Source organism: Arsenophonus endosymbiont of Apis mellifera (assembly GCF_903968575.1).
Lineage (GTDB): Bacteria > Pseudomonadota > Gammaproteobacteria > Enterobacterales > Enterobacteriaceae > Arsenophonus > Arsenophonus apicola.
Genome location: NZ_CAJCFU010000077.1, coordinates 1 through 45,810, shown reverse-complemented (window position 1 = coordinate 45,810; position 45,810 = coordinate 1). Strand labels below are relative to the sequence as shown.

General features: G+C 38.3%; 41 protein-coding genes, 3 tRNA genes and 1 rRNA gene. 28 read left to right on the top strand and 17 right to left on the bottom strand.

The features are described 5' to 3' along the window. Positions 1–17: 17 nt before the first annotated feature. From H1X92_RS12605 to H1X92_RS12595, 3 genes are all read right to left on the bottom strand, one after another. Positions 18–94: transfer RNA gene (locus H1X92_RS12605), tRNA-Met, on the bottom strand. Between the two features lie 26 nt (positions 95–120). Beyond that, positions 121–197, bottom strand: a tRNA-Met gene (locus tag H1X92_RS12600). 24 nt (positions 198–221) lie between these two features. Beyond that, positions 222–298, bottom strand: a tRNA-Met gene (locus H1X92_RS12595). 524 nt (positions 299–822) lie between these two features. On the opposite strand from H1X92_RS12595, the gene tcdA reads away from it, so the two are divergent. The 4 genes from tcdA to rlmM all read left to right on the top strand — a co-directional run bounded on the left by tcdA (position 823) and on the right by rlmM (position 4,821). Next, complete coding sequence (gene tcdA / locus H1X92_RS12590; RefSeq protein ID WP_180560472.1) at positions 823–1,635, top strand: tRNA cyclic N6-threonylcarbamoyladenosine(37) synthase TcdA; 813 nt, start codon at positions 823–825, stop codon at positions 1,633–1,635. A 727-nt stretch (positions 1,636–2,362) separates the two neighbouring features. Continuing rightward, complete coding sequence (locus H1X92_RS12585; RefSeq protein WP_180560471.1) at positions 2,363–3,286, top strand: transcriptional regulator GcvA; 924 nt, start codon at positions 2,363–2,365, stop codon at positions 3,284–3,286. Between the two features lie 64 nt (positions 3,287–3,350). After that, entirely contained in the window at positions 3,351–3,731 is a 381-nt protein-coding gene (locus H1X92_RS12580) for a DUF423 domain-containing protein (protein ID WP_180560478.1), read from the top strand. Further along, entirely contained in the window at positions 3,724–4,821 is a 1,098-nt protein-coding gene (gene rlmM / locus H1X92_RS12575; RefSeq protein ID WP_180560470.1) for a 23S rRNA (cytidine(2498)-2'-O)-methyltransferase RlmM, read from the top strand. The genes H1X92_RS12580 and rlmM overlap by 8 nt, the downstream gene beginning before the upstream one ends. 42 nt (positions 4,822–4,863) lie before the next feature. On the opposite strand, the gene xni is transcribed toward rlmM, so the two are convergent. The 3 genes from xni to queF are packed head-to-tail and all read right to left on the bottom strand — an operon-like array spanning position 4,864 to position 7,875. After that, entirely contained in the window at positions 4,864–5,619 is a 756-nt protein-coding gene (gene xni, locus H1X92_RS12570) for a flap endonuclease Xni (protein ID WP_180560469.1), read from the bottom strand. 29 nt (positions 5,620–5,648) lie between these two features. Continuing rightward, positions 5,649–7,019 carry a nucleotide 5'-monophosphate nucleosidase PpnN gene (gene ppnN, locus H1X92_RS12565; RefSeq protein WP_180560468.1) on the bottom strand — a complete coding sequence of 457 codons (1,371 nt, stop codon included), beginning with the start codon at positions 7,017–7,019 and terminating at the stop codon, positions 5,649–5,651. A gap of 10 nt (positions 7,020–7,029) precedes the next feature. After that, positions 7,030–7,875, bottom strand: a complete 846-nt coding sequence (gene queF, locus H1X92_RS12560) for an NADPH-dependent 7-cyano-7-deazaguanine reductase QueF (RefSeq protein WP_180560467.1) — start codon at positions 7,873–7,875, stop codon at positions 7,030–7,032. A 185-nt stretch (positions 7,876–8,060) separates the two neighbouring features. On the opposite strand from queF, the gene syd reads away from it, so the two are divergent. From syd to truC, 3 genes are all read left to right on the top strand, one after another. After that, on the top strand, positions 8,061–8,624 hold the full coding sequence (gene syd / locus H1X92_RS12555; protein ID WP_180560466.1) for a SecY-interacting protein: 564 nt from the start codon (positions 8,061–8,063) through the stop codon (positions 8,622–8,624). Positions 8,625–9,416: 792 nt separating this feature from the next. Continuing rightward, on the top strand, positions 9,417–9,758 hold the full coding sequence (locus H1X92_RS12550) for a YqcC family protein (protein WP_180560465.1): 342 nt from the start codon (positions 9,417–9,419) through the stop codon (positions 9,756–9,758). Next, complete coding sequence (gene truC, locus H1X92_RS12545) at positions 9,751–10,506, top strand: tRNA pseudouridine(65) synthase TruC (RefSeq protein ID WP_180560464.1); 756 nt, start codon at positions 9,751–9,753, stop codon at positions 10,504–10,506. Before H1X92_RS12550 ends, truC begins: the two co-directional genes overlap by 8 nt. 92 nt (positions 10,507–10,598) lie before the next feature. Here the strand turns inward: truC and H1X92_RS12540 are convergent, their stop codons facing one another. The 4 genes from H1X92_RS12540 to map form a co-directional block, all read right to left on the bottom strand. Next, positions 10,599–10,970 (bottom strand): DUF3461 family protein, encoded by a 372-nt coding sequence (locus tag H1X92_RS12540; protein WP_180560463.1) that lies wholly within the window; start codon positions 10,968–10,970, stop codon positions 10,599–10,601. Between the two features lie 97 nt (positions 10,971–11,067). Further along, positions 11,068–11,892 (bottom strand): 2,3,4,5-tetrahydropyridine-2,6-dicarboxylate N-succinyltransferase, encoded by an 825-nt coding sequence (dapD, locus tag H1X92_RS12535; RefSeq protein WP_180560462.1) that lies wholly within the window; start codon positions 11,890–11,892, stop codon positions 11,068–11,070. Between the two features lie 26 nt (positions 11,893–11,918). Further along, entirely contained in the window at positions 11,919–14,579 is a 2,661-nt protein-coding gene (gene glnD, locus H1X92_RS12530; RefSeq protein ID WP_370520693.1) for a bifunctional uridylyltransferase/uridylyl-removing protein GlnD, read from the bottom strand. A 139-nt stretch (positions 14,580–14,718) separates the two neighbouring features. Continuing rightward, positions 14,719–15,516, bottom strand: a complete 798-nt coding sequence (gene map, locus H1X92_RS12525; protein WP_180560460.1) for a type I methionyl aminopeptidase — start codon at positions 15,514–15,516, stop codon at positions 14,719–14,721. Positions 15,517–16,058: 542 nt separating this feature from the next. On the opposite strand from map, the gene rpsB reads away from it, so the two are divergent. The 18 genes from rpsB (at position 16,059) to tilS (ending at position 37,366) form a co-directional block, all read left to right on the top strand. Next, a complete protein-coding gene (gene rpsB / locus H1X92_RS12520) occupies positions 16,059–16,784 on the top strand; it encodes a 30S ribosomal protein S2 (protein ID WP_180560459.1) in 726 nt (241 codons plus the stop codon). Positions 16,785–16,939: 155 nt separating this feature from the next. Next, the gene (gene tsf, locus H1X92_RS12515; RefSeq protein WP_180560458.1) at positions 16,940–17,791 is read left to right on the top strand and encodes a translation elongation factor Ts; all 852 of its coding nucleotides are present in this window, start codon (positions 16,940–16,942) and stop codon (positions 17,789–17,791) included. 291 nt (positions 17,792–18,082) lie between these two features. Then, positions 18,083–18,811 carry a UMP kinase gene (gene pyrH / locus H1X92_RS12510; RefSeq protein ID WP_180560457.1) on the top strand — a complete coding sequence of 243 codons (729 nt, stop codon included), beginning with the start codon at positions 18,083–18,085 and terminating at the stop codon, positions 18,809–18,811. A gap of 118 nt (positions 18,812–18,929) precedes the next feature. Then, the gene (frr, locus tag H1X92_RS12505; RefSeq protein WP_180560456.1) at positions 18,930–19,487 is read left to right on the top strand and encodes a ribosome recycling factor; all 558 of its coding nucleotides are present in this window, start codon (positions 18,930–18,932) and stop codon (positions 19,485–19,487) included. Between the two features lie 148 nt (positions 19,488–19,635). After that, a complete protein-coding gene (gene ispC / locus H1X92_RS12500) occupies positions 19,636–20,838 on the top strand; it encodes a 1-deoxy-D-xylulose-5-phosphate reductoisomerase (RefSeq protein WP_180560455.1) in 1,203 nt (400 codons plus the stop codon). A 220-nt stretch (positions 20,839–21,058) separates the two neighbouring features. Next, positions 21,059–21,814: a polyprenyl diphosphate synthase gene (uppS, locus tag H1X92_RS12495; RefSeq protein WP_180560454.1), complete on the top strand. Its 756-nt coding sequence runs from the start codon at positions 21,059–21,061 to the stop codon at positions 21,812–21,814. Positions 21,815–21,823: 9 nt separating this feature from the next. Continuing rightward, entirely contained in the window at positions 21,824–22,678 is an 855-nt protein-coding gene (gene cdsA / locus H1X92_RS12490) for a phosphatidate cytidylyltransferase (protein WP_225507076.1), read from the top strand. Between the two features lie 12 nt (positions 22,679–22,690). Next, a complete protein-coding gene (gene rseP / locus H1X92_RS12485) occupies positions 22,691–24,046 on the top strand; it encodes a sigma E protease regulator RseP (RefSeq protein ID WP_180560476.1) in 1,356 nt (451 codons plus the stop codon). A gap of 33 nt (positions 24,047–24,079) precedes the next feature. Beyond that, positions 24,080–26,482, top strand: coding sequence for an outer membrane protein assembly factor BamA (bamA, locus tag H1X92_RS12480; RefSeq protein ID WP_180560453.1), 2,403 nt, complete (start codon positions 24,080–24,082; stop codon positions 26,480–26,482). Positions 26,483–26,537: 55 nt separating this feature from the next. Then, positions 26,538–27,029 (top strand): OmpH family outer membrane protein, encoded by a 492-nt coding sequence (locus tag H1X92_RS12475; protein WP_225507074.1) that lies wholly within the window; start codon positions 26,538–26,540, stop codon positions 27,027–27,029. 3 nt (positions 27,030–27,032) lie between these two features. Further along, positions 27,033–28,061, top strand: a complete 1,029-nt coding sequence (lpxD, locus tag H1X92_RS12470; RefSeq protein WP_180560451.1) for a UDP-3-O-(3-hydroxymyristoyl)glucosamine N-acyltransferase — start codon at positions 27,033–27,035, stop codon at positions 28,059–28,061. A gap of 114 nt (positions 28,062–28,175) precedes the next feature. Next, a complete protein-coding gene (gene fabZ / locus H1X92_RS12465) occupies positions 28,176–28,628 on the top strand; it encodes a 3-hydroxyacyl-ACP dehydratase FabZ (protein WP_180560450.1) in 453 nt (150 codons plus the stop codon). A 14-nt stretch (positions 28,629–28,642) separates the two neighbouring features. Further along, complete coding sequence (gene lpxA / locus H1X92_RS12460; protein ID WP_180560449.1) at positions 28,643–29,440, top strand: acyl-ACP--UDP-N-acetylglucosamine O-acyltransferase; 798 nt, start codon at positions 28,643–28,645, stop codon at positions 29,438–29,440. 49 nt (positions 29,441–29,489) lie between these two features. Beyond that, the gene (gene lpxB, locus H1X92_RS12455; protein WP_180560475.1) at positions 29,490–30,638 is read left to right on the top strand and encodes a lipid-A-disaccharide synthase; all 1,149 of its coding nucleotides are present in this window, start codon (positions 29,490–29,492) and stop codon (positions 30,636–30,638) included. Beyond that, positions 30,635–31,237: a ribonuclease HII gene (gene rnhB / locus H1X92_RS12450; RefSeq protein WP_180560448.1), complete on the top strand. Its 603-nt coding sequence runs from the start codon at positions 30,635–30,637 to the stop codon at positions 31,235–31,237. The genes lpxB and rnhB overlap by 4 nt, the downstream gene beginning before the upstream one ends. Positions 31,238–31,241: 4 nt before the next feature. Continuing rightward, positions 31,242–34,724 (top strand): DNA polymerase III subunit alpha, encoded by a 3,483-nt coding sequence (dnaE, locus tag H1X92_RS12445; protein ID WP_180560447.1) that lies wholly within the window; start codon positions 31,242–31,244, stop codon positions 34,722–34,724. 11 nt (positions 34,725–34,735) lie between these two features. Further along, complete coding sequence (gene accA / locus H1X92_RS12440; RefSeq protein ID WP_180560446.1) at positions 34,736–35,695, top strand: acetyl-CoA carboxylase carboxyl transferase subunit alpha; 960 nt, start codon at positions 34,736–34,738, stop codon at positions 35,693–35,695. Positions 35,696–35,995: 300 nt separating this feature from the next. Beyond that, positions 35,996–37,366 carry a tRNA lysidine(34) synthetase TilS gene (gene tilS / locus H1X92_RS12435; RefSeq protein WP_233458163.1) on the top strand — a complete coding sequence of 457 codons (1,371 nt, stop codon included), beginning with the start codon at positions 35,996–35,998 and terminating at the stop codon, positions 37,364–37,366. A 35-nt stretch (positions 37,367–37,401) separates the two neighbouring features. On the opposite strand, the gene rof is transcribed toward tilS, so the two are convergent. After that, complete coding sequence (gene rof / locus H1X92_RS12430; RefSeq protein ID WP_180560445.1) at positions 37,402–37,668, bottom strand: Rho-binding antiterminator; 267 nt, start codon at positions 37,666–37,668, stop codon at positions 37,402–37,404. 267 nt (positions 37,669–37,935) lie between these two features. Here rof and nlpE point away from each other — a divergent pair, with 267 nt between their 5' ends. Further along, positions 37,936–38,601 (top strand): envelope stress response activation lipoprotein NlpE, encoded by a 666-nt coding sequence (gene nlpE / locus H1X92_RS12425; protein WP_304488596.1) that lies wholly within the window; start codon positions 37,936–37,938, stop codon positions 38,599–38,601. Between the two features lie 61 nt (positions 38,602–38,662). Here the strand turns inward: nlpE and proS are convergent, their stop codons facing one another. The 6 genes from proS to metN form a co-directional block, all read right to left on the bottom strand. Beyond that, positions 38,663–40,378 carry a proline--tRNA ligase gene (gene proS / locus H1X92_RS12420; RefSeq protein WP_180560444.1) on the bottom strand — a complete coding sequence of 572 codons (1,716 nt, stop codon included), beginning with the start codon at positions 40,376–40,378 and terminating at the stop codon, positions 38,663–38,665. 106 nt (positions 40,379–40,484) lie between these two features. Beyond that, entirely contained in the window at positions 40,485–41,198 is a 714-nt protein-coding gene (gene tsaA / locus H1X92_RS12415) for a tRNA (N6-threonylcarbamoyladenosine(37)-N6)-methyltransferase TrmO (protein ID WP_180560443.1), read from the bottom strand. Continuing rightward, on the bottom strand, positions 41,191–41,451 hold the full coding sequence (rcsF, locus tag H1X92_RS12410) for an Rcs stress response system protein RcsF (RefSeq protein WP_233458162.1): 261 nt from the start codon (positions 41,449–41,451) through the stop codon (positions 41,191–41,193). Before rcsF ends, tsaA begins: the two co-directional genes overlap by 8 nt. Positions 41,452–41,735: 284 nt before the next feature. Next, on the bottom strand, positions 41,736–42,557 hold the full coding sequence (locus H1X92_RS12405; RefSeq protein ID WP_180560442.1) for a MetQ/NlpA family lipoprotein: 822 nt from the start codon (positions 42,555–42,557) through the stop codon (positions 41,736–41,738). Between the two features lie 54 nt (positions 42,558–42,611). Beyond that, positions 42,612–43,262, bottom strand: a complete 651-nt coding sequence (metI, locus tag H1X92_RS12400; protein WP_180560441.1) for a methionine ABC transporter permease MetI — start codon at positions 43,260–43,262, stop codon at positions 42,612–42,614. Beyond that, positions 43,255–44,286 carry a methionine ABC transporter ATP-binding protein MetN gene (gene metN / locus H1X92_RS12395; RefSeq protein WP_180560440.1) on the bottom strand — a complete coding sequence of 344 codons (1,032 nt, stop codon included), beginning with the start codon at positions 44,284–44,286 and terminating at the stop codon, positions 43,255–43,257. The genes metI and metN overlap by 8 nt, the downstream gene beginning before the upstream one ends. A gap of 164 nt (positions 44,287–44,450) precedes the next feature. Between metN and gmhB the strand changes: the two genes are divergently transcribed. After that, positions 44,451–45,020 carry a D-glycero-beta-D-manno-heptose 1,7-bisphosphate 7-phosphatase gene (gene gmhB, locus H1X92_RS12390; RefSeq protein ID WP_180560439.1) on the top strand — a complete coding sequence of 190 codons (570 nt, stop codon included), beginning with the start codon at positions 44,451–44,453 and terminating at the stop codon, positions 45,018–45,020. Positions 45,021–45,417: 397 nt separating this feature from the next. Continuing rightward, positions 45,418–45,810: ribosomal RNA gene (locus H1X92_RS12385) — 16S ribosomal RNA — on the top strand; the annotation flags it as partial.

Here is a 45,810-nt window from a genome sequence, read left to right as displayed (position 1 = left end):
ATTCTTGTTTTTAATATTGGTTGCGGGAGCCGGATTTGAACCGACGACCTTCGGGTTATGAGCCCGACGAGCTACCAGGCTGCTCCATCCCGCGTCTGAAATGATTCTTGTTTTTAATATTGGTTGCGGGAGCCGGATTTGAACCGACGACCTTCGGGTTATGAGCCCGACGAGCTACCAGGCTGCTCCATCCCGCGCCTGAAATGGTTAATGTTTTTTATTGGTTGCGGGAGCCGGATTTGAACCGACGACCTTCGGGTTATGAGCCCGACGAGCTACCAGGCTGCTCCATCCCGCGTCCGATAGCGGCTCACTATACTCAGGATCAGATCCGATGCAAGTTTTTTTCTTAAATATTGCGATATTTTATTATATCTTGTACATAAAAAAGACTTGATGATTAATTTTTGTTCTTTTATGCATATTAGGTATCATGCTTATTGATATAAGAAGTCAGCAAAAAATGATAGCCAAAAAAGTAATCAACAAATAAATACTTATTTTTTTAATGGTAATATAAAAGTAGTTATTTAATTATTATCTTAAATCAGTAAAATATTTTATCAGAAATTATCTTGATGATCGGGTGAGGGTATAATTTATTACTAATTTAAATATCCAGAATGAGGTCAATTAAGCAGATAAGAATGAAACAGATAATATAAGCTAATCGTTATTAGCTAATCGGTTATTACGGCCTGCAGATAAATAGTTAACGAGTCGGTTTTATTATCATAATAGATATAATCAGGATTTGAATTAATAAATTAGTTTCTTTTTTATTATTGGTGAACACGCTATTTTTATTAACTAAGGTTAGACATGCAATTACTCCTTTCACAAGCTTGGCTACGGCGCTTCGCTGGTATCGGCCGTCTCTATGGTCAAAAAGCGTTAATGCTTTTTGCTCGTTCCCATGTCTGTGTTGTTGGTATTGGTGGTGTAGGCTCATGGGCTGCGGAAGCATTAGCAAGAACAGGGATCGGCACTATCACACTGATTGATATGGATGATGTATGTGTGACAAATACTAATCGACAATTGCATGCATTGAGCGAAACTATTGGTCAATCAAAAGTTGAAGTCATGAAATCGCGTATTTTGCAAATTAACCCTGAATGTCAAATTAATATTATTGATGATTTTGTCTCGACGACTAATCTTGCTGAGCTGATATCAATGCAATTTGATTATGTAATTGATGCTATCGATAGCATACGGCCTAAAGCTGCTTTATTAGCTTATTGTCGTCGTTATAAAATCCCCATTGTGACCACTGGTGGCGCCGGTGGACAAATTGATCCTACCCAGATCCAAGTCAAAGATTTAGCGAAAACGATCCATGATCCCTTAGCTGCCAAATTACGTGAAAAATTAAAAAGTGATTTTAAAATAATCAAAAATAGCAAAGGTAAATTAGGTATTGACTGTGTTTTCTCGACCGAACAATTAGTTTATCCACAAAGTGATGGCACCGTCTGTAGGACTAAAAGTAATGTGGGAGGAACAATGCGTATGGATTGTGCCGCCGGTTTTGGAGCAGCAACAATGGTAACAGCTAGTTTTGGTTTTGTTGCGGTTGCGCATGTATTAAAAAAATTACAGCGTAAAATGATGGCTAGCGAAAGAAAATGAAATAATTTGCTAATTATTAGCAATCAAAGCGCATTTTGAGCGATTTTTTGGCAGGCTTAAACCCGTGATTGAATGTCATCAATTCTTGAAGTACTGAGTTGTTGAGCGAGTCCCATTTGTTTAAAATATCTACCTAATCAAGAGATAAAATTTGAGCGCTAGTTTTGTCTTGGATAACAGGGAAATATTGGCGAAATAGTGCTATAGAAAATGTTATTGGCATGAAAAGCACAGCTATCAAAATATTTAGGCTCTCTATATCTAATTATTGCAATTTTATCTTGTCAAAAATGATCTTTCTCACCAGGTTTGTTATATTCACTTAAAATTAGAAAAATAGTACTAGTCTTGATTAATAATATCTATTCTATCTGTATCATAAGTATATTATCCGATTATATTCGGCGATGAAAAAGATATATATTTAGTGGATAAAAAAACGCCGCGATAAATGCGGCGCGATAAAATTACTATGGACAGACAAGGTAAATGTATAGGAGTGAAAATAGTAGTATTAACTATTCAACCTGGAAAAACCAGATAATTTGCAAACAAAACATCACATCCATAAAGCCAAGAATTTTATATAAATTAACAATTTAGCGATTCATTCAGGCCCAGGAAGCAGCCTTACTATAGACATATACTGGTTTATCTACAATGGACAATTTATAATGCTTCAGATTATAAAAACTAATGGATATATAAGGATGAGTAAGAAGCGATCATGTCAAAATGTATGCCTCCTCTTAATGCATTAAGGGTATTTGATGCTGCAGCCCGTCATTTAAGTTTTACTAAAGCAGCAGAAGAGCTTTATGTTACTCAGGCGGCAATAAGTCATCAAATAAAAGGTTTAGAAAATTTCTTGGGTTTGAAATTATTTCGTCGGCGTAATCGTTCATTATTATTAACTAAAGAAGGGCAAAGTTATTATTTAGATATTAAAGAAATTTTTTCTTCATTACGTGAAGCTACTCGGAAATTACAGGCACTTAGCGCAAAGGGAGCATTAACCGTCAGTTTATTACCGAGTTTTGCTATTCAATGGTTAGTGCCGCGTTTATCGAGTTTTAATCATGCTTATCCTGATATTGATGTACGTATACAGGCTGTTTATCATGAGGGAGATAAAATGGCCAATGATGTTGATGTGGCCATCTTTTATGGTTATGGTAATTGGCCAGGCTTAAGAACAGATCGTTTGTATGCGGAATACTTAATACCAGTTTGTGCGCCAGCCTTATTAGCGGGGCGTTATCCATTGAAAAAACCGCAAGATTTAATTCATCATACATTGCTACATGATTCTTCTCGGCGTGATTGGCAAGCTTATGCACGTCAATTATCATTACAAGACATTATTAATGTAGAACAAGGACCCATTTTCAGTCATAGTGCTATGGTTATTCAAGCCGCCATACATGGTCAAGGTATCGCATTGATTAATAACATTATGACAAAAAATGAACTTGATACAGGTCGTTTAGTATGTCCGTTTAATGATGTTTTAATTAGTAAAAAAGCTTTCTATTTGGTTTGTCATGATACTCAAGCGGAGTTAGGTAAGATTGCTGCATTTCGTCAATGGATCCTTGCAAAAGCAGCTAGCGAGCAACAAAAATGGGGATTTGTTACTGGTGAGCCGTAAACTATATGACAAGTAAAAAAATTAATTTAAAAAGGGAAAGGATATTAACGTGAATGCTCGTTTAATGTTGATATTTGCAGGAATTAGTGGATTTTTTTGCGTTGCATTTGGCGCAATAGGTTCACATTTATTATCACCTTTACTAAACCATGATCAAAGAGAATGGATTTGTATTGGTTTACGTTATCAATCAATGCATACTTTAGTACTGATGATATTAGGTGCTATTTTATTACGTAAAGTCATATTATGGTTTTACTGGGGAGGTATTTTCTTCAGTATAGGCATTTTATTGTTCAGTGGCAGTTTTTACTGTATGGCACTATTGCAGGTAAAATATTTTGCTCATTTGACACCAGTAGGCGGCTTTTGCTTTTTGATTGGCTGGATATTAATTGTTATTGGCGCAACTCGGCTTAGGAATCCAATAATACGTCATGAATAAAAATATTATTTTATATTGCCGTGCAGGATTTGAAAAAGAGTGTGCGGCAGAAATTACCGAGAAGGCTACGCAGATCGGTGTGTATGGTTATGCTAAAGTAAAAGATAATAGCGGTTATGTCTTATTTGAATGCTATCAGTCTACTGATGCAGAGCGTTTGGCTAAAGAGATACCCTTTGCCACATTAATATTTGCTCGCCAATTAGTAGTTGTTAGCAATTTATTGAAAGATTTGCCATCCGACGATCGCGTATCGCCGATTGTTGCGTTATTGCAAGGTGTCGTTGAACGGGCTGGTGAATTACGGGTTGAGGTGCCTGATACCAATGAGAGTAAAGAACTACTGAAATTTTGCCGTAAATTTACGGTGCCCTTACGTCATGCGCTTCGTCAACAAAAAATATTGTTATTAAAAGAAAACCATCAGCGTCCAGTTATACATGTATTTTTTATTGCGGCCGGTTGTTGTTATGTTGGCTATTCTTATGTGAATAACAATTCACCTTTCTTTATGGGGATCCCTCGGTTAAAACTGCCAGTTGATGCGCCAAGTCGTTCAACATTAAAACTGGAAGAGGCATTTCATCTATTTATTCCTTATGATGAATGGGAAGAGCGTTTAGCATCGGGTATGAAGGCAGTTGATCTAGGCGCTTGTCCAGGTGGATGGACATATCAATTAGTGAAGCGCAGTATGATGGTCGATGCGATTGATAATGGCCCAATAGCGAAAAGCTTAATGCAAACAGGTCAGGTACGGCATCATCGTATTGATGGTTTTAAATTTATCCCACACACTAAGAATATTACTTGGTTGGTTTGTGATATGGTTGAAAAACCAGCAAAAGTTGCTGCTTTAATAACAGGTTGGTTGTTAAAAGGATGGTGCCGGGAAGCAATATTTAATTTAAAGTTACCGATGAAAAAACGTTATCAAGAAGTTTTACATATTTTGCACAAAATATCACAGACACTAAACGAAAATGGTATTAATGCTCAAATTCAAGCGAAGCAACTCTACCATGATCGCGAAGAGATAACGGTACATGTAAGACGAATTTGGTCAGCCTCTATACCAGAACGGGATTAGAAAAGAAGTAATTAATAATAAAAATTTATATTTTTTACTGAGTTATGGGATAAATCTCAGTTGTTGCAAATTTCCATTTAACTGTAGATCCGTTTTAAGAGAAGCCACCTGTCGGCTAATGAAAGCTATTTTTTGCGCCGGTTCAATCCGTTTGCGCCATTTCTCAGGTATCGAGTTGATATTAGCAAAAATAGCCTCTAAGGTAGGATATTGCTGAAGTAAGGTTGCTGCGGTTTTAGGACCTATGCCGGTTATACCGGGGATTTTACTGCTGTTTATGCCAGTTAGTCCCCAATAATCCTGTAATTGTTCAGGTTTAACACCAAATTCTTTATTAACGAAAGATAAATCAAGCCAGCGTTTTTGAAAATAATCACGAATATAAATCGATGATGAAAGTAGCTGACAATAGCCTTTATCTGTTGAAATGATGGTGACACGATATCCGGCAGTAGCCACTTTAATTGCTAATGTTGCCGCCAGATCGTCTGCTTCATTTTCGAAGGCATGCCAACAGGCTAATCCTTGCGCTTTAAATGCGATTTCAAGGTTATTTATTTCATGATACAGATCCTCCGGCATGGCTTGTCGGCCAGCTTTGTATTGAGGTAAAAGTTGTTGCCGCCAGTTATTTGTCTGCTGTTCTTTGCTATCGAATATTGCCACTGCATGGGTGGGCAAAGTATGGTTAATCAGCTGGCGAAGAGTTGAAATACAAGCTTGTTCGCAAGGGCTTCCTTGAACAGCATGAATACGTCTGATTAGATTTAAAGCATCAACAATAAGTAAGTGGATCATGATTTTTTGTGCATCGTTTGTCTGGTCAGTTATTTGATTATTTCATAGCAGGGTATATAGGCTGAACTGCTAGGTAGCTTCATTCGATGTTGACTAACAAACCCGCGTAATAATGTATCCATGTGAGCCATAATTATGGCATCACCATGGAGTTTATAAGGACCATGCTTTTCAATTTCTTTCATACCTACTTCTTTCACATTACCTGCAACAATGCCAGAAAAGGCTCTTCGTAAGTTAGCGGCCAATTTTTCTGGCTGCTGCGGATCACAAAATAGATTAAGTTTTGCCATATTGTCATGGGTAGGGGCAAAGGGTTTTTGCAGTTCTGAATTAACTTTTATTGACCAATTAAAGCTGTAGGCATCACCAGTATTGAGACGACTTTCTTTGACTAGAGGCATCAGTTTTTTCATTTCACGGGCTACGGCTTCTGGATCATCGATGATAATTTGATAATAATTACACGCCTGCTCACCAAGAGTATGCTTAATGAAATCATCAAGAGTGTCAAAATAGGCTTGGCTCTCTTTTGGGCCAGTTAGTATCAATGGTAATGCCTGATTATTATTGGCCGGATCCATTAAAATACCTAATAAATAAAGTAGTTCCTCTGTCGTGCCTGCACCGCCTGGAAAAATAATGATACCATGAGCTATCCGCACAAATGCTTCAAGGCGTTTTTCAATATCTGGCATGATAACAAGTTCACTAACCAGAGGGTTAGGTGGTTCAGCTGCAATAATCGAAGGTTCAGTTAACCCAAGAAAGCGGCCATTTTTATAGCGTTGCTGTGCATGGCCTACTGCGGCGCCTTTCATCGGTGCTTCCATTGCACCAGGGCCACAGCCAGTGCAGATATTTAATTCACGTAATCCTAATTCATTGCCAACCTTGCGGGCATAAAGATATTCAATTTCGTTTATTGAATGGCCTCCCCAGCAAACAATGATATTTGGATCTTCATCCAGATGCAGGACTCGGGCATTACGCAGAATGGTAAAAATAATATTAGTGATATTGATACTATTATGCAGGCTTAATGCCAGCAGTTTTTCTGCGGATATAATCTGGGCATGAACAAAAAGAATATCTCTTAATACAGAAAATAAATTTGCTTGTAGTGAACGGATAATTTTACCATCAACAAAAGCTTTTTCTGGCGGATTAATTAATTCTAGTTTCACGCCGCGTTCACGCTGGAGAACATTGATATCAAAATTGGGATATTTAGCGATTAATTCTTTGCTATTATCTGTCTTACTGCCTGAATTAAGCACAGCTAAGGAGCAGTTTCTAAATAGTTGATAAAGATCGCTACTGGCAGTACGTTTAAGAATGCTAACTTCAATTTGAGATAGTAGATCCATTGAACCTAACGGGCTGACATGTGTTATCAAATTAAACTCCTTACTGCCGTGCTAATCGCATTATTGTTGGCTGGAAATTCTCATTGCTACGCCAAGGGTTAATGTCCAGCCCGCCACGGCGTGTATAACGGGCATAAACACTTAACTTATCTGGTTGACATAATTGAAGAATATCATTGAAAATGCGCTCGACACATTGTTCATGAAATTCATTATGATGTCTAAAAGAGACTAAATAACGCAGTAGCTTTTCTCTATCAATTTTAGGGCCAAAATAATGAATTTGTATTGAGCCCCAATCAGGTTGGTTGGTAATTAAGCAATTAGATTTTAGCAGATGGCTAACTAATGTTTCGTCTACTTTAATACTCGCGGTTGCATTTTTAAGATAATCACGATTAAATTTATAATCAGTAATTTCTATCTCTTGCTCATCAATACATTCACCAGGCAAATTGTGAATAGTTTGATCGGAAAATATAGTAAGAGGCTGTAATTTTACTGTCACTTCTCCTACAGCGCAGGTTGTAAGATCTTGGTTTAGTTGTTTTTCAACTTCTTGCCAATTGATAAATTTTGTCTGATTGAAACTATTTAGATAGAGTTTAAAACTTTTGGATTCAATTAGATTTACGCTATTAGCATCAATGGTAACATGGCCGATAGCAACTTGAGGAACTCCTCGACTGTTTAGCCATGAAAGCTCATACAGTGTCCAAATATCTGCGCCATGAAAAGGTAATTTATCTGATGATAATCCTAAAGGTTGCCGATTTAAGCGACGTGGAACAGCCTGCAGTAGATGCGGTGCATAGTTATCTTGATATTCGGTTTTTTTTCCGAGCGTTAGGTGTTGTAGCTCGCCATTATCTTGATAAATTGGCATAGAGTTCCTTCTAAAATAGAAAATCAGTATGATAGTTGCTAGCTTAATCGATATATTAGAGTAAGTTTGTTATTCAATGTATAGCTTAACAACAAATTGTGTAGATAGATAATAATACCTAATGATACTTTCATATATTAGAATGATTTATTGCTATAATTCGTCACCAATAAGAATAATTGACCATGGAAACAACGATTTCTCATGCATTAAAGGAACTCACACAGCGTTATATTACTTACTGGCAACAGCAGACCGGTGGTTTACCGGCTAGTAAGAGTTTTTACAGTATTCCTTCGCCTTGTATTGAATATAGTAAAGATGAAGTCACCTTTTGGTTACCAAAACCTTTTCCGATGCCAAATCAAAAGTTACATTCTGTTGAAAAAGCGTTGGAAATTCATTTTTATCCTAATATTCACCAATTTTATACCACGCAATTAGCGGCTGATATGCGAGTAAAATTTCAAGGTAGGCAACTGGATTTAATTCAAGTATGGAATATGACAGACTTTACTCGTTTACAAGAGAACTTAATTGGACATTTAATTACGCAAAAAAGACGTAGACTAACCCCAACTCTTTTTATTGCCAGTCTAGATTCTGAATTTGAAATTATTTCCGTAGATAATCTCACTGGCCAAGTTATATTAGAAACATTGGGTCAAACAACGCGTAGCGTCTTAGCTTGTAATCTGATTGAATTTTTAAAACAACTTATTCCTGTAATTGAAGAGCAATATAATTGAGATATTTACTTATTTTTTTGTGAGATATAGCTTACAAATTATGTAAGTTATATCTGCGTTTATTGCTTTTAAAACCATGAAGCGAGATGAAATATTTTTTTATTTCAGTAGGATAAAAAAATATTCTGTAATTATCGAGAAAAAATGATTAAAAACTATTTTTTCTATTCTTGTGTTCCTCAGATAAATCCGACATTCTTATGCCCGCCGATAAGTTAGCATTTATCAAATGAACCATAAATCGTAACGAGAAGTAGAAATAACCTAACAGCAGTTTATTGCACGGAATAAATTCAGTGATTGTTACTAATAATAAGTGGTGAATGAGAGTTTATTTTCTAACTTTGAAATTATTAAATTTTTAATAATATAGAGAAATAAGAAGGGTAGTGTTAGGGATAACGATTGATAAGTATGATTGCTTACAAATAACTACCTCGTAAATAGTAGGAAGATCTATTCAGCAGGATGCTGATAATGCAGGATGCATAAATATTCTATTTAATAGCGTTACATATTATATAACCAGTCGATTTTATAGGCTGGTTTTTTTATGGTTAAGATAGCTCAACAAAAGATTATTTTAATGACCTAGTCGCTGATAAAAATATAACATTACTTACTTATAATGTTATTAATAGGTGTATTTTTATTGATTAAAATTTCGATAGCTAGATCGTTTTATTGTGATTTAATAATGAGTAATAAAATTAATATCGCCGGCTACTTTTTTGTTTGATAGCTAATAATGTTATGATTCATTTATTTTTACTTATGATACTAGTGTAGGAAATGAATACCAATTTGATAGTTATAGAAAAACTGCGTCTCATTGAAGCTGAAATGAAAAACCTTAATCTTTGGAATAATACACCGCCGTCAGCGGAAGCTTTTGCTAGTCATTTGCCTTTTGCCATTGACACCATGGAGGCACATGAATGGTTGCAATGGGTATTATTACCAAAACTCTATAAGATTATTGAACAAGATATTGTTTTGCCAAACATATTCGCTATCACTCCCTATTTTGAAGAAATCTATAAAGAACAACAAGAAGGGCGATATTGCCAATTATTGGAATATTTACGAGCGTTAGATAAAATTTTTTCACAAGGTAATTCAACGGATGCTTGAAGTGCTTTATCAGGATCAGCATTTGATTGCCATAAATAAACCCACTGGATGGCTTGTACATCGGAGTTGGCTTGATCGTCATGAAACTCGTTTTATTATGCAAACAGTGCGTGATCAAATTGGTCAGTATGTTTTCCCTGTTCACCGTTTAGATAAACCAACTTCAGGGGTGTTATTAATGGCACTTTCTAGTGAAGTTGCTTGTCTTTTAGCGCAGCAATTTGAGCACCATGCAATAGAAAAAAAGTATCATGCGATTGTACGTGGCTATGTTAATGCAGCTGATATTATAGACTATCCATTAACGGAGGAGAAAGATAAAATTGCAAACAAATATGCTAGCAAAATAAGCCAGCCTCAAGCGTGTATTACTCATTATTCGCCATTAGCTAGAGTTGAATGTGCGATAGAGATAGGTCGTTATCCTACATCACGTTCCTCGCTGTTAGCGTTGCAGCCGAAGACGGGTCGCAAACATCAATTAAGACGTCATATGGCACATATCCGTCATCCTATAATTGGTGATACCACCCATGGCGATCTGCGTCAAAATCGGGGTGTTGCACACCATTTTGCTACCAACCGTTTAATGTTACATGCGAGTTATTTATCTTTTAAGCATCCAATAACAGGCGATAAATTGCAATTAACTGCAAAGTGGGATGATGCTTGGATGCATTTGTTATCACAGTTTGGTTGGTTAGGCATGGTGCCTGAACTCGAGAGTCAATATTTATCAATGATATAAATTTTAATACTAAATTATTATGTTAATGTGTTTGATAGGTAAATATGGCTTAACAGCCAGTTAGTATTGGCATATAAGCTGCTATGGATTTTTCAGGAGAGCTTTTTTAAATCTGATTTAATTTCAGCAATTTTGCTTATTACTACAGATTCTAAATGGCATAAATCATTTAATATCTTACTTTTTAAATCATGTTTGGTTTGGTCATGTTGACAAATTTGATTTAATTCTTCGATCACATCCCGTAGGTGGAGATTAATTTCATTGATTTCTTTGAGATTATTGTCAAGATTAATCAGCTTTCGTTGTAGTGGATATTTGAATTTTACGCTTTTAGCATAATGTTCATCTTTATCTTTGCGAAAATAGATCTTAAGAATATCATGGTTTGCTTCTTGGCGAAGGGTGTAGTGATCGATATCTTCAGGTTGAGTAATACCTAAACTTTTTAGATTATCATACATATTAATATTGCTGGAAAAAGGTTATTTAACAATTATTATAGGTTAGCATAATAATAAGAAGAAGCGGATAGATAACAATAATCCGCTATAATAAATTTTAGTCTATTGTTCTTAGTAACTCGTTAATGCCAACTTTCTTTCTGGTTTTGTCATCGACTTTTTTGACAATAACCGCACAATATAGACTATAGTTGCCATTTTTGGCGGGTAAGTTACCTGCGACGACGACAGAGCCAGCTGGAATTCGGCCATAGAGAATTTCACCGCTTTCCCTATCATAAATTTTGGTACTCTGGCCAATATAGACGCCCATTGAGATAACTGATCCTTCTTCAACAATGACACCCTCAACAATTTCAGAGCGAGCCCCAATAAAACAGTTATCTTCGATAATGGTTGGATTAGCTTGTAAGGGTTCAAGCACACCACCAATACCCACACCACCGGATAAGTGAACATTTTTACCAATTTGCGCACACGAGCCAACCGTTGCCCAGGTATCGATCATGGATCCTTCATCAATATAAGCACCGATATTAATATAAGATGGCATCAAAACGGTATTTGGCGCGATAAAGGCCCCTTTTCTAGCCGTTGCGGGTGGAACAACTCTAAAACCTTCGCGTTGAAAACGGGCATGATCATAGTCAGCAAATTTCATCGCTACTTTATCAAAATAGCGGCTTTCTGCGCCTTCGATTAATCGATTATCATTAATACGAAAAGAGAGTAGTACGGCTTTCTTAAGCCATTGATGAGTTATCCACTGTCCATTGATCTTATCAGCAACCCTTAACTGTCCTTTATCCAGTTGGCTGATCACTTGATTGATTGCATCACTTAATTGCACATTGGTCGTCGCCGGTGTGATTTCTGCTCGACGTTCAAAAGCATTTTCAATAATGGTTTTGAGTTGCTCCATAAAATTACTTATCCTCTGGGTTGTAATTATTTAACATGTTTACTTTTTTCTTTATCTATTGAAGTCAAGGCTTGGGTCAATTTCTCTGCCAGTTTTTGTTGGCTATTTTGATCGAGTGCTTGGTTGTTTTGATCAGTAAGTACAAATAAATCTTCAACTCTTTCGCCAATGGTTGTGATCCTGGCTCCGTGTAACAGCATGGCCATTTCAGTAAATATATTACCGATTTGTGCCAATAATCCAGGTTGATCCAGGGCAACAAGTTCCATATAAGTTCGTCTAGCATTTTGATTGGGCAGAAAATGAACTTTAGTTGGTACATTAAAATGGCGAAATTTATGATGGGCGTTACGCGTTTTTAATGTTTGGTTATCTGGAGTGTTAATAACTTTTAATAAAGCTTGACGAATATTTTCATAGCGATCAAGAGCTAGCGGTTGGCCTTTAGGATCTAATACCACAAACGTATCCATTGTCATATTATCTTTGTTAGTAAAGATTTGAGCGCTATGAATATTAAGATTTCGTCTATCAAGTTCTCCGGCAACAGCGGCAAATAGTGATGGTCGATCTGGACACCAGATAAAAATTTCGGTACCACCATGAACAGATACGGTACTAATCAGTATCAGTGGTTTATCTAAATTGTGTTTTAATAAAGCGCTAGCGTGCCAGGCAAGTTGCTGTGGGTTATGACGTAAAAAATAATCAGCATGGCAGCGTGACCATAATTTTTTCAGCTCATCTTCATCAATATTTTTTTCCTGTAGCAGGGTTAACGCTCGTAGGCGATGGAGTTGGATACGTTGACGTAAAGTAGGTATTGCTTGCGCACCTTGATTTAATTGCTTTTTAGTTATCAAATACAGCTCTTTTAATAGACTCTGTTTCCAGCTATTCCATAAGGTATTATTGGTTGCGCATATATCGGCAACAGTCAGGCACAGCAGAGAATCGAGACGGTTTATTGATTTTACTTCACGGGCAAATTGTTTAATAACAACGGGATCTTGAATATCACGCCGTTGGGCAGTCACTGACATCAAAAGATGTTGACGTACAAGCCAGGCAATTAAGGATGAATCAGGTTCAGATAGGCCATGGGCTAGGGCAAATTGCTTTGCATCTTTTGCGCCCAGTTCAGAGTGATCGCCTTTCCTACCTTTAGCAATATCATGAAACATAGCCGCCAGCCGTAAAATTTCAGGCTGAGCAAGCTTAGCATAAATGGCAACGCATAAAGGATGTTGGCGATTATTTTTTTCATCAGCAAATTGATCAAGTTTTTGTAATACCCGAATAGTATGTTCATCGACGGTGTAAGCATGAAAAAGATCAAATTGCATTTGTCCAACAATATTTTGCCAAACCGGCATATATGCACTGAGTACATCATGTAAGTGCATGGGCACAATGGCACCTTTGACCGCTCTAGGATGGCGCAAAATAGTAATAAACATTTCACGAGCAAGCGGGATTTCACACAGAGGTTTAGCCAGTTTTTGACAAGCAAGACGCAATTGACGTAGCGTAGCTGAGTATATTCCTTGAATATTTATATGTTCGGCCATTTGATAAAATAGCCGTAAAATGGCAGTGGGATCACGATGAAACAGTGAACTATCAATCAGATCGATCAGATCTCCCCTAAGTTGAAATTCATGATCAAGTTTATATGGTGCAGCTAGATTTTTTTCGCTAAGAATCGCTTCATCAAACAGCTGTAGCAGCATGCTATTGAGTTCTTGGACACGTCGTGTGTCACGATAGTAGTCTTTCATCATTTGCTCAACAGGCTGATTGCCTTCACCTTGATAGCCTAGTAAGCGGGCAACATTTAATTGATGTGCAAATAGTAGGCGATTATCATAACGTTTTATTATTAAATGCAGCGCAAATCGAATACGCAGCAAAAAATTTAGACAAATGTTTAATTCACGATATTCTGCTGGGCTTAGAAAGCCGAACTGAACTGTCTGCTTAATGGTGGTTGCGCCAAAATGTCGCCGCGCGACCCATAACAATATATGAATGTCACGCAAACCGCCGGGACTACTTTTGATATCTGGCTCAAGGTTGTAACTAGTACTATGATAACGTTGATGGCGTAGGTGTTGTTCATTACGTTTGGCCGCAAAAAACATATTAGATGGCCAAAAATTATCGTTAAATATGGCTTGTTGTAATGATCGAAACAGAGATTGATCGCCACAAATTAACCTTGATTCAAATAGATTAGTTGCAATCGACAGATCTGCCTGTCCTGCTTGTAAACACTCTTCTAATGTACGTACACTATGACCGATTTGGAAACCTAAATCCCATAATAGCGTAATAAATTGACCTATCTTAGCTGTGATAGTGGTAGCTAAAGGATGCTGACTTAAAATTAATAAGTCTATATCTGACAACGGATGTAATTCTTGTCGACCATAACCGCCTACTGCAATTAAAGATAATTGAGGAATTGCTTCAAAACCATGAATCTGCCAAAGACGCTGTAACAATTTATCAAGATAATGGCTACGCATGGCAATAAGTTCAGCGGCCGCAATACCCTGCTTAAAAGATTGTTCTAACCATTTTTGCAAGCGCTCTACCTGTTGTTTTAGTAAAGGTAAAGTAAAATCCTCTTGAGATAGTTTATCAAGAGTAAGGACAAGTGGGACAGGTTGATTACTTTTCATCATGGTTGCGTAACCGAAATTGCTACAGGGGATCTAATTTATAAGATTACTAATAAATAGTATTAATAAACAAATAAAAAGCAGTAAAACAATATCATTAACAGAAAAGCCTCCAAAATTATGGAGGCTAAGCAGAAAATTATTTATTGACTAATATAGCCGAAATAAATGGTTCTTCTTCTTTTCGTAAGGTTAAAATTTCACATCCATCGTCGGTGACAGCTAATGTATGTTCATATTGGGCAGACCAACCTCGATCTTTTGTTTTTACTGTCCAGCCATCTTTCATCGTTCTAATACGATGATCGCCGGTATTTACCATCGGTTCAATAGTAAACGTCATGCCTTTTTGCAGTATTACACCGCCGTCATCAGCATCATAATGTAATACTTGAGGTTCTTCATGAAAAACTTGACCAATACCATGGCCACAATATTCACGCACGACAGAAAAATGATGTTGTTCAACTAATTGTTGAATTGCCTGACCTATCGTTCGTAAACGAATACCTGGTTTGACCATTTTTAAGGCCAGATAAAGGCTTTCCTGTGTTACCTTACATAACCGTTCGCCTTGGATCGTTGGTTTACCGACAATAAACATCTTGGACGTGTCGCCATGGAAGCCATTTTTAATAACAGTGACATCAATATTAATGATATCACCTTCTTTTAAGATTTTCTCATCACTCGGAATACCATGGCAAATAACATCGTTAACAGAGGTACAAATAGATTTAGGGAAGCCGTGGTAATTTAAACAGGCTGGGATAGCTTGCTGTTTTTCGACAATATGGGAGTGACAGATACGATCAAGTTCACCGGTGGAAACGCCCGGTTTTATATAAGGTTCAATAATTTCTAACACTTCTGCCGCCAAATGTCCGGCGATACGCATTTTCTGAATATCTTCTTCCGTTTTAATTGAGATAGCCATGAATTCTGCCTATTTATGCTGATTTAAGTCAGTAATAATGCACTCATCAGCCAATTTTGTTGATTAAATATAAATAATGTATGTTGACGGTTATGTTAGCAGTGAAGCGCGGTTATGCCAACTAACGCCTTAACATATCAATTTTTTTAAAAATATGAAAATAGCCTAAAAGTAATGTTAGGTTATTTCAAATTGAATTATTATTAGTCAACCGAAAAAATCATAGAAATCATGGTATTAAAAACAACGCACAATAAAATATAGTCATAGTGTATTTTATTCAACTAAATGACTTAAGTTCAGAAAAATATAACTATGGGTGGTGTTTTATCTTATTTTATGGTATAAAGCGCGCCGGCATTCTGTATATTTTCAATGTGGAAAAACGCAGATTAGCTCTAACATAAACTTAACTGTGTTATAACACACACAGATCGGCACATTTTCCGGGGTGCTCTTATGTAGGCAAACCTACAGCTAATGAGTCGGGGAATGGGATCTGTGGAGGCATAACCCCAATTTACTAAATTATAGAGGTTTAAATGGCAACTGTTTCCATGCGCGATATGCTTCAGGCGGGCGTTCACTTTGGTCACCAAACTCGTTACTGGAATCCAAAGATGAAAACTTACATCTTTGGTGCGCGCAACAAAGTGCATATCATTAATTTGGAAAAAACTGTTCCTATGTTCAATGAAGCATTAGCTGAATTGACTAAAATTGCATCACGAAAAGGCAAAATTCTGTTTGTTGGCACCAAACGCGCAGCAAGCGAAGCTATAAAAGAAGCGGCTAATAGTTGTGATCAGTATTTCGTTAATCACCGTTGGTTAGGTGGTATGCTGACTAACTGGAAAACGGTTCGTCAGTCTATTAAGCGCCTAAAAGATTTAGAAGCACAATCTCAGGATGGTACTTTTGATAAATTGACCAAAAAAGAAGCGTTGATGCGTACCCGCGAGCTTAGCAAATTAGAAAATAGGTTGGGTGGTATTAAAGAGATGGGGGGTTTGCCTGACGCTTTATTTGTTGTTGATGCGGAACATGAGCATATTGCAATTAAAGAAGCAAACAACCTAGGTATCCCTGTATTTGCGATTGTTGATACTAATTCTGATCCCGATGGTGTTGATTACATCATCCCTGGTAATGATGATGCGATCCGTGCAGTTAAACTGTATCTGGATGCTGTTGCTAAAGCTGTTCATGAAGGTCGTTCTCAAGACCAGGCGATTAAACCAGAAGAAAACATGATAGAGACTGAATAATAAGGCCAGCTCTTCGTTAAGCACAGAAGAGCCCTTATGAACCAGGTATTACAATATATTGGTTATAGGGGCCTGATCGGCTCCTTTTTACTTATCAGAATGAGAATTGTCTGCATGGGATGATTTCCCATCAGATAGATTGAGGAATAAATCACATGTCTGGAATTACCGCTGCTTTGGTAAAAGAACTGCGCGAACGTACTGGCGCAGGTATGATGGAGTGCAAAAAAGCATTGGTTGAAGCTAATGGAGATATTGAATTAGCTATCGACAATATGCGTAAATCTGGTCAAGCAAAAGCGGCTAAGAAAGCTGGTCGTGTGGCTGCTGAAGGTGTGATCATGGCGGAAGTTTCTGCCGATGGCAAATTTGGTGCCTTGCTTGAGTTGAATTGTGAAACGGATTTTGTGGCTAAGGATGCGAGCTTTATTGCATTCGGTAATGAAGTATTGCAAGCCGTTGTGGCAAATAAATTGTCAAATATCGATGAATTGAAGGCAAAATTTGAAGAGCAACGTACAGCAATCGTAGCCAAGATTGGTGAAAATATTAATATTCGCCGAGTCGAGATCCTAGAAGGTGAAAAAATCGGCTGTTATTTACATGGTGTTCGCATTGGGGTTCTTGTTTCTGCTGAAGGTGCAGATGATGAGCTTGTTAAACATATTGCTATGCATATTGCGGCGAGCAAACCTGAATATGTTACACCAGCCGATGTGCCAGCCGATGTTGTTGCCCATGAACATCAAATTCAGTTAGATATTGCAATGCAATCGGGTAAGCCGCGTGAAATTGCGGAAAAAATGGTTACTGGCCGCATGAATAAATTTACTGGTGAGATCTCTTTAACAGGTCAACAATTTGTTATGGAACCAAGCAAAACAGTTGGTGCGTTATTAAAAGAGAAAAATGCAACAGTGACTAACTTTATCCGTTTTGAAGTTGGTGAAGGTATCGAAAAAGTGGAAACTGATTTTGCTGCTGAAGTAGCGGCAATGAGTAAATAATGATACCAATTGATAACTAGAGCCGCCAATGGGCGGTTCTGTTTTATCTAATATCGATGATCTATTTTTTATCTGTCTGTTAATACATTATCAATAATAATTTATGTGTAAATATGCCACTAAATTATTTGATTCAGCATATGCTTAATTCAATGGGTTAGGATTAGTATTTAAACTAAATTATATTTTTACTAAAGAAATAAAAAAAATAACTAATCAAGTATTTTGCATTCAGACTTTGAACTAAGAATTTTAAACCTTCAATAAGTTATCTGCTCAGGATGAAACACCATGGCAACTAATGCAAAACCCGTATATAAACGTATCTTGCTTAAGCTTAGTGGCGAAGCTCTACAAGGTTCAGAAGGTTTTGGTATCGATGCGAGCATTTTGGATCGTATGGCGCAAGAAATTAAGGAGCTGGTAGAGCTAGCGATACAGGTTGGTGTCGTTATTGGTGGTGGCAACCTATTTCGTGGTGCAGGACTAGCTGAGGCTGGCATGAACCGTGTCGTTGGCGATCATATGGGCATGCTAGCGACAGTAATGAATGGATTAGCCATGCGTGATGCTTTACATCGTGCATATGTTAATGCCAGGCTCATGTCCGCAATACCATTAAATGGTGTATGTGACAATTATAGTTGGGCTGAAGCTATTAGTTTGCTTCGCAATGGCCGAGTTGTTATTTTCTCGGCGGGTACTGGGAATCCTTTTTTTACAACGGATTCAGCGGCTTGTTTACGAGGCATAGAAATTGAAGCGGATGTAGTTTTAAAAGCAACCAAAGTTGATGGTGTTTATTCCGCTGACCCATCAAAGAGTTATGATGCGGTTTTTTATGATAAGTTAACTTATCAAGACGTACTAGAACGCGAATTAAAAGTGATGGATTTGGCGGCATTTACTCTGGCTCGTGATCATAATTTACCTATTCGCGTTTTCAACATGAATAAACCCGGTGCGTTACGTCGGATTGTGATGGGTGAAAATGAAGGCACGCTAATCTCACGTGATTAATCTGTTGAGAGACACGGATGATTTTTAGCGGTATGATATTATCAGCATCGTTAAAATAATTGAATTGGGTTATCGGTTATAGCCTAAATATTTATAACCAGTTGCTAAGGGTTTAAATGTGATTAATGAAATCAAAAAAGATGCGCAAGAACGTATGGAAAAAAGCGTTGAAGCATTGAAAAGTCAAATTAGTAAAGTTCGTACTGGCCGTGCATCGCCAAGTTTATTGGATGGTATAGTGGTTGAATACTATGGTGCTGCAACGCCATTGCGTCAGTTAGCAAATATTACCGCTGAGGATTCACGTACTCTGGCCATTACTGTGTTTGATCGTACGTTGGCACCGGCAGTGGAAAAAGCCATTATGGCATCAGATCTGGGTCTTAATCCTTCTTCTGCAGGAACCATAATACGGGTGCCTTTACCGCCGTTGACGGAAGAACGACGTAAGGATTTGATTAAAGTTGTGCGTAATGATGCTGAACAGGGGCGTGTATCTGTTCGTAATGCACGACGTGATGCGAATGATAAAATCAAGGCCTTATTAAAAGATAAAGAAATTAGTGAGGATGATGAACGTCGTGCACAAGATGAAATCCAGAAGTTGACCGATAATTTTATTAAAAAAGTTGATGAAGCTCTGGAGCAAAAAGAAAAAGAATTGATGGAATTTTAAACATTTTTATAATAAAGCCATACGCTTTATACAAAAGTAAGTATGGCTTTGTTATATCGCTAAATTTATTGCTCCATTTTTATGTTATGCTATATGGCTGAGTTGGGTATAATCCTTTTTAATTAAATAGTAGAGCATACATATCACAATGATACGTCTGACAATTTTAGGCTCGACGGGTTCAATTGGTAAAACGACACTATCAGTAGTCAAAGAAAATCCAGCAAAATTTGAAATTATCGCATTAGTTGCACATAAAAATGTGGCTACTATGGTTCAGCAATGCTTGGAATTCAAGCCACAATATGCTGCTATGTCAGACGAAAGATCAGCCAATAATCTAAGAAGCATATTAAATAAACAAGGATGTAAAACTGAAGTTTTATCCGGCCAAAAGGGAGTTTGTGAACTAGCTGCACTGGATAATGTGGATCAAGTTATGTCCGCGATTACTGGAATTGCTGGTTTAATACCAACATTAGCTGCGATCCGTCAAGGGAAACGTATTTTATTAGCCAATAAAGAGTCATTGATAACGAGTGGGCAACTGTTTTTCGCTGCAATTAAAAAATATGGGGCTCAAGTACTGCCGATTGATAGTGAACATAATGCGATATTTCAAAGTTTACCGACTGAAATTCAGCGTAATTTAGGTTTTGCTAATCTGGAACAACAAGGAATAACTCGCATAGTATTAACTGGCTCGGGTGGTCCTTTCCGTGAAATTCCCCTCGCTACTCTTAAGAACATGACGCCTAATGAGGCTTGTAATCATCCTAATTGGTCGATGGGGCGTAAGATTTCGGTTGATTCGGCAACGATGATGAATAAAGGGCTTGAATATATTGAAGCACGGTATTTTTTTAATGCTTCAGCCGAACAAATGGAAGTTATCATTCATCCACAATCTATCATTCATTCGATGGTACGTTATCAGGATGGCAGTGTTATCGCTCAATTAGGTACCCCTGATATGAGAACACCGATTTCTTATAGTATGGCTTATCCAGATCGTATTCTTTCAGGTGCGTCTGCGCTTGATTTTAACCAATTATCTTCATTGACTTTTATTGCGCCAGATTACCAACGTTACCCCTGTTTGAAGTTAGCGATTGATGCTTGTCATCATGGACAAGCCGCAACCACAATTTTAAATGCTGCGAATGAAGTTTCCGTGGCTGCATTTTTGGCAGGAAAGCTTCGATTTACAGATATTGCGCAAGTTAATTTGGATATAGTAGAAAGGTTAAGTTTAGCTGAACCTGATTGCATTGATGCTGTTTTAGCGATTGATAGTGAAGCTCGTCAAATGGCAATTCATTATATTGAAACATTAGCTATCTCCTACTAATAAATAATTTTAGTTACTTAAATGTTTCTCTAATTATCTCAGGTTAAATTTTTATAAAATTATAATGGGTTAAGGGGATTAAAAATGTATAAAAAGCTAACTATTAACTTATTAGTAAATATGAAAATTGTTTACCTTATCTTAAGTAATTTTATTCTTATTATCCAAAATAATTAAGCACAACAGCAATGTTAGCTTATAGTAAAGGAACTTTTTTGGCATGAAACTTATGTATGATAATAATAGCTCACAGCAACGAATTCCGAGGCATGTTGCTATTATTATGGATGGTAATGGACGTTGGGCGAAACTACATGGAAAGTTAAGAATTAAAGGGCATCGAGCAGGGACAGAAGCGGTGCAAAAAGCGGTAAAATTTGCGATTGAAAATGAGATTCAGTCTTTAACGCTCTATGCATTTAGTAGTGAAAATTGGAATCGACCAGAGACTGAAGTTAGTGCTCTGATGGAACTCTTTACTTGGTTCCTGGATGATGAAGTTAAAAACTTAAATATTCATAATGTTAAATTAACTATTATTGGCGATATCAGTCGATTTAAACCTAAATTACAAAATCGTATTAAAAACGCGGTTGCATTAACCGCAAATAATACTGGACTAAAGCTCAATATTGCTGCTAACTATGGTGGTCGTTGGGATATTACCAATGCAATGCGACTTATTGCTAAAAAAGTTAAAGCCGGTTTATTATTGCCAGAAAATATTAACGAAAATAAAGTAAATGAATTTATTAGTCTACATGATCAACCAACCGTTGATTTAGTGATTAGAACTGGGAGAGAATATCGCATCAGTAATTTTCTTTTATGGCAGATTGCTTATGCTGAATTTTATTTTACCGATGTGCTCTGGCCGGATTTTGATGAGGAAGCTTTCAAAAGTGCAATTGTGGCTTTTAATCAACGTAAACGACGTTTTGGTAACACTGAGCCTGATGATATCAATGAAGAATAGGGGACTCTTTTGTTAAACTTAAATTCTCGTATCATTACAGCTATCATACTTGTTCCATTAGTTATTGCTGCACTTTTTTTCTTACCGCTTAATTTATTTGGTTATGTTATCATTGTTATTTGCTCGTTAGCTGCTTGGGAATGGAGCCAATTTATTGGCTGGACAGCTAAGATTAAACGAATTATATGTGCTGTTTTATTTGGTATTTGTTTATTGAGTTTACAATTATCATTTCAAGATCTCAGTCAATTAACAACAGAGCCTTTGATTATTTATATATTGTTGGCTGGATTAGTTTGGTGGTTAGTTGCGATAATATTGGTTGTCACTTTTCCTACCTCTGCTCAATTCTGGTCTCAGTCAGCAATATTAAAAATTTTGTTTGGTGTTTTAACTATTTTACCTTTTTACTGTGGCATGTTGGTGTTAAAAAGTGTCGATTATCATATTGACAATTTTACCGGTGCTTGGTGGGTGCTTTATGTCATGCTATTAGTTTGGAGTGCAGATACAGGCGCTTATTTTTTTGGTCATTTATTTGGTAAACATAAACTAGCAGCCAAGGTTTCTCCTGGTAAAACTTTGGAAGGTATGCTCGGTGGTATGCTGACAGCAGGTATTATTGCCTGGCTATTTAGTTTATCCATGCCCGCTTTGCTGATATCCAAGAATTTACTTTTTTGTTCTGTTATTGTTGTGATTATCTCTGTGTTTGGTGATTTAACGGAAAGTATGTTTAAACGACAGTCTGGCATTAAAGATAGTAGCCATTTAATTCCAGGACATGGTGGCATATTAGATCGAATTGATAGTTTGACAGCGGCTATACCTGTTTTTGCAGGATTGACATTGTTATTTTTTTAGTTGTTAAGGTATATCATGGGATTTCTTTGGAGTTTAGCTGCATTTATTATTGCATTAGGTGTGCTAATTATCGTACATGAATTTGGCCATTTCTGGGTAGCTAGGCGCTGTGGTATTTATGTGGAGCGTTTCTCCATTGGTTTTGGCAAAGCCTTATGGAGTAAAGTAGATCGTCATGGAACAGAATTTGTTATCGCTCTAATCCCCTTAGGTGGTTATGTTAAAATGCTAGATGAGCGAGTTGCTCCTGTAGCGCCAGAGCGTCGTCACTTTGCTTTCAATAATAAAACAGTAGGTCAGCGTGCTGCAGTGGTTAGTGCTGGACCTATAGCCAATTTTTTATTGGCAATATTTGCTTATTGGTTAGTATTCATTATTGGTATACCTTCCGTACGCCCTGTTATTGAAGATATTCAATCAAACTCAATTGCTGAGCAAGCTAATATTTTGCCAGGTATGGAACTAAAATCAATAGACGGTATCGAAACCCCTGACTGGAACGCAGTTCGTCTCGCCTTAATTAGTAAAATTGGTGATGAAGAATTAAGTGTGAAGGTTTTACCTATTGGAAATTCAACGCCGATAAACAAAGTGATTGATTTGAGGGAATGGCATTTTGATCTAGAAACTCAAGATCCAGTTTTATCTTTGGGAATTATGCCAGTTAGTGCCCGGCAAGATCCCGTTGTGCGTAATATTCAACCTGGTTCAGCGGCGGCATTATCAGGTTTACAAATTGGAGACAGGATTGTAAAAGTGGGTGAGCAAATAATAGATATTTGGCATCCATTCACCTATTTTGTTCGACAAAGTCCTAACACTCCATTGTTATTGACTGTCGAAAGACAAGGTGAGCAACAGCAATTAACGTTGACACCGGAAGTAAAAACGATAGCTAAAGGGCAGCAAATTGGATTTGCTGGGCTTGAATTATCAGTAATACCACTTGCGGATGAGTATAAAATGACTCAGCAATATGGTCCGTTTTATGCGCTGTATCAGGCAACGGATAAAACTTGGCAGTTGATGAAATTGACAGTAAGCATGATAGGTAAATTAGTTACTGGTGATATTAAACTCAATAATCTTAGTGGGCCTGTTTCTATTGCAAAAGGAGCCGGCATTTCCGCTGGCTCTGGGTTAGTGTATTATCTGATGTTTATTGCATTAATTAGTGTCAATTTAGGGATCATTAACCTGTTTCCTTTGCCTGTATTAGATGGTGGGCACTTACTTTTCTTGCTAATCGAAAAGATTAAAGGAGAGCCAGTGTCTGAGCGTGTACAAGACTTCAGCTATCGTATTGGTGCTATTGCATTGATATTATTAATGGGGCTTGCACTTTTCAATGATTTCTCTCGTCTTTAAGAGAGAGACTAGTTAGGAATACTCATAACAACAATGGCGATGAAAAAGTTGCTCATAGCATCGCTGCTATTTGGCAGCGCCACTGCATACGGTTCAGACGGGTTTGTAGTACAAGATATTCATTTTGAAGGTCTTCAGCGCGTAGCCGTTGGTGCAGCACTATTGAATATGCCGGTTCGGGTAGGAGATACGATTAATAATGACGATATAGGTCGTACTATTCGAGCGCTATTTTCAACGGGTAATTTCGAAGATGTTAGAGTTTTGCGTGATGGAAATACGCTAATAGTTCAAGTAAAAGAGCGGCCAACCATTGCAAGCATCACATTCTCTGGTAATAAATCTGTTAAAGACGAATTATTAAAGCAAAATCTTGAGGCTTCAAATATTCGCGTTGGTGAAGCGCTTGATCGCACAAAGCTGGCGAATATCGAAAAAGGTCTTGAAGATTTTTATTACAGTGTTGGTAAGTATAATGCGACGGTTAAAGCTGTCGTCACACCGCTACCGCGTAATCGTGCCGACTTAAAATTAATTTTTTCTGAAGGCGTTTCAGCTAAGATCCAACAGATTAATATTGTCGGTAATAAAGCATTTACTACGGCTGAGTTGGTAAATCGTTTTCAATTACGTGATGATGTGCCTAAGTGGAATTTTATTGCTGATCAAAAATATCAAAAACAAAAGCTGGCTGGCGATTTAGAAACACTACGTAGTTTTTATCTTGACCGAGGTTATGCCAAATTTAATATCGACTCAACCAATGTCAGTCTCACACCAGATAAGAAAGGTATTTATGTCACCATCAATGTGACAGAAGGCGACAGATATACCATATCAGGCGTTGAATTGAATGGCGAAACCGCTGGTCATTATGATGAAATCAATCAATTAATCACCATCAAACCTGCTTCGCTTTATAATGGTACTGAAGTCACTAACATGGAGAACAAAATTAAGGATCTCCTTGGCCGTTATGGTTATGCCTATCCCCGTGTTATTACCCAACCTGAAATCAACGATGAAGATAAAACGGTTAAACTGCATGTGAATGTTGATGCGGGTAGTCGTTTCTATGTTCGCCAAATCCGTTTTGTCGGCAATGATGTTAGTAAAGATTCTGTTTTACGTCGTGAAATGCGTCAAATGGAGGGCGCTTGGTTAGGCAATGATTTGGTTAACCTGGGTAAAGAACGATTAAATCGGACCGGTTTTTTTGAAACCGTTGATGTTGAAACGCAACGTGTACCTGGCACACCAGATCAAGTGGATGTTGTCTATAAAGTTAAAGAACGTAATACCGGTTCGATGAACTTTGGTATTGGTTTTGGTACTGAAAGTGGTATCAGTTTCCAGGTCGGAGTTCAACAGGAAAACTGGCTTGGTACAGGTAATGCCGTTGGTATTAGTGCGAGTAAGAATGATTATTCGACTTATGCAGAATTATCATTAACTGATCCTTATTTTACGGTGAATGGTGTCAGTTTAGGTGGGCGATTATTCTATAATGATTTTAGTGCTAAGGATGCCGATCTTTCACGCTATAATAATAAAACATATGGTGTTGATAGTACCTTGAGTTTTCCTTTTAATGAAAATAATGCGTTTCGAATTGGAGCAGGTTTTGTTCATAACTCTTTATCTGATATGAAAGCTCAAGTTGGCATGTGGCGTTATTTACAAAGTATGGGTGAAAATCTCAATTTTGATGATAAAGCGCGCTATAATGCTAATGATTTTACCCTTAATTTAGGCTGGACTTATAATAACTTGGATCGTGGTTTCTTCCCGACATCAGGGAATAAAACCTCTTTAAATAGTAAAATCACTATTCCAGGTTCTAATAATCAGTACTATAAGATCCGGTTTGATACGTCGCAATATTATCCCATTGATGAAGATAAAAAATGGGTGGTATTAGGTCGAGCACAACTGGGTTATGGTAATGGTTTTGGCGGTAAAGAATTACCGTTTTATGAAAACTTTTATGCTGGTGGTGCCGGAACGGTACGTGGTTTCCGTTCCAATAATATCGGACCTAAAGCGATTTATCTTGAAGATAAAAATGGTGTAATAAGTCCAAAATCGGGTAGTCCATCAACGGATGCTGTTGGTGGTAATGCAATGGCAACAGCGTCATTAGAGTTAATTACGCCAACCCCATTTATTGATGAAAAGTATGCTAATTCAATTAGAACCTCTTTCTTTATTGATGCGGGTACTGTTTGGGATTCGAATTGGAGTAATACCCAAGCAAGCTGGAGAGCAGGCATGCCTGACTATGGTAAGGCATCCAATATTCGAGTTTCGACAGGGATTGCATTACAATGGATGTCACCACTTGGCCCACTGGTCTTTTCTTATGCCAAGCCAATAAAAGATTATGAAGGTGACAAATCTGAAGAGTTTCAATTTAACATCGGTAGGACGTGGTAAAACGTCAATTCATCAATTCGCTTGTGGTCAGTTCATAAGAGATAAGGAGTTTAGTGTGAAAAAATTGTTGTGTGCAGCAGGATTAGGTTTGATTTTATCCGTATCTGCCAGTGCTTATGCCGAGAAAATTGCCGTTATTAGTGTTGGTGAAATTTTTCAGGACATAGCGACCAAGAAAGCGGTATCCAAGCAACTTGAAAAAGAGTTTAAAGGACGAGCAAACGAGTTGCAAAATATGGAAAAAGATTTGCAGGCTCGGGCGGAAAAATTGCAAAAAAATGCGGCTAAGCCTAATGAGAAAGATCTGCAAGCGTTTGAAGCTAAGCGGACAGATTTTCTTAAAAAAGCACAGCAATTTGAACAAGATAACCAACGTCGTCAGCAAGAAGAGCGCAATAAAATATTGCAAACTATAAAGGCGGCAACCAAAGCTGTTGCTGAGAAAGAGCGTTACGACGTTGTGGTTGATGAGAATGCGGTTCTCTATCCTGAAAATCGTTCCAGCCTGAAAAATATTACCGATCTGGTTATAAAGAAGGTTAAATAATAGATGGTTTCTATTCGATTAGCTGATTTAGCCCAAAAATTGGACGCGCAGCTACAAGGTGATGGTAATATTATCATCACCGGTATTGCGCCTATGCATTTAGCGAAGGAAGGGCAAATTACTTTTTTATCGGATAGCCGTTACCTACCGCAATTAGCAAAATGTAAAGCTGCTGCTGTAGTATTAAAGCAGAAGGATCTACCAGATAGTAATATAGCAGCATTAGTGGTCAAGGATCCTTATCTTGCCTATGCGCGATTAGCTCAAATTTTGGATACCACGCCTAAACCTGCACAAAATATCCATCCTTCAGCGGTTATTGCGCAAGATGTTCAGCTTGGCGAAGATGTTGCCATTGGAGCTAATGCCGTTATCGAGTCTGGAGTGACATTAGGTAATCAGGTTATTATCGGTGCAGGTTGCTTTATTGGTAAAAATGTCAAGATCGGTCGGTCTACGCGTTTATGGGCAAATGTTTCTATTTATCATAATGTCGAGATCGGTGAACAGTGTCTGATCCAATCAGGAACAGTCATTGGTTCGGATGGTTTTGGCTATGCAAATGAAAAAGGCCAATGGGTAAAAATACCGCAATTAGGTACAGTAATCATTGGTAATAATGTTGAAATTGGTGCTTGTACCTCCATTGATCGCGGCGCACTGGAAAATACAATTATTGGTAATGGGGTCATCATTGATAACCAATGTCAGATTGCTCACAATGTGATTATCGGTGATCATACTGCTATTGCTGGTGCGGTTACTATGGCCGGTAGTCTGAAAATAGGCCAATATTGTATGATTGGTGGAGCTAGCGTGATTAATGGACATATGGAAATTTGTGATAAAGTTACCATAACCGGAATGGGAATGGTAATGCGTCCAATTAGTGAGCCGGGAATATACTCTTCAGGCATTCCATTACAACCAAATAAGGTTTGGCGAAAAACAGCTGCTTTAGTCTTGAATATTAATGCAATGGCTAAGCGCCTGAAGAAACTAGAACGTAAGGCATTTGGTAAAAATAACTAAATACCTTTGTGTAGATTTGTTAATTGCGGCCTGCGAAGTAACCTTATTTAAGGTTTAAGCAGGCCGCATTATTCATATATAATTTTTTAAATTTAAATAAGAAGAGTCTTTTCTATGAGTGATAAACATACTCTGGATATAGAAGAAATTTTAGGGTTGTTGCCCCACCGTTATCCTTTTTTGTTAGTTGATCGTGTATTGGATTTTAAAGAAGGTACATTTTTACGTGCAGTAAAAAATGTCTCTTTTAATGAACCTTTCTTTCAAGGTCATTTTCCTGGTAAACCAATATTCCCGGGTGTATTAATTCTTGAGGCCATGGCTCAGGCTGCAGGTATTTTAGCCTTCAAGAGTGTTGGGAAATTGGAACCTGGTGAACTTTATTATTTCGCAGGCATTGATGAAGCAAGATTTAAACATCCGGTACAACCTGGCGACCAGATGATTTTTGAGGTAACGTTTGTTAAAACGAAGCGTGGTTTGACACGTTTTGAAGGTATAGCAAAAGTGGGTGATAAAGTTGTATGTGAAGCGACAATGATGTGTGCTCGCAGTCAAGAAGCGTAAAAATGAGGGCTGAAATGATTAATAAAACAGCGATTATTCATCCCTCTTCTATTATTGAAGAGGGCGCGATTATCGGTGCGAATGTCCGTATAGGCCCGTTTTGCTATATTGGTTCTCAGGTTGAAATTGGGACAGATACCACCTTGAAATCTCATGTGGTTATCGATGGCAATACCAAAATTGGTTGTAATAACCAAATATTTCAGTTTGTCACTATAGGTGAAATTAATCAGGATCTAAAATACCAAGGAGAGCCAACGCGCGTTGAGATTGGTGATCGCAATCGCATTAGGGAAAGTTGCACTATTCACCGTGGTACCCTACAAGGCGGCGGTTTAACCAAAATAGGTAATGATAATCTATTAATGGTCAATACTCATATCGCCCATGATTGTTTGTTGGGCAATTATTGTATAATCGCTAATAACGGCACACTTGGTGGACATGTTAAACTGGATGATTATGCCATTATTGGTGGCATGAGTGCGGTGCATCAATTTTGTCAAATTGGTGCTCATGTTATGGTTGGTGGCTGTTCCGGTGTTGCTCAAGATGTTCCGCCTTATGTCATTGCGCAAGGTAATCATGCAACTCCTTATGGTGTGAATATTGAAGGTTTAAAACGTCGTGGTTTTGATAAAGAATCACTACATGCGATTAGGAACGCGTATAAGATCCTTTACCGGTGTGGTAAAACGCTAGATGAGGCCAGACAAGAGTTGGTCGCACTAGGCAAAGAAAATCAACAGGTAAAAATACTGAGTGATTTTTTAGAAAATTCAGCTCAATCTAACCGCGGTATTATTCGTTAACAAGCAGCCTAAATAGGAGAAATCTTTGGCGAATAGTCATCAAGTTGCAATGCAACAACGGCCTTTGACTATTGGTCTCGTTGCGGGTGAAACATCAGGCGACATACTTGGTGCGGGTCTTATTCGTGCGCTTAAACAGCAAGTCCCTAATGCGCGTTTTGTCGGCATTGCTGGCCCATTAATGCAAGCAGAGGGCTGTGAAGCCTGGTATGAAATGGAAGAACTTGCTGTTATGGGGATTGTTGAAGTTTTGGGAAGACTACCGCGTTTGTTACAAATTCGAGTTGACCTAACTAGACGTTTTGCTAAATTACAGCCTGATGTATTTGTTGGTATAGATGCGCCTGACTTTAATATTACGCTTGAGAGGAAATTAAAGCAAACAGGGATAAAAACCATTCATTATGTTAGTCCTTCTGTTTGGGCATGGAGACAAGATCGTGTTTTCAAGATAGGGGAGGCGACAGATCTGGTGCTGGCTTTGTTACCCTTTGAAAAAAGGTTTTATGATCGCTACAACATTTCCTGTCGTTTTATCGGCCATACCATGGCTGATATCATACCGTTACAGCCTGATAAACAGGCAGCCAGAGCACAACTCAATATAACCCATGATGCTAAATGTTTGGCTATCTTACCGGGTAGTCGGCGGACTGAAGTTGAAATGTTAAGTGCGGATTTTTTGCAAGCTGCCCAAATTTTGATAAAAGACTTTCCTCAATTGCAAATCTTAGTTCCTTTAGTTAATCAACAACGTCGGCAGCAATTTGAAGCGATTTATCGAGAGGTTTCACCAACCTTACCACTAAACATTTTAGATGGCCAAGCACGGCTAGCGATGATGGCAGCTGATGTCACTTTATTAGCTTCGGGGACCGCTTCATTAGAATGTATGTTAGTAAAATGTCCAATGGTAGTAGGATATCGAATGAAGCCAGTGACTTATTGGATAGCTAAACGGCTGGTTAAAATTCCTTTTATTTCATTGCCTAATTTATTAGCGGGCGAAGAGTTAGTTAAAGAATTTATTCAGCAGGATTGTCAACCTGAACAATTAGCCGCCTCACTTAAATCTCTACTAAATGACGAAAAAAAGATTGAGCAGCTAAAGCAGACTTTCCTGCAGCTACATAAAAGTATCCGTTGCCATGCTGATCAACAAGCGGCAGAAGCCGTCTTGGAGCTAAGTAAAAAATGAATAATTTTGTTTACCCTAAAGCTAAGTTTATTGCTGGTGTTGATGAGGTTGGTCGAGGGCCTTTAGTCGGGGCGGTGGTGACAGCGGCCGTGATTTTAGATCCCAAACAGCCAATAATAGGATTGGCGGATTCAAAAAAATTAACGGAAAAGCGGCGTAATGCACTCTATATTGAGATTAAAGACAAGGCATTATGTTGGAGTATTGGGCGTGCAGAGCCTGAAGAAATAGATAAAATCAATATATTACAGGCTACTTTTTTAGCCATGCGCAGGGCAGCGGCGGGACTTACCACTATACCAGATATTGTTTTGGTAGATGGCAATAAGAGCCCAGGTTTTCCTGTACCTTCTCAGGCAATTATAAAAGGTGATAGTTTAGTGCAGGAAATCAGTGCCGCGTCAATATTAGCAAAAGTGACCCGAGATAGGGAAATGCGAGAGTTAGATATTCTTTATCCAGAGTATGGTTTTGCTCAACATAAAGGTTACCCAACGGCATTTCATTTAGAAAAACTGGCTCTGCATGGTGCAACACAGTTCCATCGTAAAAGTTTTGCTCCTGTTCGCCGAGTACTGAATTTCAAAGAGTATAGCTAAGAAAATGGCCGAACCACGTTTTATACATTTGCGCGTACATAGTGACTATTCCATTATGGATGGATTAGCAAAAATTAACCCACTCGTTAATCGAGTGGCAGAATTAGGCATGCCGGCACTGGCAATAACTGATTTTACTAATTTTTATGGTTTAATAAAATTCTATGGCGCTGCTCATGCCGCGGGTATTAAGCCGATTATTGGTGCAGATTTTTATCTGGAAAGTGAATTACTCGGTGATGAAGTTGCTCATTTAACCATCCTGGCTAAAGATAATAAAGGTTACCATAATCTGACATTACTTATTTCAGCCGCCTATCAAAAAGGTTATGGTGCGATTGGCCCAACAATCAAGCGAGAATGGCTGGTAACCCATAAAGAAGGGTTATTATTACTCTCTGGTGGTTGCCTGGGGGATGTGGGTAAATTTCTGTTACGCGGCAATCAGCAACTGGTTGAGCAATGCTTGGATTTTTATCAAACTCATTTCCCTGATAACTATTATCTGGAACTTGTCAGGACAGGACGGCCTGATGAAGAAAGCTATTTACATGCGGCAGTTCAATTGGCGGCTGAAAAAGGTGTGCCAATCGTTGCCACCAATAATGTCCGCTTTATTAATAGTGATGATTTTGCCGCACATGAAATCCGGGTAGCGATTCATGATGGTTTTACACTCGCTGATCCAAAAAGACCTAAAAATTATAGTCCTCAGCAATATCTACGCAGTGAACAGGAAATGGTTGAATTATTTGCCGAAATTCCTGAAGCACTTGAAAATAGTGTCGAAATTGCTAAGCGCTGTAATGTCATGTTGCGTTTAGGGGAATATTTTTTGCCGCAATTTCCCACTGGCGATATGGCAACGGAAGATTTCCTTATCAAATGTGCTAAAGCCGGGCTGGAAGAACGTTTGCAATTCCTTTATCCCGATGAAAAAGAGAGAGCGGAGCGACGGGTAGAATATGATGAACGTTTAGATAGCGAGTTACGCGTGATTAACCAGATGGGATTTCCCGGTTATTTTCTGATCGTAATGGAATTCATTCAATGGTCAAAAGATAACGCTATCCCGGTTGGCCCGGGGCGTGGTTCAGGTGCGGGTTCTTTAGTGGCTTATGCATTAAAAATTACCGACTTGGATCCGCTTGAATTTGATCTGCTATTTGAACGCTTTCTTAATCCTGAACGTGTATCCATGCCTGACTTTGATGTTGATTTTTGTATGGAGAAACGCGATCAGGTCATTGAACATGTTGCGCAAATGTATGGTCGTGAAGCTGTCTCACAAATTATTACTTTTGGTACCATGGCAGCAAAAGCAGTAATTCGTGATGTTGGTCGGGTTCTGGGTCATCCGTATGGATTTGTTGATCGTATCTCAAAATTAGTTCCACCTGATCCTGGTATGACCCTTGAAAAGGCATTTGTTGTCGAGCCACAACTGCAAGAAATTTATGATGCTGATGAAGAAGTTAGGGCATTGATAGATATGGCGCGTAAACTGGAAGGTGTGACGCGCAATGCAGGCAAGCATGCTGGTGGGGTGGTGATTGCACCAACCAAAATAACTGATTTTGCACCACTTTATTGTGATCCTGAAGGGCAAAATCCGCTTACTCAATTTGATAAAAATGATGTTGAATACGCCGGTCTAGTAAAATTTGATTTTTTGGGTCTTAGGACTTTGACAATCATTAGCTGGGCGTTAGATATGATTAATCAACGTCGAGCAAAACAAAATTTAGCGCCCATTGATATCACGACGATCCCACTCACTGATCAAAAATGTTTTGACCTGCTCCAACGGGCGGAGACGACAGCAGTATTCCAACTTGAATCTCGGGGTATGAAAGACTTGATCAAGCGATTACGTCCTGATTGCTTTGAAGATATGATAGCTTTAGTAGCACTTTTTCGTCCCGGCCCATTACAGTCAGGGATGGTAGATAATTTTATTGATCGTAAGCATGGACGGGAAGCTATCTCCTATCCTGATGTTGAATGGCAGCATGAATCATTACAACCGGTTTTAGAACCTACCTACGGTATCATTCTTTATCAAGAACAAGTTATGCAGATTGCGCAGGTGCTTGCTGGCTATACGCTAGGTGGAGCAGATATGCTCCGGCGGGCAATGGGTAAGAAAAAGCCTGAAGAAATGGCACAACAGCGCTCAATTTTTGAAGCGGGAGCGGTTAAAAATGGTATAGACGGTGAGTTAGGCATGAAAATCTTTGATCTGGTGGAAAAATTTGCCGGTTACGGATTTAATAAATCACATTCTGCTGCTTATGCGTTAGTTTCTTACCAGACCCTGTGGTTAAAAACCCATTATCCGGCTGAATTTATGGCCGCAGTGATGACAGCGGATATGGATAATACCGAGAAAGTGGTTGGTTTAGTTGATGAGTGTTGGCGTATGGGCTTGAAAGTACTGCCACCCGATATCAACAGTGGATTATACCATTTTCATGTCAATGACAGAGGTGAAATTGTTTATGGTATTGGTGCAATTAAAGGTGTTGGTGAAGGCCCAATAGAAGCCATCATTGAATCTCGACAAAAAGGCGGTTATTTTAAAGAAATTTTTGATCTTTGTGCGCGGGTCGATACTAAAAAGTTAAATCGTCGAGTGATGGAAAAATTGATCATGTCCGGTGCTTTTGATCATTTAGGCCCGCACCGTGCCGCCTTAATGTCTTCATTAGAAGATGCCTTAAAAGCGGCAGATCAACATGCGAAAGCAGAAGCTATTGGGCAAACTGATATGTTTGGTGTATTAGCTGAAGCGCCCGAGCAGGTTGAACAATCTTATGCCAGTGTAGCTAAATGGCCTGAACATCTAATATTAGAAGGTGAACGGGAAACTTTAGGTCTTTATTTAACTGGCCATCCTATTACCGCTTATTTGTCTGAGATTGAACGTTATACTAGTGGATTGAGATTAAAGGATGTTAATCCAACGCCGCGGGGGCAAATGTTAACGGTGGTTGGCTTAGCGCTGACAGCTAAAGTGGTAACAACTAAACGTGGCAATAGAATAGGCATATGTACTTTAGATGATCGCTCTGGGCACTTGGATATCATGTTATTTTCTGATGCATTAGAAAAGTATCAGCATTTACTAGAGAAAGATAAAATATTAATTGCCACAGGTCAGGTCAGCTTTGATGATTTCAATGGTGGTAATAAAATGTCTGTTCGTGAGTTGATGGATCTTAGTGAAGCTCGTGAAAAATATGCCCGGAGCATTGCTATTTCATTGACAGATAAACAAATTGATGACCAATTATTAAACCGTCTTCGTAGCACGTTGGAACCTTATCGTTCAGGAACAATACCGGTTCATCTTTATTATCAGAAGAAAGACGCGCGCGCTAAATTAAAATTAGGCGTCACTTGGCGGGTTACTCCGACAGATAATCTTCTAACTGAGCTGCGAACTCTGCTAGGTAATCAGCAGGTAGAATTAGAATTTGACTAAATAGGAATATTATGAGCCTTAATTTTCTGGATTTTGAACAGCCGATTGCGGAGTTGGAAGCAAAAATAGACTCGTTAACGGCAGTAAATCGTCAGGATACCAAGCTAGATATTGACCTAGATGAAGAGGTCGCTAGACTTCGCGAAAAGAGTTTAGAGTTAACACGCAAAATTTTTTCTGACCTAGGTGCTTGGCAAATAGCACAACTTGCTCGTCATCCGATGCGACCTTATACCCTGGATTATACTCAGCGTATATTCACTCATTTCCAGGAGCTAGCGGGTGATCGTGCTTATGCTGATGATAAAGCTATTGTTGGTGGATTGGCTCGATTAGATGGGCGTCCGGTCATGGTTATTGGCCATCAGAAAGGCCGTGAAACCAAAGAAAAAATTCGGCGTAATTTTGGTATGCCAGCCCCAGAAGGATACCGTAAAGCTTTACGATTAATGGAAATTGCTGAGCGTTTTAAATTACCCATTATTACCTTTATTGATACACCGGGCGCATATCCTGGTGTTGGGGCGGAGGAACGCGGTCAGTCTGAAGCGATTGCTCGTAATTTACGCGAAATGTCGCGGCTCTCTGTACCTATTATCTGTACCGTAATTGGTGAGGGAGGCTCTGGTGGCGCATTAGCTATAGGCGTGGGGGATAAAGTGAATATGTTACAGTACAGCACTTATTCTGTTATTTCACCTGAGGGTTGTGCTTCTATTCTTTGGAAAAGCGCCGATAAAGCACCATTAGCCGCTGAAGCGATGGGGATCACCGCTTCGCGTCTAAAATCACTTAATTTGATTGATAACATTGTTGAAGAACCGCTGGGTGGCGCACATCGTAATTATGAGCAAATTGCGCATAATCTTAAGCAGCGTATTTTAACTGATTTAAGTGATATTGATGTATTTAGTCCCGAAGAGTTGAGAAACCGTCGTTATCAACGTTTAATGGAATGTGGTTATTGCTGATATTGCGGTAGCTAACTAATAAAATGGAAATAACTATTAATGGTTATTTCCATTTTTTTATTGATTTAAAATGATTGATTGTTGATTGTTGATTGTTAATTGTTGATTGTTGATTGTTGATTGTTGATTGTTGATTGTTGATTGTTGATTGTTGATTGTTGATTGTTGATTGTTGATTGTTATCAGAAATCATCGTTAGAAAATTTATTCCTCATTTTGTTTTCTAAGTAAATTTTATTTAATACAATACATTATATTAATACTATTAGTATAATGAGTGGAAAATAGAGCAAATAATTAATGCCGGAAGAGGTAGTAAAAATAATTATGAATGTTGATGAGGCTGCATTACTAAAGCAAATTATAAAAACTATCGGCTCTACATGCCGAATATTGGTAGGCTTTAGTGGTGGATTGGATTCAACAGTTTTATTACATGCTTTAGTGACATTACGTCAAACCACATTGCCAAACCTTAACATCCGCGCAGTTTATATTCATCATGGACTCAATGATAAAGCTGATGAATGGGCTATCCATTGCCAGAAAGTTTGTTGTGACTTGCAGGTAGCGTTTTATTCACAACAGGTTTATATCGATCCGACTAAAAAAGGGATAGAAGCAGCGGCGCGCGATGCGCGATATCAAGCGTTTCGTGAAATATTATTACCAGAAGAAATTATTGTAACTGCTCAACATTTAGATGATCAGGCAGAAACTTTTTTATTAGCATTAAAACGAGGGAGTGGGCCATCAGGTTTATCTGCCATGCCAATTTCTATTCCGTTTGCTGATAGCTATTTAATCAGACCCCTATTATCATTTAGCCGTCAGCAATTGGTTGTTTATGCGCAAAAAAAAGCGCTTAGCTGGATAGAGGACGATAGTAACCAAAATCAGCGCTATGATCGTAACTTTTTACGTTTAACAATAATGCCGCATTTTAATCGCCGCTGGCCGCATTTTTCGCAAGCAGTCGCCAGAAGTGCTAGTTTATGTGCTGAACAAGAAGCCTTACTAAATGAGTTACTACAAGATTACTTATCTCAGCTAGTAACGGCGGAGGGAGCCTTGCAGCTTGATGCGTTAGCAAGTTATTCTGAAATAAAACGCAACGCAATATTACGCCGTTGGTTAAGTTTACATCGAATTTTGATGCCTTCACGGGTTCAATTAAAACAGATTTGGCAAGACGTGATCTGTGCTCGGCCAGATGCCGAACCGCAATTTACGTTAGCTAACAACAATGTTATTCGACGTTTTAAACAACAGCTTTGGTTGTTACCACAATTTAACGATCTGACCAAAATTTGTTTAGCCTGGCAACTACCTACCGCGATTAAATTGCCCGATAACTTAGGGACGCTAATGATCGCAGATACGGGGGAGGGTATTCGCGCACCATTTTCCCATGAGAAAGTGACTATTCGATTTGGATTAAAAGGTAATATTAAAATTATTGGTCGCCAACACGCTAGACGAAGTAAAAAGCTTTGGCAAGAATTAGGTGTTGCTCCGTGGTTAAGAGAAAGAACACCTTTGATTTATTATAATGATGAACTTATTGCGGCTGTTGGTGTATTTATTACCGAATCAGGGCGATGTATTCAAGGGCAGTCTGAATTGAAGGTAAAATGGCTAACAGATAAAAAACCCTTACTTTACAAGTAAGGGCTATCATTGCGCTGGTTTAATCATGGTTTCTTTTATGATCCAGAATGATCAATAACGATATTTCCAATTTCAGGATGACTAAAACTAACAATATGATCTAATCGCAGTTGCTTTTTCTCATTAGCCACATCAACAATCAGATATTCAACCTGTTTCTTTAACTGTAGATCAATTGCTTTGCCTGCAATAATCTCCCCATTATTCAGTTTTATGGTTAATTGAAGACTATGTTGACAAGCGAGTTCTAAATAATCATAGTCATCACAGTTTATGGGTTTGTATTCAGTATCTTTAGACATAATCCCTCACCACTATTGTTAAGTGGCGGTTATTTGCCGCCTTCGAATATTTGTAATTATAAGCATCTACTGCTTAAAGCGCATAATTGTCCCTGACTTTTTTTGTAACGAAGAAAGAAAAGGTCAGTATGATTTTGGCTAATATTTATGCTACTCAATGAAATCAAATAAAAAGTTTTAAATATTGTTTAACCAGGTAAAATGATTTGGCCAAAATAAACGATTGTTATTGTAATATATCTATTTTGTTGATGGATTTTGGAGCGAATGATGAATCAAAAAGTATTAATAATATTGCTTACAATTGGTGCGGTGAGCTTTGCTGGCTGTCAGCATAAATTACCACAATCTCCAAGCCAGCCAGTGGATAAAGTTTATACTGGCGTACTCCCTTGCGCAGATTGTTCAGGTATTGAAACAACAGTTCTTTTTAATCCGAATGGTACATTTATTGAACAATTAACTTATTTAGGTAAGGAAGACCAAAAAAATACTTTTTTTTCTAGCGGAAACTGGACAAAAAAAGACACTAAATTATTTTTGATTGATACTGAAGAGCAAAAAACCTATTTTCAACCTAGCACTGATGGTAAAACAATAGAATATCTCGATCAGGATGGAAATAAAATAGAAAGCAATTTAAATTATACATTAGAGCAAGTAACACCTGACAAAAAGAGCGGAGAATATCGCTATATCGCCGACGCGGCTCTATTTAAGGAGTGTAAAACAGGACGTACTTATACTGTCAATGGTATCGATTTAGAAAACCAATATCGTGCAACTGGTGTTGAAGCAGGTAAACCGGTTTATGTTGAAGTTGAGGGCTATTATACCATCCGCCCTTCAATGGAAGATGGATTGTTTGATACAACATTGATCCAGACAGGCACGATTAAATTTGATAAATTACGAGCTTGTCCATCTCACTAATTATCAGTTATATGTAATGCCCAGCCAAAAATAACTGGGCATTTTGCCTCAGCGTGGCTGATTAGCTAAGTTTTGCTTGCAGAAAATCAACTATCCCAGCAAGGTTAATATATTCTTTCTCATTATTTCGCCGCTGTTTATATTCAACCTCGTTGTTATCTAAATTACGATCACCGATCACAATCGTATGAGGTATGCCAATCAGCTCCATATCAGCAAACATCACACCAGGCCGCTCTTTGCGATCATCAAAAAGGACATCAATCCCATTGGCTTGCAAATCACGGTAAAGTTTTTCAGCAACCTCTTTAACTCGATAGGATTTATGCATATTCATCGGTAAAATAGCAACCTGAAAAGGCGCGATCGCATCAGGCCAAATAATTCCTTTATCATCGTGGCTTTGTTCAATTGCCGCTGCGACAATCCGCGTGACACCAATACCATAACATCCCATCGTTACCGATTGATTATGGCCATCTTCATTTTGCACACTGGCTTTCATTGCTTCAGAATATTTAGTTCCAAGTTGAAAAATGTGACCAACTTCTATTCCACGTTTAATTTGTAGTGTACCCTTACCGTCTGGACTTGGATCACCTTCTACGACATTACGTAGATCATAAACGTCGGGCAAAGGGAGATCACGTTGCCAATTGATACCAAAATAGTGTTTATGATCGATATTGGCGCCAGCACTAAAATCACTCATCACGGCAACGCTGCGGTCGACAATCGCCGGTATTGGCAAGTTAACAGGGCCTAATGAACCTGGGCCAGCTTTCAGAGTGGCGCGTATTTCTTCTTCTGTTGCGAATTTCAATGGACTTGCGACCAGAGGATGTTTCTCTGCTTTTATCGCATTTAATTCATGATCACCCCGGATCAATAAGGCAATCAGCTGATGGCCACTCTCTTTTGCGGCACTAACAATTAAAGTTTTAACTGTTTTCTCAATAGGTAAATTATGTTGCTCAACAAGCTCGGCAATGCTTTTGGCGTTAGGTGTATCGACAAGACGCATATTTTCAACGGGTGCAGCTCGTTCTTTCGTAACACAAATGGCTTCGGCTAGCTCAATATTAGCGGCGTAATCTGAAGCGGTAGAAAAAACAATATTATCTTCACCACTATCTGCTAATACTTGAAATTCATGTGATGCATTACCCCCAATAGAACCAGTATCTGCTTGAACTGCCCTAAAATTGAAGCCAATACGCGTAAAGATTGCACTATATGCCGCATACATAGCATCGTAAGTTTGTTGCAGAGAGTTTTGGTTGGTATGAAAAGAATAAGCGTCTTTCATAATAAATTCACGGGAACGCATAACGCCAAAACGTGGTCTTACTTCGTCACGAAATTTTGTTTGGATTTGATAAAGGTTCAACGGAAGCTGCTTGTAAGAAGTTACTTCGTTACGAATAAGATCAGTAATCACCTCTTCATGAGTTGGGCCCAACACAAAAGGTCGCTCGCCACGATCAACAAAACGAAGTAATTCTGGCCCATATTGCTCCCAACGCCCACTTTCTTGCCATAGATCTGCTGGCTGAATTATTGGCATGGAAATTTCAATTGCTCCAACGCGGTTCATTTCTTCACGAATTATGTTCTCAACTTTGCGCAGCACACGAACACCGGTTGGTAGCCAGTCATATAGCCCTGAAGCAAGTTTACGGATCATACCTGCGCGAAGCATCAGCTTATGACTGATAACTTCAGCGTCGGCGGGAGTCTCTTTTAAAGTAGAGAGAAGATATTGGCTTGTACGCATTATTAGCTTCCATCAACGACGAATTACTTCCAGTTGGCATTAACCAACCATTAAAACAAAATTATTCCTAGTCTACCAGCGACTTGCTATTGTCAAAAGCGATAACTTAATTTTTTAGCCTATCTAAGGAGAGAACGACAACCATATTGGTTGAAATCTGCCATCTAACGTTAAAATCAAGCAGATGGACAGCGTAAATTTTTTCATCAGCAACATTTTTTTTATATGCCGGACGCGGATCTTGGGCTAAAACTTGACGAATAAAACGCTCAAGGAAAGGGTAGCGAGTTTGTTGTTCAATTAGCTGTTTTTGGGCAATAGCAGCAAAAACAACAGACATTTCACTGACCGGCGCAGCTTGGGCAAATCCAGCAACCGCTTTTGGTAAAGATTCGGCAAAAGGAATATAGGGTTTTATATCAACAACAGGGGTTCCATCAACTAAATCAATACTACCTAGAGTCAGACCTACTTCGTTATCACGGATAGTTAAGTTTTTCAATTCAATTAATGACATACCTATTGGATTAGGACGAAATGGAGAACGAGTGGCAAAAACCCCCATTTTAGTATTACCACCTAAACGGGGAGGTCTTACCAATGGGCGCCAACTTTGTTGTATGGTTTGATGAAAAATGAAAATAACCCAAATATGGCTAAATTGTTCTAATCCGCGAACCGCATCAGGATGATTATAAGGCGGCAATAGACGCAGATAACCCCGTCCGTCATCAATTAAGCCCGGTTGTCTCGGGATAGCAAATTTTTCTTTATAAGGTGATTCTATCACCCCAATTACCTTAAATTGAAAATTATTCATTGATAATATTCAGCGCAGAGCCTTCACAGATAGCAGTTTGATAACAATCTGGTGTACTAATTATTTCACAACGATGCAATAATACGGCATTGGCACCTAAAGAAGAGGCCTTTTTCAACATGTTTTTTTTTGCGATTGGAATACTTACACTGGGAGCTTGTCGATTAGGTTGGCATGAAATACCGGAAACAATATCCAAATCTTTAAATGGCTTACCTAATAACACTTCTGTTTTATCAATAATTTTTACCATAGATCCCTTTCGCGGTGAGATTTTTTTGATAACATTTTTTTGTTTTTTAGCGAGTTATCTTGTTTATTATATTCAGTTGCAGAAAGCAAATTACAGCCTGAGATACAGAGTGTAAGACAACAGAGTAATAGGCGCATATCCATTCCTTTTTAAAGAAAACAAATAGAACTAATAACCAGTTTTAGCCATCATAATAGAAATAATTGGCTGAATGAATTTAATAATAAAATAAGCGGATTATATCCGCTTATTTTATTAAAATGTTACTCTTTTTGATAAAGCGATTACCAACCAGGAATAGCACCACCGTCAAAAATTTTATTTGCTGCCTCAGCAACTTCGGCGGATTGATAGGCTTTAATAAATTTTTTCACATTTTCATTATCTTGATTATCTACACGACTGACGATGAGATTTACATAAGGTGAATTTTTGTCTTCAACGAACAATCCATCTTTTGCTGGCGTTAATTTAGGTTCGGCGCTACTAGCCCACGTTGTATTAATAATCGCAAGTACAATCTTGGGATCATCTAGACTACGAGGCAATTGTGGCGCTTCCAATTCAATAAAATTCAACTTTTTAGGATTTTCAGTGATATCCAATACAGTAGGTTGTAAACCGGCACTTTCGCTTACTTTGATTAGCCCTTGTTTTTGTAACAGCAATAGTGAACGTCCCAAATTGGTTGGATCATTGGGAATAGCGATTTGGGCACCATCAGCTAGTTGTTTAACAGACTTAATTTTTTTAGAGTAAGCTGCAATAGGATAAATAAATGTTTTGCCAACAGCGACTAATTTATAATTGCGATCTTTAATTTGTTGCTCTAAATAAGGTTTATGTTGAAATGCATTAACATCAATATCGCCTTTGTCTAGAGATTCATTTGGCAGGACAAAATCATTAAAGGCAACTAAATCTACATCAAGCTGATATTTTTCTTTGGCAACTTTTTGTGCGACTTCAGCCACTGCTAACTCTTTGCCCATAATGACCCCCACTCTGATGTGATTAGGTTTTTCTGTTTTTTCACCACAGCCACTAAAAAATAATATACTTAATAGTCCTGCAACAGCGGCGCTAGTTTTTATTTTGATAGACATAATTACCTCTTTAAGACCCACTAAGACTCAGTTTAACCTTTTTAAGCAGTGATTCTATTTACGTGTTTTTTTCATTAGATGATTGCCAACAAATTGAATAGCGAAAACTAAAATAATCAGTAAAGCAAGTACCGTATTCATCACAGTTGGGTTATAGGTATAATAGCCGTATTGCATCGCAATCTGACCTAATCCGCCAGAACCCACCGCCCCGCCCATCGCAGAGTAACCGACTAACATAATTAACGTAATGGTCGCTGCGTTGACTAAACCGGGTAAAGATTCAGGTAACAAGATTTTAGCAATGATTTGTAGCGGCGTTGCGCCCATTGAACGAGCCGCTTCAATTAAGCCATTGGGGATCTCTAACAGCGTATTTTCCACCATACGGGCAATGAAAGGTGCTGCGCCGATAGTCAGTGGAACGATAGCAGCCTGAATACCGATAGATGTGCCGACGATGAATTTAGTTAATGGAATAATCCAAACCAGTAAAATAATAAATGGAACGGAACGAAACACATTAACTAATGCAGATACTGTTCGGTATAGTGTCTGGTTTTCCATAACTTGGCCGGGGCGTGTTACATAAAGTAATATTCCAATCGGAAGTCCTAATAAAAACCCCAAAAATCCTGACACAAAAGTCATAATAAGTGTATCAAGGGTACCATTTAGTAGCAGGATAATCATTTTTTCAGACATAACCTAAGATCTCCACTTTTACATGGTGCTCTTCTAAAAAGGTAATTGATTTTTCAATATCTTCATCAAGACCATGAAGTTCAGCCAGCATAAAACCAAATTTAACCCCACCGGCGTAATCAATTTGTGAACTTAATATATTAATGTCGATATTAAATTTTCTAGCTACCATTGAAATCAATGGCGCATCGACCGACTTGCCGGTAAATTCCATTTTCAATAATGGCGATAAATCGGATGCCGGCGTCATCTGTAAACGCCTTTGATAATCTTCAGGAATATCTAATACCAGGGTTGATTTAATAAAATTTTGCGCAATCGGTGTCTTTGGATGAGAAAATACTTCACTCACGCTATCTTGTTCTATTAAGCGCCCTTCACTGATGATCGCGACTTGATCGCATATACGTTTTACAACGTCCATCTCGTGAGTAATAAGTAAGATGGTTAAACCTAAACGTCGATTAATATCTTTCAATAACTCAAGAATAGAACGGGTTGTTGCCGGATCTAATGCGCTTGTTGCTTCATCGCATAATAGTACTTTAGGAGAATTGGCTAAAGCGCGAGCTATAGCAACACGTTGCTTTTGTCCACCAGATAGACTAGCTGGATAGGCATCTTTTTTATTTGCTAAACCGACTAGTTTTAATAACTCTGTTACGCGTTGATGGATCTTGGCTCTTGGTGTGTTATCTAGCTCCAAAGGCAAGGCAATATTATCAAAAACATTTCGCGACGAAAGTAGATTGAAATGCTGGAAGATCATTCCGATAGTACGACGTGTGAAGATTAACTCTTTTTCAGAAAGATCGGCCAACGCTTGTCCATCAATGAATACTTCTCCTGATGTAGGGCGCTCAAGCATATTGACACAACGAATTAGCGTACTTTTCCCGGCACCGGAAGCACCGATAACCCCGTAAATTTGGCCTTGAGGAACATGCAAATTAATATTGGTTAGTGCATGAATTGCATTTGTTCCTTGGTGAAAAATTTTATTAATGTTAGAAAGTCTTATCATTGTGATCTACTAAATAATGGAAATTGGTGAGAAAATTCGATCATATTTGGTCTGGATGTTAAGGTGTCTAGACGTCTAAGTCAACAAAAATGTAAATATTGATCTTGTTCTTATTTAACCGCTTTTCATATAATCAACGAAGTTAAATTTAATGGAGTAATACGGTGAGTCAAAGTATTCCGGCGATTTTCCTTGATCGTGATGGTACCATTAACCACGATCATGGTTATGTTTGTGAGATAGATAATTTTCAATTTATCGAAGGTGCCATTGAGGCAATGCTTGAATTGAAAAAAATGGGTTATGCATTGATTCTGGTTACCAATCAATCAGGTATTGCCAGAGGATTGTTCACAGAAGCACAATTTCTTGCATTGACGGAATGGATGGATTGGTCTCTTATTGATCGTGGCGTTGAGCTTGATGGCATTTATTATTGTCCTCATCATCCGGATGCAATTGAACAAAAATATAGACAAATATGTAATTGCCGTAAGCCGAAGGCCGGTATGTTATTGGCAGCGCAAAAACACCTCAATATTGATATGAAAGCCTCTTATATGGTGGGCGATAAACTTTCTGATATGCAAGCCGGTAAAGAGGCGCATATTGGAACAAATGTATTGGTTACTACAGCAAAGTCTGTCACGGAAGATGATAAAAAATATGCTGATTGGATTATAAATAGTCTGGCAGATTTACCGAATAAGATAAAAAAGCGTCAATTAAAATGAGCGTATTGTTCATAAATAAAGCAAAATTATTTTTTTCAAAAAAGTACTTGTGTAAAGATAAAATAAATCTATAATGCCCATCCTGTTATCGCAACTTATTCATCAACTAGTGAATAAAAGTATAACGAGAATTAAGGTGAAAAGCGTAATATACGCCACCTCGCGACCTGGGTCGCACGCTCTTTAACAATTAATCAGACAATCTGTGTGGGCACTCGCAAGACATCATCAAAAACTATTTGAAGATTAAGTCTTGAAGAGTGACAAAACAGTTAATTCATATATGAACTAATAAGCAGTAACGTGATTTTGGGCCACAGCGAAGGCGTTAAAACGTCGACAAAGTGGCAAAAAGAAGCGTTACGGCCAGTAAAACATTCTTTGAGCATCAAACTTTTAATTGAAGAGTTTGATCATGGCTCAGATTGAACGCTGGCGGCAGGCCTAACACATGCAAGTCGAGCGGCAGCGGGAGAAAGCTTGCTTTCTTGCCGGCGAGCGGCGGACGGGTGAGTAAGGTATGGGGATCTGGCCGAAGGCGGGGGATAACCACTGGAAACGGTGGCTAATACCGCATAATCTCTAAGGAGCAAAGTGGGGGACCATTAGGCCTCACACCTTCGGATGAACCCATATGAGATTAGCTAGTAGGTGGGGTAAAGGCTCACCTAGGCGACGATCTCTAGCTGGTCTGAGAGGATGATCAGCCACACTGGGACTGAGACACGGCCCAGACTCCTACGGGAGGCAGCAGTGGGGAATATTGCACAATGGGCGCAAGCCTGATGCA

Bases quoted from the DNA above. Each gene is read 5' to 3' on its own strand.
- lpxB (WP_180560475.1), top strand. From the start codon at position 29,490: ATGCAACAACGGCCTTTGACTATTGGTCTCGTTGCGGGTGAAACATCA.
- dnaE (WP_180560447.1), top strand. From the start codon at position 31,242: ATGGCCGAACCACGTTTTATACATTTGCGCGTACATAGTGACTATTCC.
- bamA (WP_180560453.1), top strand. From the start codon at position 24,080: ATGGCGATGAAAAAGTTGCTCATAGCATCGCTGCTATTTGGCAGCGCC.
- tcdA (WP_180560472.1), top strand. From the start codon at position 823: ATGCAATTACTCCTTTCACAAGCTTGGCTACGGCGCTTCGCTGGTATC.
- metN (WP_180560440.1), bottom strand. From the start codon at position 44,286: ATGATAAGACTTTCTAACATTAATAAAATTTTTCACCAAGGAACAAAT.
- dapD (WP_180560462.1), bottom strand. From the start codon at position 11,892: ATGGAGCAACTCAAAACCATTATTGAAAATGCTTTTGAACGTCGAGCA.
- H1X92_RS12405 (WP_180560442.1), bottom strand. From the start codon at position 42,557: ATGTCTATCAAAATAAAAACTAGCGCCGCTGTTGCAGGACTATTAAGT.
- nlpE (WP_304488596.1), top strand. From the start codon at position 37,936: ATGATGAATCAAAAAGTATTAATAATATTGCTTACAATTGGTGCGGTG.
- rnhB (WP_180560448.1), top strand. From the start codon at position 30,635: ATGAATAATTTTGTTTACCCTAAAGCTAAGTTTATTGCTGGTGTTGAT.
- H1X92_RS12540 (WP_180560463.1), bottom strand. From the start codon at position 10,970: ATGTATGATAATCTAAAAAGTTTAGGTATTACTCAACCTGAAGATATC.
- truC (WP_180560464.1), top strand. From the start codon at position 9,751: ATGCTTGAAGTGCTTTATCAGGATCAGCATTTGATTGCCATAAATAAA.
- rcsF (WP_233458162.1), bottom strand. From the start codon at position 41,451: ATGGTAAAAATTATTGATAAAACAGAAGTGTTATTAGGTAAGCCATTT.
- uppS (WP_180560454.1), top strand. From the start codon at position 21,059: ATGAAACTTATGTATGATAATAATAGCTCACAGCAACGAATTCCGAGG.
- rlmM (WP_180560470.1), top strand. From the start codon at position 3,724: ATGAATAAAAATATTATTTTATATTGCCGTGCAGGATTTGAAAAAGAG.
- tilS (WP_233458163.1), top strand. From the start codon at position 35,996: ATGCCGGAAGAGGTAGTAAAAATAATTATGAATGTTGATGAGGCTGCA.
- map (WP_180560460.1), bottom strand. From the start codon at position 15,516: ATGGCTATCTCAATTAAAACGGAAGAAGATATTCAGAAAATGCGTATC.
- rof (WP_180560445.1), bottom strand. From the start codon at position 37,668: ATGTCTAAAGATACTGAATACAAACCCATAAACTGTGATGACTATGAT.
- glnD (WP_370520693.1), bottom strand. From the start codon at position 14,579: ATGAAAAGTAATCAACCTGTCCCACTTGTCCTTACTCTTGATAAACTA.
- fabZ (WP_180560450.1), top strand. From the start codon at position 28,176: ATGAGTGATAAACATACTCTGGATATAGAAGAAATTTTAGGGTTGTTG.
- lpxD (WP_180560451.1), top strand. From the start codon at position 27,033: ATGGTTTCTATTCGATTAGCTGATTTAGCCCAAAAATTGGACGCGCAG.
- lpxA (WP_180560449.1), top strand. From the start codon at position 28,643: ATGATTAATAAAACAGCGATTATTCATCCCTCTTCTATTATTGAAGAG.
- H1X92_RS12550 (WP_180560465.1), top strand. From the start codon at position 9,417: ATGAATACCAATTTGATAGTTATAGAAAAACTGCGTCTCATTGAAGCT.
- rpsB (WP_180560459.1), top strand. From the start codon at position 16,059: ATGGCAACTGTTTCCATGCGCGATATGCTTCAGGCGGGCGTTCACTTT.
- syd (WP_180560466.1), top strand. From the start codon at position 8,061: ATGGAAACAACGATTTCTCATGCATTAAAGGAACTCACACAGCGTTAT.
- proS (WP_180560444.1), bottom strand. From the start codon at position 40,378: ATGCGTACAAGCCAATATCTTCTCTCTACTTTAAAAGAGACTCCCGCC.
- ispC (WP_180560455.1), top strand. From the start codon at position 19,636: ATGATACGTCTGACAATTTTAGGCTCGACGGGTTCAATTGGTAAAACG.
- H1X92_RS12585 (WP_180560471.1), top strand. From the start codon at position 2,363: ATGTCAAAATGTATGCCTCCTCTTAATGCATTAAGGGTATTTGATGCT.
- accA (WP_180560446.1), top strand. From the start codon at position 34,736: ATGAGCCTTAATTTTCTGGATTTTGAACAGCCGATTGCGGAGTTGGAA.
- tsf (WP_180560458.1), top strand. From the start codon at position 16,940: ATGTCTGGAATTACCGCTGCTTTGGTAAAAGAACTGCGCGAACGTACT.
- metI (WP_180560441.1), bottom strand. From the start codon at position 43,262: ATGTCTGAAAAAATGATTATCCTGCTACTAAATGGTACCCTTGATACA.
- H1X92_RS12580 (WP_180560478.1), top strand. From the start codon at position 3,351: ATGTTGATATTTGCAGGAATTAGTGGATTTTTTTGCGTTGCATTTGGC.
- xni (WP_180560469.1), bottom strand. From the start codon at position 5,619: ATGATCCACTTACTTATTGTTGATGCTTTAAATCTAATCAGACGTATT.
- queF (WP_180560467.1), bottom strand. From the start codon at position 7,875: ATGCCAATTTATCAAGATAATGGCGAGCTACAACACCTAACGCTCGGA.
- tsaA (WP_180560443.1), bottom strand. From the start codon at position 41,198: ATGAATAATTTTCAATTTAAGGTAATTGGGGTGATAGAATCACCTTAT.
- pyrH (WP_180560457.1), top strand. From the start codon at position 18,083: ATGGCAACTAATGCAAAACCCGTATATAAACGTATCTTGCTTAAGCTT.